At 46.0% G+C, this 57246-nt stretch carries 65 protein-coding genes and 1 other annotated feature (1 of these 66 only partly in view); of the genes, 4 read left to right on the top strand and 61 right to left on the bottom strand.

Annotated features, from left to right (window positions below; genetic code table 11):
• From dapB to ABIE27_RS07990, 3 genes are all read right to left on the bottom strand, one after another.
• A protein-coding gene (gene dapB, locus ABIE27_RS08000) for a 4-hydroxy-tetrahydrodipicolinate reductase (protein ID WP_090917170.1) crosses the window boundary here: on the bottom strand, positions 1–48 show its beginning. It extends 756 nt beyond the left edge of the window; the window shows 48 of its 804 coding nt (coding positions 1–48); its start codon is at positions 46–48; its stop codon lies beyond the left edge, outside the window.
• Between the two features lie 98 nt (positions 49–146).
• On the bottom strand, positions 147–671 hold the full coding sequence (locus ABIE27_RS07995; RefSeq protein WP_123066037.1) for a tetratricopeptide repeat protein: 525 nt from the start codon (positions 669–671) through the stop codon (positions 147–149).
• Positions 672–721: 50 nt separating this feature from the next.
• Complete coding sequence (locus tag ABIE27_RS07990) at positions 722–1051, bottom strand: nucleotide pyrophosphohydrolase (protein ID WP_090917174.1); 330 nt, start codon at positions 1049–1051, stop codon at positions 722–724.
• 196 nt (positions 1052–1247) lie between these two features.
• On the opposite strand from ABIE27_RS07990, the gene ABIE27_RS07985 reads away from it, so the two are divergent.
• Positions 1248–2117: a YitT family protein gene (locus ABIE27_RS07985; protein ID WP_123066036.1), complete on the top strand. Its 870-nt coding sequence runs from the start codon at positions 1248–1250 to the stop codon at positions 2115–2117.
• A gap of 135 nt (positions 2118–2252) precedes the next feature.
• On the opposite strand, the gene ABIE27_RS07980 is transcribed toward ABIE27_RS07985, so the two are convergent.
• The 32 genes from ABIE27_RS07980 to mtrB form a co-directional block, all read right to left on the bottom strand.
• A complete protein-coding gene (locus ABIE27_RS07980) occupies positions 2253–3122 on the bottom strand; it encodes a sporulation protein YpjB (protein WP_429350277.1) in 870 nt (289 codons plus the stop codon).
• Positions 3123–3188: 66 nt separating this feature from the next.
• Positions 3189–3815 carry a DUF1405 domain-containing protein gene (locus ABIE27_RS07975; RefSeq protein ID WP_429350276.1) on the bottom strand — a complete coding sequence of 209 codons (627 nt, stop codon included), beginning with the start codon at positions 3813–3815 and terminating at the stop codon, positions 3189–3191.
• A gap of 128 nt (positions 3816–3943) precedes the next feature.
• Positions 3944–4831, bottom strand: coding sequence for a c-type cytochrome (locus ABIE27_RS07970; protein WP_429350275.1), 888 nt, complete (start codon positions 4829–4831; stop codon positions 3944–3946).
• A gap of 22 nt (positions 4832–4853) precedes the next feature.
• Positions 4854–5525: a menaquinol-cytochrome c reductase cytochrome b subunit gene (qcrB, locus tag ABIE27_RS07965; protein WP_017687726.1), complete on the bottom strand. Its 672-nt coding sequence runs from the start codon at positions 5523–5525 to the stop codon at positions 4854–4856.
• A gap of 15 nt (positions 5526–5540) precedes the next feature.
• Positions 5541–6083 (bottom strand): ubiquinol-cytochrome c reductase iron-sulfur subunit, encoded by a 543-nt coding sequence (locus tag ABIE27_RS07960; protein ID WP_090917182.1) that lies wholly within the window; start codon positions 6081–6083, stop codon positions 5541–5543.
• A gap of 193 nt (positions 6084–6276) precedes the next feature.
• Positions 6277–6684, bottom strand: a complete 408-nt coding sequence (locus ABIE27_RS07955) for a DUF2487 family protein (protein ID WP_429350274.1) — start codon at positions 6682–6684, stop codon at positions 6277–6279.
• A gap of 190 nt (positions 6685–6874) precedes the next feature.
• Entirely contained in the window at positions 6875–7054 is a 180-nt protein-coding gene (locus tag ABIE27_RS07950; protein WP_090917186.1) for an IDEAL domain-containing protein, read from the bottom strand.
• Between the two features lie 23 nt (positions 7055–7077).
• Entirely contained in the window at positions 7078–7584 is a 507-nt protein-coding gene (locus ABIE27_RS07945; protein ID WP_429350273.1) for a gamma carbonic anhydrase family protein, read from the bottom strand.
• A 44-nt stretch (positions 7585–7628) separates the two neighbouring features.
• The gene (locus tag ABIE27_RS07940) at positions 7629–8747 is read right to left on the bottom strand and encodes a hypothetical protein (protein ID WP_123066031.1); all 1119 of its coding nucleotides are present in this window, start codon (positions 8745–8747) and stop codon (positions 7629–7631) included.
• 232 nt (positions 8748–8979) lie between these two features.
• A complete protein-coding gene (locus tag ABIE27_RS07935) occupies positions 8980–9582 on the bottom strand; it encodes a histidine phosphatase family protein (protein ID WP_123066138.1) in 603 nt (200 codons plus the stop codon).
• Between the two features lie 44 nt (positions 9583–9626).
• Positions 9627–10262, bottom strand: coding sequence for an anti-sigma factor family protein (locus ABIE27_RS07930; protein WP_123066030.1), 636 nt, complete (start codon positions 10260–10262; stop codon positions 9627–9629).
• Positions 10259–10852, bottom strand: coding sequence for an RNA polymerase sigma factor (locus ABIE27_RS07925; RefSeq protein WP_123066029.1), 594 nt, complete (start codon positions 10850–10852; stop codon positions 10259–10261). Before ABIE27_RS07925 ends, ABIE27_RS07930 begins: the two co-directional genes overlap by 4 nt.
• Before the next feature lie 677 nt (positions 10853–11529).
• A complete protein-coding gene (locus ABIE27_RS07920; RefSeq protein ID WP_123066028.1) occupies positions 11530–12624 on the bottom strand; it encodes a prephenate dehydrogenase in 1095 nt (364 codons plus the stop codon).
• A gap of 26 nt (positions 12625–12650) precedes the next feature.
• Positions 12651–13751: a histidinol-phosphate transaminase gene (gene hisC, locus ABIE27_RS07915; RefSeq protein WP_429350272.1), complete on the bottom strand. Its 1101-nt coding sequence runs from the start codon at positions 13749–13751 to the stop codon at positions 12651–12653.
• Positions 13752–13813: 62 nt separating this feature from the next.
• A complete protein-coding gene (trpA, locus tag ABIE27_RS07910) occupies positions 13814–14620 on the bottom strand; it encodes a tryptophan synthase subunit alpha (RefSeq protein ID WP_123066026.1) in 807 nt (268 codons plus the stop codon).
• The gene (gene trpB / locus ABIE27_RS07905; RefSeq protein ID WP_123066025.1) at positions 14620–15816 is read right to left on the bottom strand and encodes a tryptophan synthase subunit beta; all 1197 of its coding nucleotides are present in this window, start codon (positions 15814–15816) and stop codon (positions 14620–14622) included. Before trpB ends, trpA begins: the two co-directional genes overlap by 1 nt.
• A complete protein-coding gene (locus ABIE27_RS07900; RefSeq protein WP_123066024.1) occupies positions 15813–16550 on the bottom strand; it encodes a phosphoribosylanthranilate isomerase in 738 nt (245 codons plus the stop codon). Before ABIE27_RS07900 ends, trpB begins: the two co-directional genes overlap by 4 nt.
• The gene (trpC, locus tag ABIE27_RS07895; RefSeq protein WP_123066023.1) at positions 16550–17338 is read right to left on the bottom strand and encodes an indole-3-glycerol phosphate synthase TrpC; all 789 of its coding nucleotides are present in this window, start codon (positions 17336–17338) and stop codon (positions 16550–16552) included. Before trpC ends, ABIE27_RS07900 begins: the two co-directional genes overlap by 1 nt.
• Entirely contained in the window at positions 17328–18368 is a 1041-nt protein-coding gene (trpD, locus tag ABIE27_RS07890) for an anthranilate phosphoribosyltransferase (protein ID WP_123066137.1), read from the bottom strand. Before trpD ends, trpC begins: the two co-directional genes overlap by 11 nt.
• 68 nt (positions 18369–18436) lie before the next feature.
• A complete protein-coding gene (gene trpE / locus ABIE27_RS07885; protein WP_123066022.1) occupies positions 18437–20005 on the bottom strand; it encodes an anthranilate synthase component I in 1569 nt (522 codons plus the stop codon).
• A 521-nt stretch (positions 20006–20526) separates the two neighbouring features.
• Positions 20527–20895: a chorismate mutase gene (aroH, locus tag ABIE27_RS07880; RefSeq protein WP_123066021.1), complete on the bottom strand. Its 369-nt coding sequence runs from the start codon at positions 20893–20895 to the stop codon at positions 20527–20529.
• Positions 20896–20899: 4 nt separating this feature from the next.
• Entirely contained in the window at positions 20900–21994 is a 1095-nt protein-coding gene (aroB, locus tag ABIE27_RS07875; protein ID WP_429350271.1) for a 3-dehydroquinate synthase, read from the bottom strand.
• 1 nt (position 21995) lies between these two features.
• A complete protein-coding gene (gene aroC / locus ABIE27_RS07870; protein ID WP_123066019.1) occupies positions 21996–23165 on the bottom strand; it encodes a chorismate synthase in 1170 nt (389 codons plus the stop codon).
• 168 nt (positions 23166–23333) lie between these two features.
• Positions 23334–24125, bottom strand: coding sequence for a CheR family methyltransferase (locus tag ABIE27_RS07865; protein ID WP_123066018.1), 792 nt, complete (start codon positions 24123–24125; stop codon positions 23334–23336).
• 24 nt (positions 24126–24149) lie between these two features.
• Entirely contained in the window at positions 24150–24593 is a 444-nt protein-coding gene (gene ndk, locus ABIE27_RS07860; protein WP_123066017.1) for a nucleoside-diphosphate kinase, read from the bottom strand.
• Between the two features lie 132 nt (positions 24594–24725).
• Complete coding sequence (locus ABIE27_RS07855) at positions 24726–25700, bottom strand: polyprenyl synthetase family protein (RefSeq protein ID WP_090917219.1); 975 nt, start codon at positions 25698–25700, stop codon at positions 24726–24728.
• 352 nt (positions 25701–26052) lie between these two features.
• Positions 26053–26670 carry a UbiX family flavin prenyltransferase gene (locus ABIE27_RS07850; RefSeq protein ID WP_123066015.1) on the bottom strand — a complete coding sequence of 206 codons (618 nt, stop codon included), beginning with the start codon at positions 26668–26670 and terminating at the stop codon, positions 26053–26055.
• Between the two features lie 2 nt (positions 26671–26672).
• Positions 26673–27539 (bottom strand): UbiA-like polyprenyltransferase, encoded by an 867-nt coding sequence (locus ABIE27_RS07845; RefSeq protein ID WP_123066014.1) that lies wholly within the window; start codon positions 27537–27539, stop codon positions 26673–26675.
• Complete coding sequence (locus ABIE27_RS07840; protein ID WP_090917226.1) at positions 27532–28260, bottom strand: demethylmenaquinone methyltransferase; 729 nt, start codon at positions 28258–28260, stop codon at positions 27532–27534. The genes ABIE27_RS07845 and ABIE27_RS07840 overlap by 8 nt, the downstream gene beginning before the upstream one ends.
• A gap of 15 nt (positions 28261–28275) precedes the next feature.
• Entirely contained in the window at positions 28276–29139 is an 864-nt protein-coding gene (locus tag ABIE27_RS07835; protein WP_429350270.1) for a heptaprenyl diphosphate synthase component 1, read from the bottom strand.
• A gap of 107 nt (positions 29140–29246) precedes the next feature.
• Complete coding sequence (locus ABIE27_RS07830) at positions 29247–29792, bottom strand: hypothetical protein (RefSeq protein ID WP_123066012.1); 546 nt, start codon at positions 29790–29792, stop codon at positions 29247–29249.
• A 204-nt stretch (positions 29793–29996) separates the two neighbouring features.
• On the bottom strand, positions 29997–30218 hold the full coding sequence (gene mtrB / locus ABIE27_RS07825) for a trp RNA-binding attenuation protein MtrB (RefSeq protein WP_090917232.1): 222 nt from the start codon (positions 30216–30218) through the stop codon (positions 29997–29999).
• Between the two features lie 146 nt (positions 30219–30364).
• On the opposite strand from mtrB, the gene ABIE27_RS07820 reads away from it, so the two are divergent.
• Positions 30365–30517, top strand: a complete 153-nt coding sequence (locus ABIE27_RS07820) for a hypothetical protein (protein WP_161557000.1) — start codon at positions 30365–30367, stop codon at positions 30515–30517.
• Positions 30518–30607: 90 nt separating this feature from the next.
• On the opposite strand, the gene ABIE27_RS07815 is transcribed toward ABIE27_RS07820, so the two are convergent.
• From ABIE27_RS07815 to ABIE27_RS07710, 22 genes are all read right to left on the bottom strand, one after another.
• A complete protein-coding gene (locus ABIE27_RS07815; RefSeq protein WP_090917341.1) occupies positions 30608–30880 on the bottom strand; it encodes an HU family DNA-binding protein in 273 nt (90 codons plus the stop codon).
• Between the two features lie 216 nt (positions 30881–31096).
• Positions 31097–32083 (bottom strand): ABC transporter permease, encoded by a 987-nt coding sequence (locus ABIE27_RS07810; protein WP_123066011.1) that lies wholly within the window; start codon positions 32081–32083, stop codon positions 31097–31099.
• The gene (locus ABIE27_RS07805) at positions 32080–33597 is read right to left on the bottom strand and encodes a sugar ABC transporter ATP-binding protein (protein ID WP_123066010.1); all 1518 of its coding nucleotides are present in this window, start codon (positions 33595–33597) and stop codon (positions 32080–32082) included. The genes ABIE27_RS07810 and ABIE27_RS07805 overlap by 4 nt, the downstream gene beginning before the upstream one ends.
• 76 nt (positions 33598–33673) lie before the next feature.
• On the bottom strand, positions 33674–34771 hold the full coding sequence (locus tag ABIE27_RS07800; RefSeq protein ID WP_123066009.1) for a sugar ABC transporter substrate-binding protein: 1098 nt from the start codon (positions 34769–34771) through the stop codon (positions 33674–33676).
• A gap of 219 nt (positions 34772–34990) precedes the next feature.
• The gene (gene spoIVA, locus ABIE27_RS07795) at positions 34991–36469 is read right to left on the bottom strand and encodes a stage IV sporulation protein A (RefSeq protein ID WP_090917242.1); all 1479 of its coding nucleotides are present in this window, start codon (positions 36467–36469) and stop codon (positions 34991–34993) included.
• 480 nt (positions 36470–36949) lie between these two features.
• Complete coding sequence (locus tag ABIE27_RS07790) at positions 36950–37759, bottom strand: hypothetical protein (RefSeq protein ID WP_240037067.1); 810 nt, start codon at positions 37757–37759, stop codon at positions 36950–36952.
• Positions 37760–37825: 66 nt separating this feature from the next.
• The gene (locus tag ABIE27_RS07785) at positions 37826–38170 is read right to left on the bottom strand and encodes a 2Fe-2S iron-sulfur cluster-binding protein (RefSeq protein ID WP_429350269.1); all 345 of its coding nucleotides are present in this window, start codon (positions 38168–38170) and stop codon (positions 37826–37828) included.
• Positions 38170–38805, bottom strand: coding sequence for a hypothetical protein (locus ABIE27_RS07780; protein WP_123066007.1), 636 nt, complete (start codon positions 38803–38805; stop codon positions 38170–38172). The genes ABIE27_RS07785 and ABIE27_RS07780 overlap by 1 nt, the downstream gene beginning before the upstream one ends.
• 85 nt (positions 38806–38890) lie before the next feature.
• Complete coding sequence (locus tag ABIE27_RS07775) at positions 38891–39070, bottom strand: DUF2768 family protein (protein WP_090917248.1); 180 nt, start codon at positions 39068–39070, stop codon at positions 38891–38893.
• 169 nt (positions 39071–39239) lie between these two features.
• Positions 39240–39515 carry a stage VI sporulation protein F gene (locus tag ABIE27_RS07770; RefSeq protein ID WP_123066006.1) on the bottom strand — a complete coding sequence of 92 codons (276 nt, stop codon included), beginning with the start codon at positions 39513–39515 and terminating at the stop codon, positions 39240–39242.
• Positions 39516–39627: 112 nt separating this feature from the next.
• On the bottom strand, positions 39628–40668 hold the full coding sequence (locus ABIE27_RS07765) for an NAD(P)H-dependent glycerol-3-phosphate dehydrogenase (protein WP_123066005.1): 1041 nt from the start codon (positions 40666–40668) through the stop codon (positions 39628–39630).
• Positions 40661–41284 (bottom strand): glycerol-3-phosphate 1-O-acyltransferase PlsY, encoded by a 624-nt coding sequence (gene plsY / locus ABIE27_RS07760; protein WP_123066004.1) that lies wholly within the window; start codon positions 41282–41284, stop codon positions 40661–40663. Before plsY ends, ABIE27_RS07765 begins: the two co-directional genes overlap by 8 nt.
• 11 nt (positions 41285–41295) lie before the next feature.
• Positions 41296–42618: a ribosome biogenesis GTPase Der gene (gene der / locus ABIE27_RS07755; RefSeq protein WP_090917256.1), complete on the bottom strand. Its 1323-nt coding sequence runs from the start codon at positions 42616–42618 to the stop codon at positions 41296–41298.
• 194 nt (positions 42619–42812) lie between these two features.
• On the bottom strand, positions 42813–44027 hold the full coding sequence (gene rpsA, locus ABIE27_RS07750; RefSeq protein ID WP_123066003.1) for a 30S ribosomal protein S1: 1215 nt from the start codon (positions 44025–44027) through the stop codon (positions 42813–42815).
• Positions 44028–44163: 136 nt separating this feature from the next.
• Complete coding sequence (locus ABIE27_RS07745; RefSeq protein ID WP_123066002.1) at positions 44164–44751, bottom strand: lysophospholipid acyltransferase family protein; 588 nt, start codon at positions 44749–44751, stop codon at positions 44164–44166.
• On the bottom strand, positions 44748–45452 hold the full coding sequence (gene cmk / locus ABIE27_RS07740) for a (d)CMP kinase (RefSeq protein WP_123066001.1): 705 nt from the start codon (positions 45450–45452) through the stop codon (positions 44748–44750). The genes ABIE27_RS07745 and cmk overlap by 4 nt, the downstream gene beginning before the upstream one ends.
• Positions 45453–45555: 103 nt before the next feature.
• Positions 45556–45780, bottom strand: coding sequence for a hypothetical protein (locus tag ABIE27_RS07735; protein WP_123066000.1), 225 nt, complete (start codon positions 45778–45780; stop codon positions 45556–45558).
• Between the two features lie 63 nt (positions 45781–45843).
• Positions 45844–46497 carry a flagellar brake protein gene (locus ABIE27_RS07730; protein ID WP_123066135.1) on the bottom strand — a complete coding sequence of 218 codons (654 nt, stop codon included), beginning with the start codon at positions 46495–46497 and terminating at the stop codon, positions 45844–45846.
• 150 nt (positions 46498–46647) lie between these two features.
• Positions 46648–47994 carry a germination protein YpeB gene (gene ypeB / locus ABIE27_RS07725; protein ID WP_429350268.1) on the bottom strand — a complete coding sequence of 449 codons (1347 nt, stop codon included), beginning with the start codon at positions 47992–47994 and terminating at the stop codon, positions 46648–46650.
• A 615-nt stretch (positions 47995–48609) separates the two neighbouring features.
• Positions 48610–49296 (bottom strand): glutamic-type intramembrane protease PrsW, encoded by a 687-nt coding sequence (gene prsW / locus ABIE27_RS07720; protein WP_123065997.1) that lies wholly within the window; start codon positions 49294–49296, stop codon positions 48610–48612.
• Positions 49297–49338: 42 nt separating this feature from the next.
• On the bottom strand, positions 49339–49953 hold the full coding sequence (locus ABIE27_RS07715) for a genetic competence negative regulator (RefSeq protein WP_123065996.1): 615 nt from the start codon (positions 49951–49953) through the stop codon (positions 49339–49341).
• Positions 49954–50141: 188 nt separating this feature from the next.
• Positions 50142–50492, bottom strand: a complete 351-nt coding sequence (locus tag ABIE27_RS07710; RefSeq protein WP_429350267.1) for a hypothetical protein — start codon at positions 50490–50492, stop codon at positions 50142–50144.
• Positions 50493–50679: 187 nt separating this feature from the next.
• Here ABIE27_RS07710 and ABIE27_RS07705 point away from each other — a divergent pair, with 187 nt between their 5' ends.
• Positions 50680–51498, top strand: a complete 819-nt coding sequence (locus ABIE27_RS07705; RefSeq protein WP_429350266.1) for a polysaccharide deacetylase family protein — start codon at positions 50680–50682, stop codon at positions 51496–51498.
• A gap of 65 nt (positions 51499–51563) precedes the next feature.
• On the opposite strand, the gene ABIE27_RS07700 is transcribed toward ABIE27_RS07705, so the two are convergent.
• The 3 genes from ABIE27_RS07700 to ABIE27_RS07690 form a co-directional block, all read right to left on the bottom strand.
• The gene (locus ABIE27_RS07700) at positions 51564–52301 is read right to left on the bottom strand and encodes a metallophosphoesterase (protein ID WP_429350265.1); all 738 of its coding nucleotides are present in this window, start codon (positions 52299–52301) and stop codon (positions 51564–51566) included.
• An 80-nt stretch (positions 52302–52381) separates the two neighbouring features.
• Positions 52382–52834: a hypothetical protein gene (locus tag ABIE27_RS07695; protein ID WP_151458103.1), complete on the bottom strand. Its 453-nt coding sequence runs from the start codon at positions 52832–52834 to the stop codon at positions 52382–52384.
• Positions 52831–53424: a CPBP family intramembrane glutamic endopeptidase gene (locus tag ABIE27_RS07690; protein ID WP_123065991.1), complete on the bottom strand. Its 594-nt coding sequence runs from the start codon at positions 53422–53424 to the stop codon at positions 52831–52833. Before ABIE27_RS07690 ends, ABIE27_RS07695 begins: the two co-directional genes overlap by 4 nt.
• A 329-nt stretch (positions 53425–53753) precedes the next feature.
• Positions 53754–53984: a binding site (T-box leader), on the top strand.
• A 203-nt stretch (positions 53985–54187) separates the two neighbouring features.
• Here ABIE27_RS07690 and serA point away from each other — a divergent pair.
• Complete coding sequence (gene serA / locus ABIE27_RS07685; protein ID WP_090917287.1) at positions 54188–55783, top strand: phosphoglycerate dehydrogenase; 1596 nt, start codon at positions 54188–54190, stop codon at positions 55781–55783.
• Positions 55784–55866: 83 nt separating this feature from the next.
• Here serA and ABIE27_RS07680 read toward each other — a convergent pair.
• A partial coding sequence (locus ABIE27_RS07680) for a BclA C-terminal domain-containing protein (RefSeq protein WP_429350264.1) occupies positions 55867–57246 on the bottom strand: 1380 nt, incomplete at its 5' end.

Here is a 57246-nt window from a genome sequence, read left to right as displayed (position 1 = left end):
CATTCGCCCAGCCGCTCCGATCACGGCAACTCTAATCACTTCACTCATCTTGGCTGCATCTCCTTCACTATGTTAGTTCATCTAATCGTTTTAACCCATGCATCTCATCCAGTCTGTATTGTTGCAACACTTGACTGTGATGTCACTTACTGCATCGATTTCAACCGTTGCTTCGTTTGTTGTAACATCTGATACAACTGCCCGTTCTGCGGATCAAGCAGAATTGCGTCCTGTAGCACTTGAAGGGCACTTTCGTATTCGTTCAGATCGCTGTGAGCCAGAGCCAGCATCACATGTGCCTCCACAGACAGTGGATCCAGCCTAATGGCTTCTTTAAGAAGCTGAGAAGCCTCGACATAAGGCTTGCATGATTCTGTTCCAACCTGCTCAAGCAACAATTTGGCTCTAACTGTAAGTTGTTTCGCTTCAAGTGTCTGCAGATGAAGCACATATTCCTCGACACCTTCGGATAATTCAACTGCCTTGCGGGCATATTCAAGTGCAGGAAGCAAATGTTTGCTTCGGGCGTGCGTGATGGAACAGCGATAATATAACTCGGCATGTTCCGGGTGAGCATGAATAGCCGCTTCGAACCAGCGAATGGCTTGCTCAAAATCATTTTGCAATATACAGCGGTAAGCCTGCTGCATATAATCTTCCGGTTTCATCATCAAGCTGACCCTCCCCGTGCGGGTGATGGTACAGCATATGTAATCTACGCCTAATCGGTGTTTTTTGGAGTCCACCGATTTGCGTCGCGGGTATTAAATTTATGCATAACTTTGTCATGCGCTTCAGCCAAATCAATACCGAGCGAGTTTGCAAAGCAGATGGTGATAAACAAAATATCACCAAGCTCAAGTTCAATTGAATTGGCAGCTTCGGAAGCTTTCTTCGGTTTCTCTCCGAACTCGTGATTCACTTCACGGGCAAGCTCTCCAACCTCTTCAGACATCCGGGCCAGCATGGCCAGAGGACTGAAATATCCCTCTTTGAATTGAGAAATATAGAGGTCAACCTCACGCTGCATTTCCGCCATACTTTTCTCCATGAGAGCAGGTTCTCCTTCTATTCTGATGTCGTGTTTGTTCCTAATAATATCAGTTATTGATGTTTACTTCCACCATCATACGGCACAAATCATGATTAATGTCCCGCATAAATCATTTTTAAAGACTATAGAAACAGGTATACTAAGATGGGAATGATCACTTCCTCATTCTAATTCAAGTACAGAGAGGGATCTTATGAGCACTACCAAAACGTGGTTTCAACTAAAACTTGTACTCCCAATACTGTTGGGTACAGCTTTATACGCCTTTGGGCTTCTTTATTTTATTATCCCCAATCAGTTGATGGAGGGCGGGCTTACCGGGGTTACCGTGTTGATTAACTATGCCTTCGGGGTGTCTCCTTCCCTGACCACTCTTATTTTAAATGTTCCGCTATTTCTGATTGGGCTTAAAGTGCTCGGTAGTAGACAGATGATGTATACCGGAATCGGGATCGGGGCATTGACCTTATTTCTGTGGCTGTTTGAGAAAATGATTCATCAAGGCTGGATTGAACCGTTACATACTGAGAATGACCTTCTCCTGGCCGCATTATATGCAGGGGTTACCTTGGGAGCCGGCCTTGGCATCGTGTTCCGCTGGGGGGGTACGACAGGTGGTTCCGACATTATCGCGCGTATCCTGAATCGAAAATACGGATGGAGTATGGGACGAGTGCTGTTAGGTATCGACTTTGTGATCATTGGCCTTTCCCTCATTTACATTCCCAAGGAAAAAATTCTGTATACACTCGTCGCTGTGTTTATTGCATCTAAAGTGATTGATTTCATTCAGGAAGGTGCATATTCAGCCCGTGCATTTATGATCATCAGCGATCATGCTCCCGAGATTGCCGATCAGATTACCAAAGATATGGATCGCGGCGTTACGCTCATTCCAGCCATCGGCGCTTACTCGAAACAAGCAAAACATATGGCCTACTGTGTTATTTCCAGGCAAGAGTTTCGCAGATTACAGACGATTGTACGTTCCATTGATCCCAGGGCATTTGTCATTATCAGTGATGTACATGATGTGCATGGGGAAGGTTTCAAAGAAAGCTGAGACTTTGCTCTAACGATAGGAAAGATGCAACAAAGAAACCTCTTCCCACAAGTAAAAGTCAGTCTAAAGCCTGTCTTTGTGGCAAGAGGTTTTCGTTGTTCTTTTATGATACATCTAGCAAATAGGAAAAACTGACTAGCGGCGATATGTAAAGATATCCTGTTGCTCGGCACGATACTTTCGGTACCCCGCATAACTTAGTGTAGCAACAATGACAGAACTTATCACCAGCCCTGCTGCCCTGCGATCTGGCCCCTGTACATAAGGCACAAAGGCGCTCTCATCCTTTTCACGTCCAAACAATTGATTCACTAGCTCTTCCCCATGCACAGCCATGCTACGTAGCTGTGATCCATCTGACTGCTTTGCGTGTGTCAGTCCTTTGAGATGGGATAACCACGCGTCCATTTGAGCGATCTGATACGGCTCAAGCCGAATGATTGCCGCTGGACGGATCGTTTCATAGTGCTCTTCAAGAACGCTAAAGCGATTAGTCAGAATAGCTGCATTGTTGTTCTGATTAGCTGCCAGTGATAATGCATCCAGATCACTCTTCACAATTTTATAATATTGGAGCCAGAGCGGTTTAGCCGGATTGGCTAGACTGTCCGCAGCAAGTCTGAGTTTGGCTGAGGTCTGCTGAAGTATATGCCTATCCCCTTTGAATTTAGCAGCAGCCTCCTTGACTTCTACCACCGTTTCCGACAACGCATGGATGCCCTCCACAGAGGTTTTACCCTCAAACGAGACATGTGCCAGACTATTATCGATCCGCGTAATACTGGCGCGTACTTCCTCCATATTATTTTCGAGCACCCTGCGATATAGTACAGCAGCCTCTTCGTTCAATTGTGCAATGGTATAAGTTGAGGATACTTCCTGATTCACATTTGGTTTGAATTCACCACTTTGCGCGGATACCCGGTATGAAGCATTGGTCCAAAGCAGCAGAGCCATGAGTGATACCGTTAACCATCCCGCCAGACTCCTGAATGTTCTCTTCATGGACATCCCTCCCATCATCAATGTATGGCGAGGGATGGCTGGTTAGAACAAGCTAAGCTTGTATACTCAAGCTCTTTTGGCCTGCTTTAATGCAAGCCAAGTAGCGAGAACGCTCACGATGGTCAAGGTAACTGTAAAATTGCGAACAGCCTGTACATGTTGATACAGCGTCGCAGGCAACCACGGGTAAATATCGTATGTATAATCCATCGTATCATTCAACAGTGTCCAGAGACCTGCCACAATCAATGACAACCAGCGGAAGCCGAAGAAACGTACATATATCAGTGCTTCAATTGCCATTGCACTATGGGAAGCGATTAGCATCCAGTCCTGCCAGTGCTGTGTTCCCCCTTGAGACCAGCCAGCAAAAATGATAGATACAGCCCATACGCCATATTTAACAGAGGTAACCACAGCGAGCGCTTGAATAATATGTCCAATCCGTTGCAGGACTATCGACTTCACAGGATACAGTACCCACAACAACGCTAGTGTAAAAAACAGGCTTGCTGTTGGGCTATCTGGTACAAATACGATCTGCCACGCCGGTTGGTGGGCAAGAGTCCATTTCATTTGTTCACCATACCAGATGTATCCATATACCGTGCCAAGAGCATTACACCAGAACAAAAGCCACAGGAAATACCGATTGGTTAGAAACTCCCTGCTCCAAAAAAACGATAAAGCCACGAACACTGCACCTTCTTCCTTCACTCATTATTGACTCTTCATCTCGATTACTGAATTTCACATATTCTTTAAAAAGACTTCAAAAAAACCTGACCGCATAACGATCAGGTTTTTTCATTAATTCGATTTTACTGTTCTGCCTTCTGTTTCGCAAGCCATTCGGCTAGATGAGTGATTTCCTCATCGGTAACACCTTGAGCTATAGCTTGATCATACATTGGAGGCATTCCATTGTAGCCCTCTTTAATAATCGTTACGATCTCTTCCTGACTGTGCTTGTCACCAACGCCACGAAGAGAAGGTGCGTTGCCTTGGCCTTTCATATCGGTTGCGTGACAGCCAATACATCCAGCCTTTTTGTACGTTTCCATCGCAGGATCGTCCTTATCAACAATCGCGACTTCCTCCTGCTGCTGTCCAGGTGCATTAGAAGTAGGCAGACCCTGCTCATGTTTTTCCAGAGCTTCTTCCTCCCGCTGAATATGCTCCGGCTTCTGTCCTGACGCTTCAAGCTCGTGCTCGTAGTGTGTCCATGCTACGTTTGTCAGATAGAATACCGAGATAACGGACAGTAACATTAAGGCCGAAGCAATCGGACGTTTGTAGAAACGACGCTCTTTCCCTGTATCCAGGAAAGGAGCCAGCAGCAGAGCTCCGAATGCAACGCCGCTGACACCCAGTACACCTAGTAGGACATAATCTCCAGATGCATAAGGATATTTCAAATACTGATACAGGAAAAGAAAGTACCAGTCCGGCATCGGGATAACCGATGCACTTGGATTAGCCGGATAACCGAGAGGTGCGGGTTCCGAGATGGTCAACACGAGAATGCCGACCAGAACAACGACCCCGACCATCCACTCTTTAAGCAAGAAGTTAGGAATAAATGCTTCCGATTTGCCGGGATATGCCGTGTAATCAGGTGGAGTAATGAACCCCGACCCTTTGCGGACGCGTGAATCACCGACAAAGATAACTTTTTCCTCATCATTGCTCTTGTGCCCGTGAGCCATTACGTTTCCTCCCTTCTTTGGTTTATAGTGGTCCCGAAATGCCCTGTCTGCGGATCATGATAAAGTGTCCGACCAGAAGCACCAGAAGCACCGCAGGGAGGAAGAAGACGTGCAATGCGAAGAATCGTGTCAGTGTCTGCGCACCAACGATCGTTCCCCCTTGCAGGAATTCCTTGATGATCGGTCCAAGCCAAGGTACGGTGTTGGCAATCTCCAGCGTTACTTTTGTTGCAAAATAAGCTTTGTTATCCCAAGGCAACAAATACCCTGTCAGACCAAGACCAAGCATGACGAAGAAAATCAACATGCCGACAACCCAGTTCATCTCACGCGGAGCTTTGTATGAGCCTGTAAAGAATACACGCATCGTATGTAGGAACATCATGACGATAACCAAACTGGCCCCCCAATGGTGCATACCGCGTACAATCTGACCAAAAGCTACTTTCGTCTGCAAATACTCAACACTTGCATACGCGTTAATAATATCTGGAACGTAGTACATCGTCAGGAACATACCTGACAGAATCTGAATAACTGTAATAAAGAACGTTAATCCGCCAAAACAGTATACGAATGCGGAAAAGTGATGCGCCGGGTTTACATGCTCTGGCACTTCATGATCCGCAACGTCCCGCCATATTGGCGTGATGTCAAGACGCTCGTCAATCCAGTCATAGACATTTTTAAACATCTGCGTTCACGCCTCCTATTTCACTCGGGTGTTCGGAACAATCTCGCCCAGATAAACCCAGCCTTGTTCCTCCTTAACCACATATTCATCCAATGGTTTCGGGGCTACGGCAAGATTCTTCCCTTCCTTGTCATAGTGCGCGCCGTGGCATGGGCAATGGTACTCATTCGGGTAATTTTTGTCACTGTTCCATCCTACTGTACATCCCAAATGCTTACAGATAGGTGAAAGCGCATAAATTTTCCCTTGTTCGTCCTTGCGAATCCAAGCCACCAACGAAGCATTACTCAAATACCAGCCATCCTGTTGTTTCAGTTCAAACGTAAATTCTTGAGGTTCATTTGTAATTTTGCTGATCTCAGCCACTTTGACAGAGGTTCCTTCTCCCTTGTGCTGCAAAATCGGGTCCACCGCAAAACGGACCATAGGAAGAATTGCACCGGCGGCCATGTAGGCTGTAGCTCCACCAAGCGTGTACGTCAAAAACTGCCTGCGCGACATTTCCAATTTGCTTGGCGGTTTCATCGAGGCTTCGTGCTGGTCATGCTCACTGCTCATACTGTCTCCAACCCCCTTTTTCAGCCAACTCTCTCAATCGTTTTCATTATCATAAATTCCACGACTTACTAGAACATACATAATCATATAGTAGCCCTAGAACACCGTCAAGAATTTGTCACACATTTTTAAGGTTCAATTGTAAGCGTTGTTAAAAAACTGTTGGAAATTTGTCACATTTGTCATCAAGATGTCACCTTTTCCATAGATCTCGAATGCATTCCCCAATATGTCGGGCAATTGTTCCTTCTTCAAGTTGCCCTGCTAGATCCTTTTGACTTAAAAGTAAATCCGCAGCTGGAATATCCATCCCAACAAAAGATCCATCCACTGACATAATTACCACATATTTAAATCCAGAAGCTTTGAGTTCAGTCGACAAGGTATTTAATGTCATTGACATTTGTGAACTTGTGTAGTGATAGGCCGGGTACGTCATAATCCTTCCTTTAAAAGGAATCTCTACCATATCCAGAAAATCTCTTAGCCGCTCCAGCGCTTCAGTCGCTTCAACCGGTGACTGTTTACCGCTCATGGCCGTGAACGGAACAAGGCAGGTATCCAGATAGAGTTGCAGTTCAGCCCAGCTGTCTTGATTCATCTCACTGAATTTCAATTCCCTATATCCCCTTCCTATCCATTTTATTCCCATATTATATATGAGCATATGTTATAAAGCCAGATATTCATTCAATTTTAAGTTTATATAAAAAAATATTTAAAAAAAGGAATGCGCTTTTGCGCATTCCTTTTTGTCCGACTATTCATATAATTGGTTCTTTATTGATCCGTTAATTGATCGTCCTCAGTTCATCCGTCAGACTCCGGAAAGCTACTTCGTCTCCGGTAGCTAACGCTTTGTCGATTTCCAAATAAAGCTTTTCACTCTTCTGTTTGCGAAGCGCCTCGTCCCAAACCATCTCAGCCGCCAGCCCCAACATGACTTCATACGTAACTTTCATTTTATCCAATAGGATGCACCTCCAAAACGGATTTAAGAGCTCCTATATTCTCTTCCTTTGATTACATAACCCAGTGAAGTTCTCGACATCCGCTGCAGATCAGCTTCAGTCAATTCACGAATCACTTTGGCAGGTGTCCCCAAAGCGAGAGTATAGGGCGGAATTTTACTATTTTCAGTTACCACAGAACCGGCTCCAATCAGTGAGTACTCACCGATTTCGCCACCATTGAGTACAATGGCTCCCATGCCGATCAATGCCCCCGTCCCGATGGTACAACCATGAATGATTGCAGCATGTCCTACGGAGACATCATCTCCCAGAATAAGAGGTTGATCGGTGTTAACATGTCCTACAGCATTATCTTGAATATTGCAACGCTTTCCAAGCATAATAGGTGCCAAATCGGCCCGCAGGACTGCATTGAACCAAACGGTAGAGTCTTCGTCCATTTGCAGATCACCTATCAATTTTGATCCCTCCGCCATATATATGGAAGGGTGTAACACTGGCATTATGCCTTTGTATGGAATTATCATTCGTATCACTCCTTAATTTGGGAGTGATTGTAGCAACTTGTCCTTCACTTGTCAAACACAATAGGTGTAACATCAGCCGAGACGGAGCGGCATGACGATGCAAGCTTTGCTCCCCAAGCCGTCATCTGCAGAACTCTTCCTTGTTCATGCTCGCCTGCACGAATCAAGCCTAGATGCAGCATCATTTTAATGATCCGCTTATCATAGATATCTTCAGCCGTGTCGTAGTAAAACGGCTGGATAAACGGCCCAATTTGCCGGAAAAGAGATTCCATCGTAGACCAATTCTCGGCACATTCACCTGTCCAGTACACAATCGAGGAAAGGTTTGGAACAGCACCTTTATAAAGTCTTAACCAAAACCGAAACAGCTGTATCATTTCGGTTGCTCTCTCGGCCCCCAGTTTCTCTTCACCAGACCCTGTCAGCCTGAGACTGCCCTGCTCTTCACGAATCAAGCGGTGGTGAAAGGCATAATCATACAGCAGTGCGAAACGATCCGGATAATCCTTGAACGAACGACCATATCCGAAGCGCCACCCGGCTTTGCCTACCAGTTCCTCAGAGATGTGCAGATGCTCCATAAGTTGCTGCTGTGAGCGTCGATACATCAACCCTTCGGCATTCACAGCGATCTCATGTTGCTGCACAAATTTCAGGAACAACTTCAGATCGTCTGCCATCAGATGATATTCCTCTCGATACATGGACGGCTCTGTCGTTTTAACAATGCCTGCTCGTAAATGTGTAGATAACACATCTCTGAACCTCAGTTTCAAGTCTTTAGGCACTTGATAGAGATATCTGGTCTGCTGTGTAGTCCCATTGAACAGCCACCCACTTTTGGTAAAGCGAATAATGAGATCACGGGGACTTGAGCCTGCCTCACTCTCCTTTTTGTCCATCGATTGACGGGCTATGGCGATGAGCTCCTCCATACCATAAAATTGGCGGGGGTCAAATAACAGGTTATTCAAAAACCGTTGATCTGCCTGGTTCAATTGACGTATCTGTTGCTCAAAGAAAGGTTTACTACCCAATGTTGTGAGGATGCTCTGGATGAGTTCATGTTTGGAATTAGGCTTGCATTCACATTGATAGTAGTCTGCTATTCGATTAAGCTGGCCAATATCAGCAAAAGTCAGCATATCTGCTAGATTCATGGATCCATCGCCTCACCCGTTCACTGCTTTAGGTTGCTGATCTGGCCTTCAACAGTGTGGTTTTGTAAACATGGTTGACGGATTCTTCACAATCTAAACCTCTTCTTGCCATTTTTTTTGTTTTACCTCATCTTATGCCTCAAAACAATCAATCAGAAGAAAAACAGTAGAGTTTATGCTCAATCCTGTTTAATCTCTCAAATAGATGGTATAAAAAAACAACCTGAGCTTATCACCCAGATTGTTTAGTGGTATCCATAGACAGATGTTGTGTGCAATTATATAAGAGTGGAATCCAGTCATCGTCATATTCTTTCTCCAGAATGGTCAGCGACAGATTGCCAATGCGTTCGGTGTATTTGTCCTGATATAATGCCGTTAACAGGTTAGCAAGAAAAGCACCATGCGTTACAATTAGTACATTTTCTTTTGAATGGGCAGACCATAAGTCGTCCAAAAAAGCCAGCGCACGTACTTGAATATCCTCGATATGCTCTTGCCCCAAATCAAGTGTATCCCAGGATTTACCCCAACGTGCAACCCGTTCATCCGAAGTAAGGCCCTCAACCTGACCAAATGCTCGTTCTTTCAATCGTGCGTCCGGTTTAAGCATAGGTACATTCAGCATCCGTGAAAGAATCTCTCCCGTTTCCTGTGCTCTTGACAAACCACTCGTCACAATATAATCCCACTGGTAGTCTTCAGACTGCAGACGTCTACCAAGACATTCTGCTTGCTTTCGTCCTTCCTCATTCAAAGGAATATCCGTCTGCCCCTGTATACGGCCAGCTGCATTCCAATCTGTCAGACCATGACGAACAAGCCCGATCCGCACATTCATCCCTCATTTCTCCACACAGCAAACGACAGGTTGGAAACCTATGCACCCACACCTTGTTTACGTTTAGTTGTTGATCGATGCATACGTCCAAGTGAAAACAAAGCCATCCCTATGGCAAGCAGAGACAATGCCATCCAGTATTGAGGATAAGCAGGACCCATACTTACAACAAAAGGTTCAATGATACTCCCTTTATCTGCTCCAGGAATGTCATACTTATATAATCCCGAGGAAGAAGATGTACTTCCAGCAACCCCAGTCTCAAGGATGCCTGTCGTAATTACATTGGACGTCTCAGCTTCTGATACCTCTGGCTTGAACATCGCCATGTACAGAAAGCTGCATAAAAATATAGCCAGGAACGCCGCAATCCACAAAGACATATGTTTACGGATTACCGCAGAGAATCGATTAACCTTTGCCTCTTCTGGTAATAACCATGGAGACTCCGCGTAAATCCGGTCCATTACGTTTCGGTTGACCCTCTCTGCCTGTTGCTCTGTCACTGGAACCGGGATGCTGTGCAGCAGCATCTGGGCTTCCTCCCAGACTTCAAACTGCTCCGAACACTCTTCACAACCAGCGAGATGTGTTTGAAACGCAATTCGCTGTGGATGAGATTCCGGTAAGTCCCAGACCAATGCAAACAGTTCCTGGGCTTCATTGCAATTCATCGGTTCTTCATCCCTTCATATGGCTCGTACATCGGCTCGAAGAAATAAGGCTCCAATTGTGTTTTTACGCTTGATCTTGCCCTGAATAACAGCGATTTAACAGAACTGACACTCTGCCCCAAAATACCCGCGATTTCCTGATAATCCAACTGATCATACTCACGAAGTATAATCGCAGAACGTTGCTTCTCTGGCAGATTGTTAATCGCATCTCTAACCAGCATCACCCGCTCGCTACGCAGAACAGCATGCTCAGGAGCATTCTCCATAGGAGCAATAGGAACTACGCCGCTCTCCTCAAGCGGAACATTCCCACTACGCTGTTTACGAAGCTCACTCAATACCGTATTTCTAGCGATAGTATACAACCAGGTGGAGAATGAAGCATCCACCTCACGGAAAGAGTGTAAACTGCGGAACGCCTTGTAGAATGTCTCAGAACAGAGATCTTCCGCAAGCAGCTCCATATTGGAACTTTTCAACATATGATATACGAAAGCCAGTATTTTACGCTGATAACGACTCATCAGCTCGGAATATAACTCAACGTTACCTTCCTTGATCTCTCGAATCAACTGGGAATCCGTCATTTGAGTGCGACCCCTCCTCGCCCATCCATGTGCTTCTCCCCGTTCGACTCTATCCATGTATTACCGAACAGGCGTAAAAAAGTTGCGGTTCAACCGCATAAAAAAAGCGTCCAGCACCATTCACGGCCCTTCCGCCAAATTCCCCTATGTAATGGCAATTTCCCCAACGTTTCTACATAACAGTAACATTGTACAACGGTCTGCATCATCCTGGCAAATCCATTGCTATCCACTTTTGTCCGACTTAACATTTATATGCCATCCATTTCGTTGGCATGACTTCCTAATACAGCCTCTTGGAAAGCCTTGCATACTATAGACGCAGTAACTTCTAAAAAGGTTACAAAAATGAGATATTTTTTTGAATTTTATTTTTTGGTACATTCTATCAGCATCCTTTTTCGCACCTTACAAACGATTTTGGTAAGATTGAAAGCCTTGATTGTACGGTTTTTCCTTGAAATCTAAGTTTTACAAATAAATTTGTCCAAAGTGTTGACAAAATGAAAACGTATACATATAATAAAAGTACAGTATGGTTTCTCTCCACTCCTATCCAATAACTGTATTGCTCCACGTGAGCAATGGCCGCTTATGTAAGCGGTCTTTTTTTTGTCTAAAAACATAATTCTTCCCCTAGTTACAAAAAAAAGAGAGCTCTCGCCCTCTTTTCCATCCTAAACCCACACCTGATAACCTAGGGAGGACAGCAAAGTCTTCGCCCGTTCCATATCCTCTTCCTGACGGAATGACAAACGCATAATCCCTGGCACATCCACCCGGTTTTCAATAATTTCAAGGTTACTCAAGTTGATATCATTTGTCCCGAGCTCTGTTGCTATTTTCCCGATCATACCCGGAGCATCCTGCACATCTGTATACAGATCAAATAAAGGCGAGATCATGCCCTTACGTCGCTCAGGCAATACACTGCGGAACTCCCGTGCCTGACGAAATGCATCCTCAATGCCTTCCCCGTTCTTTTGCTCTAGCATCGTTGTAAAAGACAACATTTGACTATTCCAGTCCTTAAGAAGCTCCAGCAGCACCTCTCGGTTACTCAGCAGAATATCCCTCCAGACAATAGCATCGCTGGACGCAATCCGCGTAATATCCCGAAAACCACCTGCTGCCAGCATTTTATACAGTGGATTGGATTCGTTATATTCACGTACCTGGTTCACCAGAGCAACAGCAATAACATGGGGCAGGTGACTGATTGCACCCACAATATCATCATGCAACAGAGGTTCTACCCGAACAATCTGAGCACGAGTATATGCTAAAAGCTCGGATAAGCGGCCGTAAGCCTCTTCAGGCACATGCACGGACGGTGTCAGGACATAATAGGCGTTCTCAAATAATACAGCTGAAGCTGCGTCCACACCCGCCCGTTCCGATCCTGCCATCGGGTGCCCTCCGATAAAGTAGGCCTCTTTTAACCGGATATGTTCCGCACAAGCTGCAATTGAGGCTTTCGTACTACCAACATCTGTAATGATACAGCCTTTTTTCAGCGGCAGTCTGGACAATTGTTCAAAATACGATTCAAGCAAACCAACAGGCACACACAAAAAAATGAAGTCGGCATCCTGCACCGCTTCTTCCAGAGAGAGCGTCGCAGCATCCACTACTCCGCTCGCTATGTACTTGTCTTTTAACTCTTCCAAATGTGCGTAACCCATAACGGTAATCCCCGGCTTGCCTTTAAAGCAAAGCGCAAGTGAACCGCCGATGAGTCCAACACCAATCATTGCAATTTTTATGGTCATGGGTCCTCACTCTTTCATCGCCAGTATTAAGGGCGTGCTGCCACATTCTCCGCCAGTGTGTTCTCCAGCGCCGCTATAAAAGCACGATTTTGCTCCGCTGTTCCGACAGACACACGAATGTATGTTGGATAGACGTGAAAGCCCGAGCGAACGATAATGCCCTGTTTCAACAAAGATTGAAACGCTGTAGTGGATGGCATGTTCACATCAACCAAAATGAAATTCCCTTGAGTTGGAAAATAAGGCAAACCCAGTCGTGAAAATTCATTTTGTAGCCATTCTCGATCTTCAGCATTCCGTTTGGAACACTCCTGAACAAAAACCTGATCCTGAAGTCCAGCCATTGCCGCAACCTGCCCAAGACGAGAAGTGTTAAACGGTTCCCGTACACGGTTAATCAGGTCAATGATCTCTGGACGTGCAATTCCGTACCCTATACGAAGTGATGCTAAACCATATATTTTGGAGAATGTCCGCAGAACAACCAGGTTCGGGTAACGATCAATCAATGAAATGCTTTGCGGATAAGCTTCATCCGTTACGAATTCGTAATAAGCCTCGTCCAGCACAACCATTACATTCGACGGCACCCGGTCCATAAAGGCGATCAGCTCTTGCTCGGAAATGATCGTACCGGTAGGGTTATTCGGATTGCACACCCAGACAGCTTTGGTTTTATCATTGATTTGCGCCAGCATTGCTGGCAAGTCGTGAGTTCCATTTTTCAAAGACACCTCTATCGTTACAGCACCCTCGATGTCCGCATTGCTTTTATACACGGAGAAGGTCTGGTCCGCCATAATCGTCTCATCTCCAGGAAGAAAGAACGCCCGTGTGATCAGCGCAATAATTTCATCCGATCCACAGCCAAAAATCAAATTGTCTCGCTCTACTCCCAAATGCTTGGCAAGCACCGCTGTCAGTTCTGCAGCACTTCCGTCGGGATAAATACTTACATTAGCCAATTCTCTCGTAATTGCCTCAAGTACAGCGGGAGAACTGCCATAGGGATTCTCGTTGGAGGCCAGCTTGATGACGTGCTCCAGCCCCAGCTCACGTTTAACTTCTTCAATCGGTTTGCCCGGCTTATACACAGGCAGATTGACAATCTGGGATTTCGGTTTCAACTCGACCGCCTCCTGTTGTTCAAACTTAGAATAAAGTGCAAATGAAAAGTTAATTTATGTGATTATCCTTTTAATTGTGCCACAAAGTTGCGAATTTGCAACAGTCCAGCCTCACGAGTATCCGCATTTTCAAGTAGCGGGATTGCCTCTTCCACTTGCCGCACAATAGCACTGCCTACAACGACACCGTCACAGATGCGGGAGAAATGAGCTACCTGCTCATGACTGGAGATGCCGAAGCCTACTGCGACAGGAAGGTCTGTCAGACCTTTTACCGTTTCAATAAAACTTTCTACTCCGTTAAAAAAGGATGCACGCTCTCCGGTTACACCCAGAGAAGAAACACAATAGATAAATCCGCGCGCACCAGTGACAATCCGCTCAATACGGGCATTGGATGTAGGGGCTACAAGCGGGACCAGATGAACCCCGGCCTGATCGGCACGACGACGCATATCTTCTGCCTCTTCAATCGGTAGATCCGGGATGATCATGCCGCTGATATCATGTTTGATCAACTCGTCAAAGAAAATATCAAGACCCGTTTGCAGCACCGGATTGTAATACGTAAACAGAACAAAAGGTAATTTCACACCTGCCTGACGAGCTTTGGCAGCCGTCTCCATCACCGTACGAATCGTAATTTGACTTTTCAATGCGCGCTCGGAAGCACGCTGAATGACAGGGCCGTCTGCGAGTGGATCGGAATACGGAACACCAAGCTCCAAGATGTCTGCTCCTGCTTGTTCAAGCTCCTTGATAATATCAATGGTGGTGTTCACATCTGGATCACCAACGGTAAGAAACGGAATAAGTGCCGTGCGATTTTGTTCTTTTAAGTGCTGGAAGGTTTGGTCCATCAGATTCATTACAAATTACCTCCCGTATACTTCATAATGGATTCTACGTCTTTATCCCCGCGTCCAGACAAACAGATGACAACGATATCATCTGCTGTCAGCTCCGGCGCCAGCTTCACGACCTGAGCAACCGCATGGGCCGACTCCAGCGCAGGTATAATGCCTTCCGTACGGCTTAATAATTGCAACGCATCCAGAGCTTCCTGATCGGTAATTGGAACATATTTAGCCCGTTCAATATCTTTAAGATAAGAGTGCTCTGGTCCAACGCCTGGATAATCGAGACCAGCCGAGATGGAGTGCGCAGGTTGTACCTGTCCATATTCATCTTGTAACAGATAACTCATGGAACCCTGGAACACACCATGTGTACCTTTGCTCATCGTAGCCGCATGGTACTCGGTATCCACACCTTTGCCTGCTGCTTCGACACCAACTAATTTCACATCCTGATCCCCGATAAAAGGATAGAACATACCGATGGCGTTACTTCCGCCGCCAACAGCAGCTACAATAACATCCGGAAGGCGTCCTTCAATCTCCTGAATTTGACGACGTGTCTCATCCCCGATCACGCGCTGAAAATTACGCACCATCATTGGATACGGGTGAGGTCCAACAACAGATCCCAGTACATAGAAGGTATCTTCTACATTACTGACCCAATAACGAAGCGCTTCGTTACCAGCATCTTTCAATGTACGTGTGCCGGACGTTACCGGAATGACTTCTGCTCCAAGCAGTTTCATGCGGAATACATTTAGCTGCTGGCGCTGGGTATCTTCCTCACCCATGAATACTTTGCACTCCAGTCCGAGCAATGCCGCAACGGTTGCCGTTGCAACCCCGTGCTGGCCTGCGCCGGTTTCAGCAATGACTTTCTTTTTACCCATCCGTTTAGCAAGAAGCCCTTGCCCAATCGCATTGTTGATTTTATGTGCACCTGTGTGATTCAGATCTTCACGTTTCAAATAAATTTTAGGCCCATCCAGATGACGTGATAATTGCTCCGCGTGATACAGAGGTGTCTCTCGTCCAGAGTATTCACTTAGCAAATAATTCAATTCCTTGTTAAACTCTTCATCCTCAGAGAAGCGGCTATATGCTTCTTCTAGTTCGATCAGAGCGTTCATTAGTGTCTCGGGTACAAAACGGCCTCCGAAGGGACCGAAACGCCCATGTTCATCCGGCAATTGGTGTGTCATGCCTGCTTCACCCTTTCTACAAATGCGGTAATTTTGGATATATCTTTCAGACCTTCCGTCTCCACGCCACTTGATACGTCAACGCCATAAGGTCTGTACGTTTGAATTAAATGTTGTACATTGTCCACCTGAAGCCCGCCTGCAACAAACATGGCAATACCACGTTCAGCAGCCCATTCTGCATATGCAGGTATACGTTCCCAGGCAAATGTTTTGCCAGAACCGCCGCCGTACAATGGATCAAAGGTATCCAGCAAGATTGCGTCTACGAATCCCGCGTAATCATTTAACCTGTGTAAAGCAGCTTGATCCGCTTTCTGTCCTGTTTCGTCTTTTGGAAAAGAAACGACCTTGAACACATCTGCATGCCAGAGCTCTTTCACTTGTTGACAGAATGCAGCACTTTCCTGTCCATGCAACTGGATGACATCCAGAGGCACTGTTTCCATCACATACTTCAGTTCTTGCATTGTCGGATTCACAAAAACACCAGCAAGTTTCGGCCGTTCATGTACAGGCCATTCATACAAAACCGATCTCAACTCTCTAGCCTTTTCAGGAGTAATTTGACGGCGGGACTTGGCAAACACGACACCGATATAGTCCACAGGCAAGTTTATCATCGATTTTAGCACTTCAACGTCCTGAAGTCCACATATTTTTACGGTCGCCGGCAACAAGTGCCCTTGTATCCGGGAACCTGCGCCTGTATCATCATCTATCGAATTATTCATCATTTCGGTCCCATCAGATCGTAAACAGCAGTTTCAACATCGTCTTTACGCATCAGATGCTCTCCAACGAGAATACCGTGCACGCCTGCTTCGATAAGGGGTTTCGTAGACGCTGCACCGTCAATTCCACTCTCACTGATCAGCGTCACACCAGGTGGAATCAATTCCATCAGATCCAATGTAGTACTCAGACTTGTCTCGAACGTTTTCAAGTTCCGGTTATTGATGCCAACTAGTGTCGCTTCAGGAATGTCCAGCACCGTTTCCAGCTCTGCCCGATCGTGAACTTCAATCAAAGCGTCCAGTCCAATACTTTTCGCAAACGTCAAAAATTGACGAATCTGCCCCGGTGTGAGAATGCTGGCAATCAGCAAGATCGCATCTGCTCCCAAAAGTCTAGCCTCGGCAATCTGTGACTCATCGATCATAAAGTCCTTGCGCAAGAGCGGAATATTCACTGCCTGATGAATAGCCTGCAAATATTCGTTACTGCCCTGAAAATAAGAAACATCCGTCAGAACAGAGATACAATCAGCACCCGCACGTTCATAGGCAGAAGCAATCTCTACCGGATGAAAATCCGGACGAATTAATCCTTTGGACGGCGAGGCCTTCTTCACTTCGGCAATAAGCCCCAGCTTACGATTGCGTCTGCTTGACAACGCCTGTTCAAACCCGCGTGCAGCCGGTAATTGTTCAATCTTTTGCATAGCTTCATCCATGTTAAAAGTCTGTGCAAGAGCCTGCACTTCTTTATGTTTTGTCGCAACGATTCGATCAAGATACATGATTGTACGCCTCCGTTGTATGAATTAACTGACCCAGCTTACTGGCCGCTTTACCCGAGTCCACTGCCTCCGCAGCGATTTTAACGCCATCTGCAATGCTGTCCGCAAGGCCGGATACATAAATACAAGCTCCGGCATTCAGTAGCACAACATCCCGGTAAGCACTACGTTCACCCTGGAAGATCCGATGTATAATTTCGGCGTTCTGTGCCGCATCTCCTCCAAGCACTGCTTCAAGCGGATGCAAAGACAGCCCCATATCTCGTGGATCGATGTCATAGGTGTGCACTACCCCGTTACGCAACTCAGATACCTGTGTAGGTGCAGAGATACTAATTTCATCCAGACCGTCATGGCTGGCAACAACTAGCGCTCTTTTCAAACCAAGACGGTTAAGTACTTCCGCAATCATCGGCGTCCGGGAGCGATCATACAATCCCAGCAATTGACGATCTGCACCGGCTGGATTGGTTAATGGTCCAAGCATATTGAAAATCGTGCGCACACCCAGCTCTTTTCTCGGAGCCGCTGCATGACGCATGGAGGGATGATACACCTGAGCAAAACAGAAACAGATTCCGATATCATCCAGACACTGTCTGGCTTGCTCTCCATTCAGATGAATATTAACGCCAAGCGCTTCCAATACATCCGCGCTGCCTGCTTTGCCAGAAGCTGAACGATTGCCGTGTTTGGCTACTCGAACTGAAACCGCCGAAGCAATAATGGCCGATGCTGTAGAGATGTTGAATTTATGAATACCCGATCCGCCTGTGCCGCAAGTATCCAGCAGCCCTCTGCCATCTGTCAGTATACGTCCACCTTGTCCACGCATCGCCTGAGCAAAACCAGTGATTTCATCCACCGTTTCCCCCTTCATACGAAGAGCCATCAGCAACCCTCCGATTTGAGCCGGAGTAGCTTCACCTCGCATGATCGAATACATCAATTCACGTGCCTCGTCCTGCTCAAGGTGGCTTCCTTCAAGAATTTTAGCGAGTCCTTGCTTCATTCCTTCTTCCCGGGAAATCGCTGTTTCCGTCAGTACCAGGCTGTCATTCATGATTGGATTCAAGTTCATTTCCAGTCTCTCCTCTCTCAGTTCGTTGCCGAAGTTGGTGTAACAAAATAATCAGCGTTAGCCAGACTTAATTTTGAATCCGCAACTTTTACAGGGAACATCGCTTCAGCCGTACGAATGGCCTTTAACAATGCTTTGGCTTTGTTCACGGTCTCTTCATATTCCTTCTCAGGCACAGAGTCCCATACAATTCCGGCTCCGGCCTGAACATATGCTTTTCCCTTTTTGAAAATAATCGTACGGATTGTAATACATGCATCCATATTTCCGGAGAATCCAAGGTAACCAATCGCTCCTGCGTAGGCACCGCGTGCCTCCTTTTCGAGCTCCGCAATAATCTCCATCGCACGCAGCTTCGGCGCACCAGATACAGTTCCAGCTGGCAGACAGGAGAGGAACGCATCGAAGAAATCTTTATCTTCTCTTAGCTCGCCTGTAACGTTCGATACCATATGCATAACGTGAGAGTAGCGCTCGATCTCCATGAACATGTCACACTTCACACTGCCAAAAGTGGATACACGCCCCAGATCATTTCTTCCCAGATCCACCAGCATCAGATGCTCCGCGCGCTCCTTCTCATCCTGTAGCAAATCCGCCGCAAGTGCGCGATCTTCTGCCTCTGTCGCTCCTCTTGGACGTGTGCCTGCGATAGGACGTGTTTCTACACGATTGCCGTCAACCTTGACGAGCGCCTCAGGTGAGGTACCCACGATAATTTCATCGTCCATTTTCAAATAATACATATAAGGAGAAGGATTTAATGTCCGAAGTACGCGATATACATGTAACGGGGAAATCTCTGTATCAATGTGAAAACGCTGAGACAGCACCACCTGAAAAATGTCTCCTGCACGGATATATTCCTTGGCTTGCTCCACATTGCCGATAAATTGCTCTTTCGTCAGATTGGAACGAATGTCCCCAAGCTCCACATCGCCGGGAATCGAACGCGGGTTCAGGTTCTCCCCGGGGCCTTGCTGCTGTAAACGCTCTGCCGCTTGTTCAAGCTTCTCGGAAGTGGCTGCATACGCCTGACGAATCTCTTCATCTGTTGCCCCATCCTTGACATGTACGTTGCCAACAAGCAACATGTGTTGCTTCACATGATCAAATACAACAATTTGATCACAAAACATAAAGCGAATGTCATCCATATTCAGATCATCCAGCGCATGAGCTGGAAGCTTCTCATAATATTGCAACAGGTCATATCCAAAAAATCCAATGGCTCCACCCGTAAAAGGGGGAAGTTCTTCCATCTTCGGGCTCCGGTATTTGCGAAGCAACGCTTTAAGTTCTTCAATGGGTTTGCCTGGTAGTTCGCGGGTCTTTCCAGCTTCCTCAACTACAATACGACCTTTCTTCCCCGAAATCATCAGGAACGGATCTGTACCGATGAAAGAATATCTAGCCCATTGAATGCCACCCTCTACACTTTCAAGCAAAAACGCACGGTCATTGTCCGCATAACGGCGGAAGATACGAATCGGCGTCTCCATATCAGCCAAAATCCGTTTAACTACCGGAATCAGATTATATTCGTTTGACATTTTCAGTACTTGATTAACGTTTGGCGTTATCATCAGATCACGTCCTTTCAGATTTAGGTAGAAGAAAGTTATGGCGACAAAAAACCTCTACCATGAGGTAGAGGTTTGGTTATAAGCTGTATTCAAGTATGTTGCTCCATAAATAACAAGTCCCTATACTTTTGCGAAGGACAAATGACAGGCCACTGATCCATGTTAATCCATGATTCAGATGTACGTAAGATGACATACACTTGGTAACATCTCGTTCGCATCATTTTCATCCCTTGAGAAACTCAATCAAACTCTCCAATGATAGATGACGTGAAATGTTCGTCAGATATATGCGAATAAACCATGTCCTCCGACACGTCTACTCTCTTCTCCTGTACTTCTCCTTAGCAAGACGTACCGTGAATGCGTTGACCGATTTCGGTTGCATCGGCTACCAGACACTGGACTCTGCTATATACTAGGCTCAACTCAGCTACTCTCAGCTCAATCTAAACTCTACTCAACTGTTTCTCACTATACATCATATTCACTGGTTTGACAACCATGATCATGGAAGAAACTTAACGCCCTGCCAGATCGGGACGTAATGCCTGTGCACCGTTGAGGTACACGTGATGAATTTCATTTTGTGCTTTAGTTGTGTTTACATGTACCATAAAACGAATACACTTCGCCAAAGCGCCTTTTACAGGAACCTCCAGCGCACACATCAAAGGCACAAGTTCCCATCCATCTAACTGACGAATCACTTTTGCTGGAAAAGCCGCATCCAGATCACCGGTCATCGTAATCCATACGCTGCAGATATCTTCCGGTACAATCTTGTTCCGGTCAACAATCTCCTGAAGCAGCACAGCGGTTTCCTTCAAAATCTCTTCTTCACTATTCTGCGTGACTGTGGTCGCCCCGCGAATTCCCCGTGTAACCATGCTGTTATTCTCCCTTCCTAAGCAGTTCGATTACTTCACGAACAACCGTAACCGGCACATCCTTCACGATTCTAGCTGCTCCAATCCGATCAGGAACAATAAAGACCATGTGACCTTCACGGAATTTTTTATCATGCATCATCGCTTCCATCAAAGCATCCGTACTTAGATGTGCAGGCAACGTCACCGGAAGACGAAGAGAACGCAACATACGAACAGTATCCTCATACAGCCCTGCTGGCGCTCCGAGTTTCTCACCCAGTAGTGCCGATCCGGCCATGCCGATAGAAATGGCTTCTCCGTGTAGAAATTCACCGTATCCAGCAATCGCTTCAATCGCATGGCCAATCGTATGGCCCAGATTCAGGAGTGCGCGTTCTCCATTCTCCCGTTCATCATTGGATACGATCTCGGCTTTGATACTGCATCCGCGCTCCAGTCCATATCCGAGTGTTTCCGGGTCTAGTGCAAGCAACGCCTCGGCATGTTCTTCGCACCAATGGGCGAAAGCTTCATCACGGATCAGTCCATGCTTCAGCATCTCAGATAAACCGGCCGACACATCTCTTGGCGGCAACGATTGCAGTGTGTCGACATCATACAGTACAAGCTCCGGCTGATGGAAAGCACCAATCATATTTTTCGCAAGAGGATGATTGACCGCCACTTTACCGCCAACGCTGCTGTCATGAGCAAGAATGGTTGTTGGGATCTGCACAAACTTAACCCCGCGCATATATGTAGCTGCGACAAAACCAGCCAGATCGCCCACGACGCCTCCCCCTAGAGCGAGAATCGCCGAACTGCGGTCGAGTTTGCCTTCAATCGCTACCGTCATCATATCCTGATATACCGCAAGTGATTTCGAAGTCTCACCAGATGGCACGACTGCGGATACGACGGAATATCCCGCCGCACGCAACGTTTGCTCTAACCCACGCAAGTATTTCGGGGCCACATGATCATCTGTAATGATCAGAAGCGGACTTTTTTTAGTCAAACCATACTGTTCAAAATATTGCGGAGCTTGAGCCAGCAGGCCGCTGCCAATCAATATAGGATAAGAGCGTTCCTCAAGCTGAACTGTCAACTGACGCATATTAGTAATTCTCCAATTGTGCTTGGTAACTGGCAACGTTTGCCCGAATCTCCTCCATGGAATCCCCGCCGAATTTCTCCAGGAATGCCTTGGCAACTTCCCATGCAACAACATGTTCCATAACGACGCTGGCTGCCGGAACCGCACAAGCATCGGAACGTTCAACCTGAGCTGAAAAAGCTTCTTTCGTATCAATATCTACGCTTTGCAACGGCTTGTACAGCGTTGGGATAGGTTTCATGACTCCGCGTACCACAACCGGCATACCGTTGGTCATACCACCTTCAAATCCGCCCAGACGATTCGTTGCACGGTGGTAACCACGCTCTTCCGTATACAGAATCTCATCATGTACCTGAGAGCCGCGAATTGTCCCCGCTTCGAAGCCGATACCGATCTCCACACCTTTGAACGCATTGATCGACATTACACCTTGAGCGATACGAGCATCCAGTTTGCGATCATACTGTACGTGGCTTCCCAGACCAACAGGAACACCTTCAACGATACATTCTACAATTCCGCCGATGGAGTCGCCTTCTTGCTTGATCTGATCGATGTAGGCTTCCATTTTCTTCTCTGTCTCCGCATCTGTCACACGAACCGAAGATGCTTCCGTCACTGCAATCAGTTCATCAATCGGAAGATCCTGATACGGTGCTTCAATCTCCCCGATGCGAATAACTCGTCCCGCCACTTTAATACCGAATTCAGCCAAAAACTGACGTGCAATCGCACCACATGCCACTCGTACAGTAGTCTCACGTGCACTGGAGCGTTCCAGGACGTTACGCAAGTCTTTGAGATTGTACTTCAAACCACCGTTCAGGTCGGCATGTCCAGGACGTGGACGATGAACACGACGCTTCTCTTCATCGCTGCCTTCAATCGGCTCAATGTTCATAATATTCTGCCAGTGCTTCCAGTCATTATTTTGAACAACGAGCGCTACTGGAGCACCTGTCGTATATCCATGACGAATTCCGCCAACAAAATTAGCTTGGTCTTTCTCAATCTGCATCCGGCGTCCACGGCCATAACCTTTCTGGCGGCGATGAAGTTGGAAGTTCAGTTCTTCAAAATCAATATTCAAATTACTTGGCAGTCCTTCAATAATGGCGGTCAATTGGGGTCCGTGCGTTTCCCCTGCGGTTAAATAACGTAAACTCATAATACGTTCCCCCTTTAAACTGTTAAACTTCACATTGCTAAAATCCCATAATTTCTTTGCTTATTATAGTATAGCTGACCGGCTTTGACAAGAAAGCCGCTTTTTCTTATGCAAACAACCGCCTGAGCACATCTTCATGCACCTCAGGCGGTTGATCTTTATACTGATTTATTTTTTTCGGTAGAAAAACGTCTCTGCCGTCTCCAGCCCGTATTGCCCGGGGGAGAAAATCTGCTCTGTGCTGCCTACGAACAACATCCCACCTGGACGCAGACTGGCTGCGAATTTGTGATACAGCAGGTTTTTCGCTTCCTCTGTAAAATAAATCATGACATTCCGGCATACGATCAGATCGTATCCGTCATCAAAACGGTCAACCAGTAAATTCTGCTTCTTAAAGTTGATCGAGCTTTTCAATTTCTCATCAATACGATACATCATGCCATCTTGCTTGAAATATCGACTCGCCGTTTCTGGAGGAACATCTTTCAGCGAACGTTCCATATAACGGCCTTCCTTAGCCTTAGCGAGTGCGCCTTCATCCAGGTCGCTTGCCGTAATAGAACTTTCTTTCAAGATGCCTAACGTATCCAAAATCATGGCAATCGTATATGGCTCCTCACCAGTCGAACAAGCAGCACTCCATACTTTGACCTTGCGTTTGGAACCAACCAGCTCAGGCAGAATCTCATCACGCAACACTTCCCAGCGATTCGGGTTGCGCCAAAATTCCGATACGTTAATGGTCATGCGATCCAGAAACTCGTAAAATAACGATTTCTCCTTCTGCATCGCATCAAAAAAGATAGAAAATGTATTAAACCCGTTTTTGTTACGTAGTGTGGTCAGCCTTCTTTTCATCTGGCCTTCCTTGTACTGAGCAAGATCAATGCCTGTGCTCTCTTTAATTTTACGAATGAATCCGGTATAATCCGGGTCTAGTTGTTCTTGCTCCAGCATCGTAGATCACCCTTTGGCTAATAATTACAACCAGGCTGCGATGCTCTTCTCGTAGGTTACCAGCTCGTCAGGACTAAAGAAATTGGCAGCTTCACGAGTAGCACTTTCTGGCGAATCTGCCCCGTGAATGAGATTATGTGGTGTATGGCTAGCGAAATCTCCACGAATTGTCCCCGGAGCCGCTTCCTTCACATTCGTTTTACCAATGACCATACGTGCAAGTGTCACAATATCGTCGCCTTCCCACACCATGGCAAATACAGGGCCAGAAGTGATAAAACGAACCAGCTCATCAAAGAACGGCTTGCCCTCATGTTCAGCATAATGGCGCCTCGCCTGTTCTTCCGACATCTGCACCAGTTTCCCTGCTACCAGCTTAAATCCTTTGTCTTCCAGACGGCTGATAATACGGCCGATCAAACCACGCTGCACACCATCCGGTTTCACCATCAAAAATGTACGATCCATTACCAGTTCACTCCTCACTCACGGTTCAAAGTTAATCACTATGTAAACGCAATCCCTTTGATTGTAACATACAAGTCCAAATCCTCCCAATGAGGATTTTCACATCCGTGTAGAGCATTAAACCACACAAGCTTAATGTGTACGTTTAACGACAAAGTGAGCAATGTCTCGCAGATTTTTGGTGGTCTTGATGTTAGGCAGCTGATCGAGAGCATCGAGCGCTTTCTTCATATATCGGTCAGCAAGGGCTTCTGCTTTAGCAATTCCTTGACTTTGGCGAATCATTCCAATTGCATCCGATGCACTTGCGCGTCCTTCTTCATGATGCACACGCGAAATTTCCTTGAGCAACGGCTCACGTAACTGTTCTTCTTCCAGAGCATACAGCACAGGTAGCGTGATGTTACCTTGTTTCATATCACTTCCTGGAGGCTTACCAAGTTGTTTCTCCGTACCTACCAAGTCCAGAACATCATCCTGAATCTGAAAAGCCATACCCACATTGTATCCATAGGTGTACAACAAAGATGAAATGTGCTCAGGTGCACGAGTAGCGAGTGCTCCGAGCTGGCAGCTCACTGCAATCAGAAGCGCAGTTTTGCGACGGATACGCAGCAGATAGTTACGCACACTCTGACCTGTATTAAAAAAGTCCCGAATCTGTTCCATCTCACCAATGGACATCTGTACCATCGCTTTGGCAAGGATACGGTGAATAGCCGGATCAGATAGTCCTGCAGTCATCTCTAGCGCTTTGCCATAGATATAGTCTCCTGTATACATCGCAATCCGATTGTCCCATTTAGACTTCACGGTGGGTTTGCCCCGGCGAGTCTCGGCATTATCGATGACATCATCATGAACGAGGGAAGCAGAATGAATAAGTTCCAGTGGAACGGCTACGAGCTTCAAACGCTCGATATCGTATGTACCAAATTTGCCACCTAAAAGCACAAAAACAGGCCGCAGTCGTTTTCCACCTGCCTTAAGCAGATGAAGCGAAGTTTCACTCAGTAACTTTTGTTCGCCTTTTACGCTGCGATACAACTCTTTTTCAACGTAATCCATGTCCTTTTTTAACAATCCGAAAATGTCCAATAGTTTCATTCGTTCACCCGTGTCAGCGTATTGTCAATCCAAAAATCCATGCTTACCTTCCCTTCCAGCAAGCCCGAGCCTACAGGCAAAAACGTTCGCCCTAGGCTTGCCGTTCCTGCTTGTGTTCTTCTACAGCGTCCATCATGATGCCTATTCGAATGCCAGTACCGACATTCGGGATTTAAACGCTGCGACCAATTCTGAATCAACTAAAAGTACAGAAGTTGCCGGAGCATGGGTCAAGACCGTGGACACACTTATCTGGCCATCAGCACTCACCGACACCCCGGGAGTCAGGGGATCATGTCCATGAGTGGCACTTTTCTGATCCGCTTATCCAGAAAATTGCCACTCGGCTACATTATCCCCGTTCATCCGGTTCTCCCCATCTTGTAAACAGTTGATGCGGGATGCGCAAGCTATCCAGCACTTTACCTACTAAAAATAAAATTAAATCTTCCATGCTTTGAGGTTTGTAATAAAAGGCAGGCATCGCCGGGATCATTCGCACACCAAGACGTGAAAGCTTCAGCATGTTTTCCAGGTGAATGGCATGCAAAGGCGTCTCACGAGGCACAAGAATTAACGGCCTGCCCTCTTTCATCATAACATCTGCCGCACGTGACATCAGATTGTCTGAGGACCCGTTTGCAATCGATGAGAGAGTGCCCATGGAGCAAGGCATGATTATCATGCCTTCAGCCAAATAAGAACCACTGGCAATCGAAGCCCCAATATCGCTAACGGGATGATAGATTAACGATCCACCACGATGACCAAATTTTTCCTGAAGCAGGCTCTCCCGGTTCGTCACATCCCAGTCCAATTCTTCTTTCAGTACACGCCAGCCAGCATTGGAGATAACCAGATGAACGGCATATCCCAGGTTAAGCAACGTTTCAATCAATCGGATACCATATATGCTGCCACTCGCTCCGGTGATTCCGACAACAAGTCGTTTATTCTCCGGTTGCTGCATTATTATTTCACCGCCAGATCAATAAGTGTAAACGTAAATACGACTAGGCTCAGTACACTATTCATCGTAAAGAATGCCGTTTGTACACGGCTCATATCATTAGGCGACACAATATAGTGCTCATAAAGCAGGATGCCATACGTAATCAGCATACCTGCGCCATACCACCAGCTCAGATCGGTCATTAGCAACAAGGCAAGGAAACCAATCGCCGTAATGATATGAAAGAACTTGGCAATCTGCAATGATTTCACAAGTCCGAAGCGGGATGGAATGGAATGCAAACCTTCTCCCTGATCAAACTCCAGATCCTGGCATGCATAAATAATGTCAAAACCGGCAGTCCAGAATACAATCGTAACGTACAGAACAATCGCTGTCCAATCCATAGTACCTGTTACAGCCACCCATCCTCCCAAAGGAGCAAGGCCAATGGTCATCCCCAGTACAACGTGACAAAGCCATGTGAACCGTTTGGTGTACGAATAAAGCACTAACATGAAGACTGCAATCGGCAACAACTGCATGGATAACACATTAAGATTGGATGATGCCCAGAACAATAAAATAAACGAGATGATGATAAAAATAATAACCTCGCCATTCTTCAGCAAACCTGCTGGAATAGCTCTCATTGCCGTACGGGGATTTTTGGCATCGATCGCCTGGTCAATAATCCTGTTCAAACCGAATGCGGCGCTCCGTGCACCAATCAAAGCAAGTAATACCCACATAATCTGCATCCAGCTCGGGAACGTATTGTTAACAACCATAGAGCCCAAAATGGCGCCCATAAAAGCAAAAGGTAAAGCAAAAAGCGTATGTTCAATCTTGATCATTTCTAAAAAAATGCGAATTTTCCTAAACATTCTGATTCTCCTTGGTTCCAATATGCAGTGCCGCGATGCCTCCGGTTAGAGGGTAGGCCTGCACCTGTTGCAATCCAGTTTCAACAAAAATGTCTGCCAGTTCCTTTCTACCCGGGAAAAGCGCCAGAGAGTCCGGCAGCCATTTATACTGCTCATAACGTTTGGCAAACAGTTTTGCCATGTTTGGCAACATATGCTCAAAATAAAAATAATAAATGCCTTTAAACGGCTGCCAGGTCGGTTTGGACAATTCCAGACAAACCACCATACCGCCAGGTTTTACAACACGTTTCATTTCAGACAGAACCTGTCTTAGATCCGGTACGTTACGTAAACCGAATCCAATCGTTACATAATCGAACGTATTGTCTTCAAAAGGCAAAGACATGGCGTTCCCTTGAACGAGCGTAATCTGTTTTGAACGGTTCACCGCATCAATTTTCGTCTGGCCTACTTCCAGCATGTTGCTGCTGAAATCCAGCCCGTGCATGTGCCCCGTTTCACTTGCCTGTGCCATAGCGAGCGTCCAGTCACATGTGCCGCAGCACAAATCCAGTCCCGTATCTCCCTTAGACATATTCATCTTCTTCATCGTGAATTTGCGCCAAGCTTTATGCCTGCGGAAACTCAGAATATCATTCATAACGTCATACTTGCCCGCTATACTCTGAAAAACCGAATGGACAAATTCTTCTTTCGGTTTGGTCTCTCCGCTACCCATTCGTCTGTCTCCCCCTCAATCTTCCCTTACTGCCGCATGTGAAGGCTGCACATAGGACAGGTAAGGCTCAAGAATTGCCTCGAACTCATGCATATCTTGAAGACCTCCCTCTTCTTGCAGCAAAAGCTGAATGCGGTGTGTGCACTCGCGAAGCTTGTCCAGCAACACCTCGCTTATGCTGTATTTCAGCACCATCGAACTCCATATACGTCGTTCGAGCTTCATTTGAGACAAATGACTGCGTTCCTCGTCATTACCGTTCTCATACACATGCCAGAACGCGTAGCTATGAAGCATCTGCTGCTCGTCATGCATTCGCTTCATCTCTTCTGCGATTGTTTCACAAGTGCTGAACTCCATCAGCAAGCTGTTCCATAACGCCCTATCTCCAACAGGGATCATGTCTGTAAATGAAAGAAACAGCTGCATTCTCAGCTGTACCGTTTCACGCAAATATTCATCAGCCGAAACGAGAAGTTTTTTCATCCGTTCATACAGCGTCATCTTACGTGCGTTCACTTGGGAAACAGCACCGCTAAGCTTGCCAATCATTTCAATTTTGCCTGCATGGGCAAGCAATTGATAGAAGCGGCTACTCAGATAATCTCCAGCGAGAACATTTAATTGGCGTGAACGCATCTCCTGTTCTCCCCGATCACCGGAAATCGTATCGATTCGATCATGCGTATCCATAGCCAACTGAACGAGCGAGGTCGCAAGAGCGTAAAGTTCCTGATTTCCCACTTCGTCTGTACGGCCCACAAATACCTGTAACAGACGCGCCCGGCTATCCGGAAATGACGGGATTTCCGTATGTTGTCGAATCATGTCGTAATCCGTATATTTCTTTGCAAGTTGGGGTACGCGATATGAATTCATTCTCATCCTCCGAGGCTTTGCTTTGTCAAACCATTTCTGCACTACAATCTTATATATTATAGCATATGTTTATTCGGCACGCACTGAATCCTGCTATTTGATTACCCCTAACTTGTCATTTCGAACTGCCTCTTCCACAGTTCCGTCTGCATCAGATTGAACCAGTCCTTCAAATCCTCCGAAAATGCCGCGCTTTTCCATGTGCGAAGCATATCAATAGCGTACATCGGCCATTCTCCTCGCCGAATATCTGCTGCAAGCAGCAGATGGCGTTTATGCATCCATTCGTCCTCGGCCATGACGCGAAGTAACACCTGTTCCACGTTATCTACACTGCGAAAACTCAGATCGACGACAGCAGCCATATTTTCATAAATTTCAGTATAACTCGTATCCGTTCCTTTTACTTTGAGGTCGAGTGTCAAAATGGACTGTTTCCATTCCACTCTGGCAATCGGCGTAGACATATGAAGTGAACTCAGTACATCAACCAGATTATCATTCGTCAACTGGATCGTTTGATGAGAAGCGGTTACAGGCTCTGCCCGGTCTCCGCCCCATGTACGTGTATGTAAGCTTTGAAAAACCACGAGCAAGAAGACTGCCGCAATCGTTGACAGCATGGATGCAGTCACAATCATTCCCGGTTTCATATGCGCCTCCCTGCCTTTACCTGTTAGTGTAGTCTGTCCGGTAAAGGCTCATACCTCATTGTACAATCAAAAAAAGCAGGCTATGCCTGCAATTTTCATCTGATCCACTCAACCTTTTTATTGTACCTAGTCAAACTCTTTCATCACTATGCCTATTTAACATTTTATAATTTACTTTTGCCACTATTACGTTCAGTCATTGGACTATTCCGATTCAATCTCTCCATGCTTCGTAATCAGCGTAGCTTTTCCTCTGATTTTAATGGCTGAAGTATGTGTTGTAAATTGAGCAATCATCACTTCGCCTTTATCCAGCTTCTCCGTGTGATGAAAACGTGTGTCCTGTCCGCGGGTCAAGCCAATCACCTGTACACCGTTTTCTTCTGCTTTAATTACGATAAAGTCATTGCCCGTAGAGTGATCCATCGCGCACGTCCCCTTTTCTAATTTCATAGCGTTAATGATGATCAAGATTGTTTCATTTGTCAACAAGTCCTGAAGGGAATGTACCCGCAAGAAACCATAGTTACCGGGTCATACTATAACGGATCAGCCAGGAAAGGAGAGTTCGCATGAAATACACCCCAGCTGTGCTCAAGGAAGAGCATGTTCATCAGTTACAGGAGATTGAGCATCATCTGTCTGCCGTTACCGGCAAAGATCTGATTCTAATCGCTTACAGCGAGCAACCGGAACTTTCGGAAAAAAGTAAAGAGGTTGAGTAGCAGATTACGAAAATTTACCGTTTACAGGCAAAAGAAAAGGCCGTGAACAAGTCACGGTCTTTTTGTTGACATATGGAATATGTAGAAATCTTATTTAATTCCGTCTTTGAGCGCTTTACCTGGTTTGAACGCAGGAATTTTGCTCGCAGGAATTTCGATTTCTTCACCTGTTTGCGGGTTGCGTCCTTTACGTGCAGAGCGCTCGCGAACTTCGAAGTTCCCAAAACCAACCAATTGTACTTTGTCTCCGTTTTGAAGAGCCTCAGAGATCGCTTCGAATACGGCATCAACCGCTTTCGTTACATCCTTTTTGGACAATTCAGTAGCCTCGGATACGTGTGTAATCAAGTCTGATTTGTTCATTTGTTTTTCACCTCCTGAATCAATGTCCTGAATGTTATACTGTGTTTCCGTTTTATTAGGAAATATACGTTCATTCACAAAAAAACGTTGACCATTTTGAGCGATGAACATTCATCTCCGCCTGCGGCCCACAGTCATTTCTGGCAAAAGCCGCCTGAAACCACGCGTGTTTCTGACGCCGAACAAATTTTATACTAATACAGACAGCACACAATTTCAAGTGCGGCTACGGTTTAAAACGTAAAATGTAACTGCCAGAGCCAGCACAAGCACCCCGCCTTTGACAATATCATGTGTAAAATACTGAACGTTCATCATCGTCAATCCATTGACCAAGACACCAATCAGAACTGAACCGATAAAGGTTCCTATCACATTCGGCTTCCCGGCACCAAAGACAGAGAAACCAACAAATACCGCAGCTACGGATTCCATTAACAATGGAGATCCGGCATCAATCTGTCCAGATCCAACTTTGGATGCATAGATGATTCCTCCAATAGCCGCAAAGATTCCAGCTGCCACATAAGCAAGTGTTCGTACCTTTTTCACCTTGATCCCAGAGAGCCTTGCCGCCTCTTCATTTCCGCCTGTAATATACATTTGCCTACCATATTTGGTGTATGTCAAAAAGATATGAACACCGATTACAGCAATAAGCAGCAGAATAACGGAGATCGGCATACCCAGCCATTTCCCTTGTCCAATCAGCAGAAACGTCGGGTCCATCTCTCCAGCTGCCTTGCTTCCATCCGGAAACTGCATGTGATTGTAGATGGTGTACCCCTGAGCATACGTTTTGTGGATACCTCCGATGATGTACATTGTTGCAAGCGTCGCAAGCAGATCCGGAATACGCAATTTAACAATCAACAGTGCGTTCAACAGCCCAATGACGGCCCCAATAACCAAAGGCACGATAATCACGACAGCCAAAGGCTGCTGATACCAGATCATTAGTGACGCTGTAACAACGGTTGTCAGCGAGACGGTCGCTCCCACAGAGAGGTCAAATCCATCCACAATGAGAGATAACGTTACACCAATCGCTACAAAGGTTACGATCGAGATCGAACCTAAAATGTCCGTTAAATTGCTATACGTGAAGAAATAAGGCAGTTTTATGCCGAAAAAAGCAATAACTCCTATAATGACGATGATCGCTCCATACCGGAACGCAAAATCGAGTGATTTATCTTTCATGCTTCCACCTCTTGTCCACCGCTTGCATAGTAAAGCAGCTGTTCTTGGTTCGTCTCGCCACGCTGAAACTCTTTTACGATAACCCCTTCACACATGACCGCAATCCGGTCTCCGATGCCCATTCCTTCATCCAGTTCACAAGTGAAATAGATGACGGCTTTACCGGCCAGTGCCAATTCATTGATAATGCGGAAAATGTCACTTTTCGCCCCAATATCCACACCTTTTGTTGGTTCGTCAAAAATAAATACATCTGCATCGGTACGCAACCATTTTCCTATGGCTACCTTTTGCTGATTACCACCGCTCAAATACTTCACTTCCTGTTTCACCGACGAAGTCTTGATGCCGAGTTGTTTCACTAATGAATCCGCATGATGACGCTCACGTTTACGGTTAACAAAGCCCAATCGACTAAGCCTGGAAAGCAGGGGCAGGCTCAGATTACGTTCCACGTTCTCCTGAATGAGAATGCCTTGTTTACGCCGTTCCTCTGGAACAGATACAATGCCTAGAGCCGCTGCATCCGCAGGTTGGGACAGATGGATATTCCGTCCGAGTAATCTTATCTCCCCTGACTGCAATCGATCGGCTCCAATCAGCAGACGAGAGCATTCCGTTTTGCCAGCACCTACAAGCCCAACAACAGCAAGTACTTCACCACGGCGAACCTCAAGGTCCACACCTTTTACCTTCAATCCCCGCCGTAGGCCTCGGGCTTCCAGGAGCAGATCGCCCACAGGTGCTTCAGTCTTTGGAAACTCCTCTTCGAATGGTTTGCCTAACATTTGCGTAACCAGGTCATTGATCGTCAATCCATTCGTTTCACTTGTAAATACATGACGACCGTCCCTCATCACAGTAACCCGGTCACAGTGACTCGTTACTTCGGCAAGACGATGGGTAATGAAAATGCAGGCTACCCCGCGTTCCTTCAGCAAATGTACAATGCGAAAAAAAGCATCGGTCTCCTCTTGACTCAGAGGTGCCGTCGGCTCGTCGAATATAATGACTTTGGCATCCTGAATCAGGATACGCGCAAGCAAAATCATCTGTTTCTCAGCCAGAGTCAACTCGGCTACTTTACGGTGAATCGAGATATGATCTGCCCCGAGCTGTTTCAATGCTTCCTTGGAACGTTGCTGCAACGTTCTTGGACTTTTCCACCATCCTCCAGCGGATGAGGCTAACTGATCCAGCATAATATTCTCGGCGGCAGTCAGCTGCGGCACAAGTGCAGCATCCACTTCCTGATATACACAGTGAATTCCACTTGCCTTGGCTTCTCTCGGAGAATGGAGGCTCAGTTTATAGCCGTTTAGACGAATCGTACCCTCATCCAGTTGGTACGCGCCCGACAATATTTTCATCAACGTACTTTTGCCGGCCCCGTTCGCTCCAAGGAGGGCATGGATCTCTCCACCTTTTACAGAGAAATGTACGTCCCTCAGCGCAGGTATGCCTGAAAAATGCTTATGGATATGCTCCATATCCAGTGATATCGGGTCCTTCATGATGTTGCCTCCAATCAGCTGTATTGCCTGTCATCGCCTGAAAAAAGCGCGCCTCGCGGCGCGCTTCTAACGCTGCTTACTTCGCAGTAATCCCGTACTCGCTCATCCAGTCCTTAATCCCTTGAGTACTGCCTCCCCAGCCTTTTACGTACTCAGACAGCTCAGATGTGGAGATTTGTTTATCAGGTAGAGCCTCACGTTGTACGTACACCGGATTAAGAACAACCGCATCTTCGGTTTGGTCCCCATGCAACTTCTGGTATGCATATCGAACTTGTACACGCCCAATGTCCGTTGGATCTACAGCCGCGGAAGCAACCCAAGGATTTTTCGGGTCCTGGATCATCTGCAGATCCTCGTCACTCATGTCAATTCCATACACCTTAATCTCATCACGCCCAGCTTGCTGAATGGCACGCGCCGCACCTTTTGCAAACTCGTCCCACGCGGCCCAAACCGCTGTAATTTCACCTTTTGGATATTGTTTCAGAATGGCCTCCATTTTGGCTTGCGTATCCAGCGCCGGGTTCTGAGCAGAACCAAATGTCGCAATTTCCTTGATTTCTGGATTATCCTTCAGGAATGCTCCGTAGGCAATCTGGCGACGTTCCATTGGAGCAAAACCAGCCACCCAGACTTTCACGATGTTACCTTTACCATTGATATCTTTTTTCATCTGTTCCAGTGTTAGTTCAGCCATCTTCTGGTCATCTTGTGACAACACCGTAGCACCCGGAACACTGATCGCTGCATCAAATACAACTACAGGAATCTTTTGCTCAACCGCTTTTTTCACCCCTGGTTCGAGGAGCGAATCACCGTGGTCTGTCAAAATGACATCAAATTTCTGGTTAATTGCACTGTCGAGCAACGATACCATTTTTGCTTTATCATTATCTGCAACAAAGGTGGTGAGTTCACCGCCAAATTTGGCAATTTCCTCTTTTACTCCTTGTACATACTGCTGTGAAAATGTCCCTGTATTAAATTCCATAATTAGCGCAACCCGTTTACCGCTTAAAGGTCCTGTAACGGCTTCCGTCTTCGGTGTTTCACCCGCTGATCCTGATGCAGGAGAGGCGGCTGGTTCTTTTTTAATTCCGCAAGCTGACAACGCCAGTGTGAATATCAGTAAAACGCTTAACCCAACCCATTTAAAACTTGTTTTCTTCATCTCGTTCTCCCCCTGTTTCACTCGCTATGACTTCAATCACAATAGTTGTTTATTAATATAACGGCTAATCCCCAGTATGTAAATATGTTTTAGTGATTTAAAGCTGAAACTTGCTACATTTTTCGAAAATATATGATTCAGACATCCATTTCATCCATATTCAAGAAATAAAGGCAAAGAAAAAGACCATGAGATCCAGCCCCACGGTCTTTTGAATAATTAAAGTATGATGGCGATCAATCCGCCTGAGCCTTCGTTAATAATTCTACCCAGTGTCTCTTGCAGTTTATATCTTGCATTATCCGGCATCATCGCGATTTTACCCTGAATGCCTTCACGCACAATGGAGTGTAAAGAGCGTCCAAACATATCTGAATCCCATACCTTGATCGGATCGTTCTCAAAGTCTTGCATCAGATATCTCACCAGTTCCTCGCTCTGTTTCTCCGTACCGATAATCGGGGCAAACTCCGACTCCACATCAACACGGATCATGTGGATGGACGGTGCCGTCGCTTTCAGGCGAACGCCAAATTTCGTACCCTGACGGATCAGTTCCGGTTCGTCCAGCGCCATCTCAGCAAGTGAAGGAGCAGCAATGCCATAACCTGTTGTTTTGACCATTTCCAGCGCCTCAGCGAAGCGGTCATATTCTCTTTTCGCATGGGAGAACTCCTGCATCAGTTGCAACAGATGATCCTTGCCCCTGATTTCAATGCCAACAACTTCCACGAGAATCTGGTCATATAACTCATCCGGTGCGTAGAGATCTATCTCTGCTACACCTTGCCCCATATTCATACCACTGAGGCCGGCACGGTCGATAAATTCATATTCCATGAATTGTGACACGACCCGATCCACGTCGCGCAATCTGCGAATGTCTTTTACCGTATCCCGTACCGAATTCTCATAGTTGTTACGAAGCCAGTGTGTGTCATTCAGCACCATAACCCAGCTCGGGAGGTTCACATTCACTTCATGCACAGGGAACTCATATAATACTTCACGGAGTACACCAGTGACATCATCTTCCGTCATCGTCGCAGCACTTAGCGTCATGACTGGAATATCGTACTTGGCAGCCAGCTCGCTACGAAGTTGCAACGCTTCTTCACTGCGAGGCCGGGTAGAGTTGATGACCAGAACGAACGGTTTACCCACTTCTTTCAGCTCAGCAATCACTCGCTCTTCTGATTCCACATAGGAACTGCGAGCGATCTCCGCAATCGTTCCGTCTGTTGTGACCACCACACCAAGTGTGGAGTGCTCCTGTATGACTTTTCGGGTACCAATCTCGGCTGCTTCCTGGAATGGAATCGGCTCTTCGAACCAAGGTGTGGAGATCATACGCGGACCATTTTCATCCTCATATCCCTTTGCGCCTTCCACCGCGTACCCCACACAATCCACCAAACGTACATTGACATCCAGCCCTTCAGCCACTTTGATCTGGACTGCATTATTGGGCACAAATTTAGGTTCGGTTGTCATGATTGTTTTGCCTGCTGCACTTTGTGGAAGTTCATCCACTGCACGGGCACGATCGGCCTCACTTGCAATGTTCGGCAGTACGATCGTTTCCATGAATCGTTTAATAAATGTTGATTTCCCCGTCCGGACTGCGCCGACAACCCCGAGATAAATATCCCCTCCGGTCCGCTCAGCTATGTCCTTAAAAATGTCCACTTTCTCCAATGAAATCCCCTCCTTAAATTACTCCGAAGGAAAAATGCTAAAGAGCATCCGCTTCGTTTTTTCAATCAGAAGACTGAAATCCCTGCAACGGTAGAGCCGCCTTTGTGAGTGCCCGGAAGTCGTCCGCCGCCGAACGTTGCATTCTGATGAAACCGGCGAGAGCGGCGTTAACTCGTACATGCAATTGGACTAGTATCATCTTATGTACCCGTATGCGGCAATATGACGTATTTTTTTGTTTTTTTATCTCATGATGGTGACATGAAGAGCATCCTCCGATCCCGGACTGCGCGTCTTTATTTCAATCTACTTTATGAGAACCCCTCTCTGTTTATGACACCTCTCACATCTTGAACCCTATTCTTTTCACAAAAAAAGAGACATGCCACGGAACGCGGTATATCTCTTTCGGGATTCTGTGAAGCCTTGAATTGCACATTTACTTTAGTACATTTACTTTTTATTACAGCTGCTCTTTACTTACTTACCTTGTTTTTGAACGATCTGTGCGACAGGTACATTATTCTCCAGCGTATATGGAACAGATTTCACAGGTACGAAATAGGAATGCGCAAGCAAATGATTACGTAAATCCGGGTCATCAGAGCCAGCATCCTCATCGTCGGATGAACCATCTGTTTTTTCCAATGCCTGCATAATATCAAAAGCATAGTCCACATACACCGTACCCTGTTCATCCATCATAAAAGGCAGTTCCTGACCTGAATATACACTTTTCAGCGTAATTGAAGGTGATCCTGCCTGTGCCGCCAAGTTCATGTCCACCGCATGAAAGCCAGGATACAGATCTTCCCCCGCAGGCAGTTGTTGATTATGTACAGATTTGTACTGATTCACCATGCGTTGCACATCATTGACCTTCTGCACCGTCTGGAGATCCATCACTTTCACTGTCGGTTTCACTTCCTCATTTTGTATCAAAAAGTAAGCGCTACCACCACTCTCAAAGGCCGTTACCGGTATATCATCAAGATAACCAAGCTGCCTCAATTTTGGGAGGTCTACTCTAAACTTTTCATACTTCGGCGTATCCGCGTCGGCGTTCAGAATCGGCAATATCCCCTCATCCTTTTGAAACGCTTCAATAGCACTCTGAATACGGTTTACACTTTCGCGATAAGCTGTTTTGGGATCAGAATTACTCTGAGAAGGATACAAGCAACCACTCATTGTAAGCATAAGCAGAAGAATCAAAGACAGACACTTCACCTGCCGTAACAAACCCAAGGGATGTCTTCCTTCCGCGGTTTTATTCTTCTTTTTATTCATTCGCACCCTCCTTAAACATACAAAGTATGACTTGAAACTCTATTTCTCTTCCTGCTATTATGCAAACTAATCATCATCTTGTTGCTGACGCTCAAGCTGTTTCCTTATGGCGGCTTTCAGTGGGTCTTCCGGAACCTGCACGGTCAGTTGTCCGCATACTTTCGCCTGACACGAGAGTCTTGTTCCTTCCTCAAGCATGAGTCCGAGCTTCCGCCTCTCCGCATCCGTAGGTGGAAGCAGTGCATGCCTCTCCTCCAGCGCCACTTTAACTTTGCACATCAGACATGCAGCTTTGCCATCGCACCGGGTTGATATTCGAACACCAGCCCGACGCGCAGCTTGTAAAAGAGTGGTGCCAGGCTGAACTTTGATGGATTTATTCATCGGTAAAAATGTAATCATCTCTTGCATCATTGTTCCTCCCCAGCTTGATCCGACCAAGAAAACCCAACCAGCTCTTCCACTTCTGATCTGAAACGAGAGGACCATATATTATGTTGACTTAATGCAATCATTGCAGGTCGGTGAGTCTCAGGTTCTTGACGAATTCGCGTTGCAATGGGTACATAGCGATCTTCACGTCCGCGAAGCAGATTAAAAAGCAATTCATGCGCAAGCGGCATTAGTCGCAACCGGTATACATCCACCTGAGTCTCGGAAGCATACAGAGCTAGCACACGCTCAATCTGGATACGATACCAACTTTCACGCGCCCATACTTCAAAGCCGCCTACCAGTTCCAGTGAACATGCACCCACTTGGTAATGACTCAGCAGGGAGGCATAAGGCCCCGTTTTGTCTATTGCAGGCTCGTCAATTTTGTTCCCCGGAGCACAGATATGCAGCTTTTTGGCGTCAGCAATATCAGCATACACATCAATATCTCTAGGTGCTTGTTGCAACTCCACCCCTTGAAGTAATAAGCCGCAACTGCCTCCTAGTAACCAGGTATAAGGCTGACGATCCCAGGCTTTTGCCGTATCCAGTAAAGCCTTGTGTAATTCCGGATATCGCGCAGTCCAATCTTCCGTCTCATGCGGTTCCATAGCTACACAATCCTCCCATCCGTCTTTTCATTGTGTCCGTTCTTATGATGCGCTTATGCGGATGTTCTCTCTCCTATGCTAAAATTTAAGTCAGAGAAGCGATTCCACCAAAAAATCCGATGAGCATAATTAAAAATGCTATGATCGAAAGAATACCCCGCACGAATCCTTTTGTTTTGGCACGAGCAAATGTAATCAAAAATACAGATAATCCCATAATGAGGATAGCAACTAATGATAGCCACATCTTGTCCATTGCGCTCATAAACCAGCAGTCTCCCCTTCAATCCGATATTCATCACGTAATTGTGACAATTGCAATCATTATAACATGAAATCGAACGTATTTTTCCTATAAAAAGACAAAAAAGCAAGCCAGCTTCCGCTGGCTCACTTTCGTTATGCTTCATCCCTACACAAGTAGGCACGATCTATTATTTTTTCATCATCATCTTCATTAACGATTCCATACTGCTTGGATTCAGCCCGCTTTTCTTGACTGCACTCACAATATCCTGAACTGTATCCTCAGATACCGGTATTTTCGCCATGGCGGATACTTGTTTAATCAACTGGCGCAACTGAGCCTCATTCTGCATCGTCGTTGGTTTCACAGTGCTTGCCAGCTTTTTGACAGCTCCTTCAGTGATCGTTTTGCCTGTCTTTTTGTTGATGGCTTTCAGCGCTTCTTTCGAAATGTTGTTACCCATTCGTCTCCCCTCCTCCGGCAATACTCATGTGTATAGTATGAGTGTGCCTGGGAAAAGGTGATTACGCAGCATCATTTTAAACTAGGCCAATAACGATATTTAAACTATTAACTCAGGAATGCCATTGCTCCCAAGTTTCCAGCTTCATCACTTCCATCTCCGTTTTCGGATCACGCCCCATCAATGCTTCAACGGCATCACGCGGCTGCCGATTCTGAAATAAAACATGATACAATTGATCCGCAATTGGCATCTGAACACCATACTTCTGGGATATAAAATAGGCTGCCTTGGTAGTTCGAATGCCTTCGACTACCATGCCCATGGATTGAAGCACATCATCCAGCTTCTGTCCCTGTCCCAGCATAGATCCCGCTCTCCAGTTCCGACTGTGCTGACTTGTAGCTGTTACAACCAGATCGCCGATTCCCGCGAGTCCAGAAAACGTTAATGGATTAGCTCCCATCTCAACACCGATTCGAGTAATCTCGGCAAGTCCACGGGTTAACAACGCTGCCTTGGCATTATCTCCAAACTGCAGACCATCAGACATACCTGCCCCGAGCGCGATAATATTTTTGAAAGCCCCCGCTAGTTCAACTCCAAGCATATCCCGGTTTGTGTACACACGAAAATAGGCATTCATAAACAATCCCTGAACAGCCTCCGCAGATGATTTATCCAATGAAGCCACAACCACGGTGGTTGGACAGCGCTTCACCACTTCTTCAGCATGACTTGGACCAGACAATACTACGATGTGCCCTTCTTCACATTCAAGCTCTTCGGAGATCACCGTAGACATCCGTTTCAGACTTTCCGTCTCAAAGCCCTTCGTTGCATGAATAATCAGCATATCGGGTGTATAGAAAGGTTTAAACTGATGTGTAACCGCACGCATCGCAGACGAAGGCGCCACAATTAACACAGCCGCCGCACCTGCAACCGCAGCTTCCATATCACTGGTTGCGCGAATGCGAGAAGACAGCTCTGCACCCGGAAGATAACGTGCATTCGTGTGCTGTGTATTGATCTCCGCCGCCTGTTCTTCACTACGTGTCCACATCACCACATCCAGTTCGTTTGCGGCGAGTACACTGGCCAAGGCAGTTCCCCAACTGCCTGCAACCAGTACGGCAACTTTTTTAGACAACGCGTTTCCCCCCTCCAGGGTTCTTTGATCCCAATTTATTTTCCTGTCCTTTGGCGAGCTTCGCAATGTTCGTACGATGTCTCCAGAATGCAAACAGACAAATAATCAGACTGCCCCAGAAGATACTCATTGAATACCCAGGCAGGATCAAGATGAAAACAGGAGTCAGTGCTACAAAAATTAAAGAACCCAGTGAAACATAACGTGTCAGAACGATGGACAGAATGGCGATGATCCCGGCATAAAGCGCAGGCAGGAAAGCCAAGCTTACCAATACTCCAATCGCAGTAGCAATCCCTTTGCCTCCGCGAAAATTGAAATAAAGTGGCCAATTATGACCTGCAATGGCAGCAATACCACTGAATGCAGCAATCCATGGAGACCCGTCACTTAACCATATGCCAATCCATACCGCAGCAATACCTTTGATTACATCCAGTAACAGAACTGCAACAGCCGGCCCTTTACCCAGAATACGCAGCGTATTCGTTGCCCCGGCATTACCGCTCCCGTGTTGACGTATATCAATCCCCCGTATTGCTTTTGCAAGAAGAACACTAAAACTGATCGAACCAAGCAGGTAGCTCAGTACAATAGCTGCGATGGATAAAATCACAAACTTCTCCCCTAACCTTCGTCGGACTTCCTCCGAGTAAATATGCGAATTGGTGTACCTTCGAAATCAAACGCTGCACGGATTTTATTCTCCAGGTAACGCTCATACGAGAAGTGCATCAATTCTGGGTCGTTGACAAAAATAACCATAGTCGGCGGTTTGACCGCAACCTGAGTCACATAGTTAATTCTCATTCTCCGCCCTTTATCCGTTGGCGGTGGATTAATTGCTACAGCATCCGATACCACATCATTAAGCAGATGTGTCTGAACACGCAAAGAATGCTGTTCTGCTACACGCTGTACCACTGGCAGCAATTTTTGTAAGCGTTGTTTTGTCAGTGCCGACAAAAAGACAACCGGAGCATAGGTCATAAAGAGGAAATGATCCCGAATTTTCGTTTCAAATTCCTTCATTGTTTTGTCCGTTTTCTCCACAACATCCCATTTGTTTACCACGAACAAGGAAGCTTTACCCGCTTCATACGCATAACCGGCAATGTGCTTGTCCTGTTCAATAATGCCTTCTTGACCGTTAATAACAATCAGAACAACGTCGGCACGCTCAATGGCACGCATCGCACGCATTACGCTGTATTTCTCCGTCGTTTCATATACTTTACCGCGCTTCCGCATACCCGCCGTATCAATCAGCACGTAACGTTGCCCGTCTTTTTCAAAAGGAGTGTCAATTGCATCACGAGTTGTACCGGCTACGTCACTGACGATAACACGTTCCTCACCGAGGATAGCGTTCACAAGTGAAGATTTACCCACATTAGGTCGGCCGATCAGAGCTACACGAATTACATCCTCATCGTATGTCTCTTCCTCAAGTTCAGGCAATTTCTCCACAATCGCATCAAGCAAGTCACCAATTCCCGTACCGTGACTGCCGGATACCCCGATCGGATCACCAAAACCGAAGCCATAAAACTCATAAATCAGCTCACTACGCCCAATGTTATCCACTTTGTTTACAGCTACAACGATCGGTTTGCCTGAGCGATAAAGCATCTCAGCAACTTCTTCGTCGGATTGCGTAATGCCTGCCTTGGCATCACACATAAACACAATAACATCTGCTTCTTCAATCGCAAGCTCCGCCTGCATGCGAATGGATTTCATAATGACGTCCTCGCCGTCAATTTCGATACCACCTGTATCAATAATACTGAATGCTTTTCCGTTCCATTCACCGATTCCGTAAATTCGGTCACGGGTAATGCCCGGCTTATCTTCCACAATGGCCAGTCTGTCGCCGATAATCCGATTGAAAATGGTGGATTTACCCACGTTTGGTCGGCCGACAATTGCCACAACTGGTCTTGCCATACATTCCACTCCTCCTGTCCATACTTACGTTACTCATCATAGCAAAAAAGCTATGGCTTGGCTAACGTTTCGTAACGAATTGAAACGTTATTCTTCCAATAACAACAATCGGCGAACCCGCTGGGGCTCGCCGATCTTGCTTTTATTGTTCAGCAAAATATGCAGTATATAACTAAGAACCATGCATTTATAACTTATTTGAATTTGCTGAGTTTGTCACCAAACAGTTCGCCGAGCGTAGTGCTCATCCCTTGATTGTTCAAGGAAACGTTCGGATTGTTGATTTCTTCACGTGGAGCGTTGTTTCTTGCTGGACGCTCTGATTTTTGTGGTTGAGCAGGAGCTTCTTCTGTTTCTTTGATGCTCAAGCTTACACGTTGTTCAGCAGGGTTCATGTCCAAGATTTTCACTTGAACTTCTTGACCTTCTTTCAGCACTTCATGTGGAGTGCCAATGTGTTTGTGGGAGATTTGTGAAATATGCACAAGACCCTCAACACCAGGAGCGATTTCAACAAATGCACCGAAATCAACCAGACGTTTTACAACACCTGTTACGATATCACTTGTGTTGAATTTGTCGCCAGCTGTTTCCCAAGGACCTGGTTGAACAGCTTTCATGCTCAGGCTGATTTTACCTTTTTCAGGATCAACTTTCAGCACTTTAACATTTACTTTGTCCCCTTCGGACAATACATCGGATGGTTTGTCAACGTGAGTCCAAGCCAGCTCGGATACGTGTACCAAACCGTCAACTCCGCCTACATCAACGAAAGCACCGAATTGAGTCAAACGTTGAACTGTACCTTCAATGACTTGACCTTCTTGCAAACCAGCCATTACTTGAGCTTTGTTTGCTTCGAATTCTTGCTCCAGAACGTCTTTTTGGGAAAGGATCACTTTGTTGTTCTCACGATCGATCTCTTTCACTTTAACGCGCAGTGTGCGGCCTTTGTAGTCGCTAAAGTCTTCAACGAAATGACGCTCAACCATGGAAGCCGGGATAAATCCACGAACGCCCACGTCTGCAACCAAACCGCCTTTAACCACATCACCTACAACAACTTCGAACACGTCTTGGTCTTCAAAGTGCTTTTGCAGTTGCTCCCAAGCGTTCTCACTGTCGATCGCACGTTTGGACAGAACGAGTTTTTCTTTCTCGTCGTCGATGCTAAGAACTTTAGCTTCAACTTCTTGTCCAACTTCTACTGCTTCAGACGCGCTGTCTACGTGAAGCGAAGACAGTTCACGAATTGGAATAACACCGTCATATTTATATCCAATGCTTACATAAGCTTGGTTATCTTCCAATTTGACGATGGTTCCTTTTACAGTATCTCCTTTTTTCAAGGAAACGAATTGATCCAACTCATCTTGGGTTGCTTCTTGATTTTTCATTTCTTCCGACATGTCAAATACCCTCCTCAATTCAAAAACCCCATTATATTCAAACCTGCCTTGGCAGAGTTCAAAACACTTTCATGCAAATGCGCTTCACATAGCATTCCTCAAAAATATGGAAACATGCACTCACAGTAGACCTGCCTTATTTACTAGGCTCGCCTGTTTTCACCATTTCGTTAATTTTGGACATGATTTTCTCGGTAGCTCTTTCCAAAGCATCTCCGGAAGTGTCTTCCTTGAACTCGTCCAAATTGACCGGTGCGCCATATACCACTTTCATCTTATGAAAAAGCTTGTAGTTGCCGATAATAGCAGTAGGGATTACAGTAGCACCGCTGCGGAGAGCAAAACTCGCTGCTCCTTTTTTACCAATTCCACCATCATTGTGACGGCTTCCCGACGGGAAAATGCCAAGCACTTCACCACCACGCAAAATATTGAGTGAGGTTTTGATGGATTCTTTGCTGACGCCTCCTCGCTTTACGGGGAAGGCACCGACAGCTTTAATGATTCGGCCAAATACCGGAACATCAAACAGTTCGCTTTTAGCCATAAATCTCACTTGACGGCGAATTTTGATGCCAACGGTTGGCGGATCAAAGTTACTGATATGATTGGAGCATAAAAGTACACCGCCGTCTTCCGGGATATTTTCCCGTCCAACTGCCTCCAGGCGAAAAAGAATGGTATACATGATCCGCAGTACAGTCTTGCAAAAGGTGTAAATCATAAACCGCTCTCTCCTCTGACCATTGTGCAATAAGATACGATTTTGTCAACCACTTCATGGATATTCATCTTCGTTGTATCCAGGACAATCGCGTCCTCTGCACAACGAAGCGGGGAAACTTCCCGGTTCTCATCCAGTTTATCACGGGTGGCAATGTCTCGCTCCAGTTGCTCCAACGTCAGCCCATCGGATGGTTCCAGTTCTTTGAAGCGGCGAAGTGCGCGCTCCTGCACACTGGCAGTCATAAAAATTTTCACTTCCGCATCGGGCAATACAGTGGTTCCGATATCGCGCCCATCCATGACGACGCCCTTGCGCAAAGCCATTTGCCGCTGAGTATCCACTAATTGTGTACGCAGCCCCTCGATTTGCGCATATCGAGACACGATTCCCGTTACTTCACGGGAGCGGATTTCCGAGGTAACATCCTCGCCATTACAGAACACTTTCTGTCCACCCCGATCCGGTTGTAAATCAATAACCAAATCTTGAGCTTCTTGAAGTACCTGAGTCATATCTTCCGGAGATATATCTTTCCGAATCATATGCAAGGATACTGCACGGTACATTGCGCCTGTATCGACATAAATGTATCCGAGTTCCTCTGCAACCAAGCGGGCCACCGTGCTTTTTCCGGCACCAGCAGGTCCGTCAATTGCAACGTTCATCTTCCCGTCTTCTGATGTGTTCTGGCTAGCCAACGGGGCATTCCTCCTCAAACGATAAACCTCAATAAAAAAACAGGCATTGCCTGCATCGTGAAAATTATACCACACTCTACACATGGATGCAAAAACAGACAAATCAGCCAATCCGGTCTTTGCTGTTACGCTGCATATGAATCGGGGTACCTTCCAGCCGGTCAATCGTTGTCATTATTTTCTTCAAATCAGGGATAAGCAGTAACAACTGGCAAAGGATAACGAGGATCAGGAGAACGCCAATGAACAGCAGCGCACTTCGTTCCAAGCGTTTTGATATCCTACAATAAATGTGTTCAACGTTGCGCGCATCCGATCGTTTCTTCATAGCAACATTCTCCGTTTTTGCCTTACGTTGCCCAGCACTGAACAGGTTTATGCCTGTACACGTCTATTTCATCCGATAATCCAGTTGCCGCTCAAAGCAAAATTTGATGACCTTCTGACGTTCTGAATCCGTAATCTGTGAAAATTTCAGCATACCGAGCTCACGGCCCGATTCCAGCTTTTTAATGCGCACTACCTCGGCTTCGAATTGAACATGGTCAATTGACCCATTGCGATAAGGAACCAATAGCCAGCATTTCAGCTTTTGTTCTTCCTGCACTTTGACATCAGGCTCGATGTATATAGATAATCCTCCGCCTCCGATGTCCTCAGTCAGCACGACTGCCCTTGTAAGGTCATCACATTGAACCGCCAATTCAAGACTGGCGTGAACGCGAAGAAAGCTACGGCGCTGAATTTTGGAAATCTCATCAGGAAGCGGTTTTCGAATGCGAACCAGACGAACGACATCTTCCTCAAACCCTGTCACGTAAGTATTAAAATAATGGCGGACTCCACTCTCGTTCATATACGATATGGACAATTCTTCTCCGAAAAAGAGTCTTTTCAAACGACTGTTCCCCTGTTGCATCGGAACTTCAATTAAAAAACTGTCATCATCGGTATCTGCGATACGCGATTTATATTCTTTATGTTCCTCTTTTTCGTCAGCCGATGCGATCTGGATATATAACACTTCGTTTATTTTAGGAAACAATCGGTTCACCGCCACTTATGTATTTATCTTTGTATTTGCAAGGACTATTATACCATGACCTTTCTCACATGGAACAAGAAAAAACAGACCATTGCTATGGTCTGCTTTCGCATCATTACTTTCGACAATACGCATTCTGCTAATACGATTCTAGGAAGTTGCATTCACCGGCTTAATCTCCTCAACCGCTTCTTCCATTCCTGTATTGGCATTAATGTAGATCCGGTAACGCGAACCGTTGATCCGTCCCCCGAATTCATAACAGAGCACTTCTTTGCTGTAGTCATTCTCAATCAACGATTTGCGCACATAATTTTCTTTGAAATCTGAATTCAATTTTTTACGTGCCTGCTCAGCCGTCAGTTTTGCTTTTGGGATCTGACGTTTGTCGTTATGCTCATACACATAGTCGCTTGCCTGAAAGCCGGTAACTTCCCCCGTATCCAGACCTACACGTACAGACATCTTTTCTGGATAAATTAATGTATCTCCTTGCTTGTGCACATACGTGATGTTCGCCAAATTACCGAATTCATCGTAGTTGACAGCTTTCATATCCTTATATCCTTTATTGACTAGGAACTGATCCGCTTGTTCCATAGCCTCTTGACGCGACACTTTTTTTGCTCCCACTGTCCTGGTGTCGCTGTACGAGATAAGCTTTCCGCCATTGCGCGTAAAGTCCATCATCAACTTCCCGTTTCTGGCATGCTGGGTGGTGGCGGTATATGATTCCCAGTCCGTCCCTTTACCGTTCTCCTGAACCTGAATCTTACCACTTTCCACATTTGAGAATTGGGCGGCCTTCTCCTGAATTTGCTCTTTGGAAACAGGCATTCCACTAAGCTTCTTCACAGAGCGTTTGGTGAACATATTGGAAACGGAAGGGCCCCAATCCAGTTCGGGGTAGTCTTTTACCTTTTTATTTACGGTCCGGAAGCCGTCCACGATGGAATTATCATTTGTCTGCTCCTGAGTTGCCATAACGGTCTCAGCGTCCATCCAGCGCAAACGATCAGCTAACACTTTCTGTTGCACTTCCTTCAGACTATTTTTAATCTCTGAAGAATTTTGATACAGTGTCTTTAGATTACCCATTTCCTTCTTACTGAGCGGCTCATTTGTCAGGTCACGCATGGATGCCTGATACGCAAATTTTGAGATACGTGAGAGGAACTCCTCCGTCTCATTGAAGGGAAGCATGCCTAGCGGCAGTTGATTAATTTCATTCTGAGCTTCGCTAGTAAGCCTCCACACATTCATCAACCCTTTGCGATGCATACCCTGTGAGCTTGAATGTACAGCAAGCGTGTTACCAATCTCCGAATGTAATTTGTCCATATGGAATGAGAGGTCGTGAAATGCACGCTGATATTGATTTTCTGCCTTGATCAGTATCGCATTCTTCTCCTGGTTCTCCTGATAACCCCACACAAGCGCGCCGATCAGGAGAACTGCAAATATCGGAAACATGACTGAACTTAATCGTTTATACACGGTAGATTCTCCTTTCTTCTAGGGTGTGTCTGAAAACATTGAAGGAAGCAGATTTTGCCGAATTTTCTCCAAGCCAGGAAGTTTACCGCAGGCGTGCCGGGGCACGTCAAGGGAAAGTGACGCAGCAGGGGCGAAAAGGTGGTAAAAGATGCACTTCAGTGGATTTCAAGACACGCCTTGACCACTGCCTTTATTGTGGATCGAAGAAAGTCCTCTTATGCATGCGATTTCCAGCTGGAACGAAATTTGCCTTTAACGGATGTACCTCAGTCTTTTTTTGTGAGGCTTCAAGAGATCATTTTAATGGAGCATAAAGTCCGATTAGTGCAATATATAGTTCGTAGCCATGCCCTCTTCCTCAATGTCAAATTGATCCTTGTTATCGCAAAGGCATTGTTTAAACCCCGTATCAATACGCCCCCGTTCTTTCTTGCCTCTTAACGTAAAACGTTCGCCACATTGCTTGCATCTAATTTTTATTTTGATTCTTGTCATTTGATATCCCCGTTTCATATCGTCGTACCCCTGTTTTCTAGAACACAAAAAGACACACCGGGGTCTGCGCTTTAAACGCTTTATGTCCACCAGTGTGTCCGTATTTTTAATAATTTAATCTCATCCCTCTCGTTTCACGAAACGAAACGGAGAACGGTTGTTAGCCCGTGTAATCTTGCCTATTGCTCCATACCACAGACCCGCCATCAGAGGCGCGATGAACCACAACCAATGATTCACCATCATATTCATGATAACATCGTACAATGCATGCCAGAAAAATGGCAGAATCAGAGACAGACTGAGATACCATCGTTTCTTCTTCGTATCATCAATGAATTTGGCCTTGCCCATGTAATATCCCATAATAACGGCAAACATTGCATGACCCGATACGGGCAGAAGGGCCCTTAGGAACATACCTGACACGGAGGCATTGCCTGCAAATGCGTACAGCACATTTTCCACTGTAGCGAAGCCCAACGATACAGCAACGGAATATAAAATCCCGTCATACGGCTCGTCAAATTCGGTGTGATTATAGATAATGTGGTAGATCACAAACCATTTGGCAAACTCCTCAACCCCGCCCGAGATTAAGATGGATTCGAGCAGGGGACTATCTCCAAGCCACAGCATCATGCCTCGCTGAACAATCATCACGGGCAGAACGATCAGAATACCCATGAGAAATACTCTCAGAATCATGTGAAGTGGTTCATAATCATACCGGTCTTTAAGATAAAAGTATGTTAACAAGGCGAGACCCGGAGCAACTGCTGCAGCTAGAAGCGAAAACAAAAGCACCGAAATTCCCTCCCCTGAATAGTGACGCGATGATAACGATGTTTAATCCTGACGTTTGAAGTGTGTGCAGATGACATCAATCGCTTGTTCAGGAATAACGACCTTTCCATACTCTTCCATAACAGCCGGAGTGACCGAAGAACCTTCTCCAAATTCAGCCAGCAAAGCAATTAATGCGGCGTGTTTGGTGGTGTCCACATCATCCGGTTCAAAATGTAAGAACCATTTATCTTTATAAGAATACAGTTTCCCCGCATCCGTAACATGTTGACGTAACATATGGGCAGCTTCAATCAGCACCTCAAAATCCTTAAAAGCGTATACGATGGAGTCACTTTGCTCCAGTGTAACTTCCATTTCATATACTTCTTCAGGAAGATCATCTTCATGACCTGAACCATATTGTTGCGGATCATATTTTCCACGAGTAACGATGACAACCATCCCTTGAGCGGGAAGTGCGAATACTTCAACAGCCAGCGGACCTGTAGCATCAAAGCCAAGTTCAGAATAAGCCTGGTCCATCATTTCAGTGAACAGTTCATGTACCTTCGGTAATTCCTGCCACATATCTTCTTTTTGTATTCCGCGCTCGCTCAGATCGTCAAAGGTCAGGAAAATCCGTATCTTATCATGACTTAGTCGTTCTATTTTCATACAGGATCTCCCCTTTATAAGCAAGTCTTATAACAGATTATGAAGCACAAAACAATATGTGCTGAAAATAAATCTATGTAGTTATGTTATCATTTTATACCTATAAATGCACGCAGTAAAATCAACAAAAAAAAGAATCAATCCACATCAAATCAAGACTGTGGATGATTCTTACTGGATGCTGTGGGTTACAAACCCGGTACTGTTGTATTTGTTTGACTTAAAATTTGCTCTACCTCATGTTTAACATCCGGGTTGGTCCGAATAAAATCTTTAAGCATATTCATGTTTTCTTCTTTTTCTTTTGGTGAGATCACTCTGCTGGTTTTTGATGCCGCCTTGTGCGGTTCACCATGATGATCCGGTTTGTTGCTGAAGCTGTCCATGCCTGGGAAAGTCATTTCCATCATTTTATGTTTGGCCTGATCCACCATGTTTCGAGATGATCCTGAAGACAACATGGGCATTCTGCCTTTAGCTAACCAAGAACTGGCTGCAACACCAACGACTATACCCCAGAAAAAGGATGACGCCTTCATTACACCAACCTCCTTTAAGTGTTAAAATCAAAAGTAGTGTTTGCTGTAAAAGACAATCTCATTCCGCATAAATACAGGAAAGTGAGCTGAGAAAATGTTGAAACACGCCACCTCGCTGTTACTGTTCACCAGCATGTTGCTATCAGCATGCAGTGCACAGAATCAATCTGCTCCTGATCCCGAGGACATGAAAGAAGATAATGCTGTCATTTTTGTTAAGAGCAAAGATGAAGCAAGCCCGAGTACCGGACCCCAGATTGAAAATACGGAGACAGATTCAGTAATTCATCCTGAAACAAACACAAATAAAACTGGCAATAAGCCAGAAATCCCATCCAAGGACACAAATTCAAGCGAAGTGTCTATTAAGAAGAAATATCATATGAATTCCAGTTATGTTATTCAACCCAATGATGAGTCTTCGCCTGCTAAAGTGGTCTTGTTAACCTTTGACGATGGGCCAAAAGACAAAGACATGATTACCTCACTTATAGATACACTGGATAAACATCATGCAAAAGCCATATTCTTTGTTAATGGAAACCGCGTCAAACGTCAACCGAAGTTGTTGAAAATGATTCATGATCGAGAGCAGATCATCGGTAACCACGCTTGGGATCATGAAGATTTGCAGAAAATGTCAAGTTCAAAAGCCAAGAAACAGGTCACTGACGTTCAACAGATTGTGAAAGACATCATCGGTGAAAAACCTCAGTTTTTCAGGCCCCCTTTTGGCTCAGGTAATGATGCACTGAAAGATGCCGTCAAAGAAGAGGGAATGTTGTATATGACATGGTCAAACGGATCACTCGATTGGGATAAGAGCACTAAAAACAGACCAGAAAAAGTGATCCAGAATGTCCTAGATCAGCTTCACCCTGGAAGTAATATTCTGATGCATGAATTACCCTGGACGGTCGATGCTCTGGACGAGTTATTAACATCGCTTGAGAAGAAAGGTTATTCCTTTGTTGATCCGCGTGCGATCGAGTTACAATCCCGTTAATAACTCCCATTCCTAAGGCTGCTGCATTGCGAGAAATATGTAATGGTCGACAAACAGCCCCGATCTTATTGATCAGGGCTGTTTGTTATAGGAACACGTAAAGTGATGAGATGTATCTCTGCGGGACAACCTAACCTGAGGGGAAGGTGGTTTGTACCAAACCCCCGGCTTACAAGCAACTTTCCTGAACGGGTATCTTCATCGCTACGTTTTAATGAAAACCAGCCGCTTTTTACAGCCCGATAAGCCTTACTCAGCAATACTGGCCCTAATACAGGAAAAACGATTTGTCCTCCATGGGTATGGCCACTCAGTACCAGATCTACATCTAGGTCTAACCGTAATACTTCCAAAGGATCGTGAACCAATACGATTGTGGAGCAATTATCCTTCGTATCGTGCAACAATTTCGTTGCCTGTTTTGAACGATAATCTAATCCGACCAACCGGACATGTTCCGTTCCTTTTTGCAAATATACAGCCTGATCTTGAAGGAGCTGCACACTCGAATCATCCAGAAGTCTCGATAAATGAGCCCCGTCTGCTTTTTTGTCATGATTTCCATATACAGCATAGGAAGGAGCCAACCTTGATAAAAGCTTCATATTTTGTCTGACAATCGACCAGGATATTCCCTCTTCAGCTATATCGCCCCCGATGAGGACCCAATCGGCTCTACCCTTCAACTGCTCAACTTCTTTTGTTTTCAACAATCTTGAGTGAGTGTCTGATAAAAAAATAATTGTGGCTCCGTCGAACGAGGCTGGCAGATAGGCAAGTTCCACTTCATCCTTTGTAATCACAGTTGTATGAGCTTCTCTCCACATATGAAAGAGAAGCCATACCACTACCACCAACATGAGAAAGGCTAAACTAACTAGCGTTACCACGGTAATGGGAGGAATGTGTTTAAAGGAGGGGCTCCCTTAATTCCCCACCACACCAAACCAACGGTTAACATAATAAAAATAAAAATCAGTGAATTGACAAATCTTTTGCTTAATCTCAAACGGCGTGAAGGGTGTAGCTCAGTTCGAGTGGGCAAAGAGCTCGCTTCGGAAACTGAACTTTCCTTCTGGTTTGCCGTTTTCTTGGAGCGACTAGGTGCTCGTTGCGGTAATACCGGACTCTCCAGTGCGGATGCACTCGACCCACGTTGTGATCTCGGCAACGAAATTGAAGTAATTGGTGGTACTCCCACTGTTTCGGCAGCAACCGCCGTTTCAGCAACGAAACTTGTCTGTGAAGTCGAGTTCCGCCCGGTTTTCTCTTTATTGTCCGAGTGACGCTGACGTTGGCTGCCATATGTTTTCATCCTGCTTAATGGCTGACTCATGATCCCCTCCGAAAACGTATCGCTAATCCGGATACTAGGTCAATAATAAAATGACACAGAATCGGTGCCCATAATGTGCCCGACTGCAAATAAATAAAGCCCAATCCATAACTTGACACAAACACCCATCCTGTAGGAATCCAGTGACGAAGATAACGAATATGAATAACAGCAAATAAAATACTTGTCCAATACGGACCAATTGCGTGTTGAATTGCGCCGCGGAACAGCAACTCCTCACATACAGCCACCAAGGCTGCTATACATACAATATGCCAGATTGGACGCCCGCGAAACAACAGTTCGTTAATACCCCCATCATCCATACTTTCCTGAGGTATGACATAGGAAAGAACCAAGTCCATGACAAGCATAATAGCAGCGAGACCAAGACCCCACCATAAAAACTGAAGATGATCAGGTAAGGCCAGGACTTCAAATAGATCCCTTTTCTGCAGCAAAATCCATACGATCCCTACAATCAAAGTAAGCCCTTGTGTAAAGTACAGGTTGATTAAGAGTAAACGTTCAGTTAATTGCTGCGGATCTGCCTTCTGAATTTTAAACTTCGGAAATTTCTTTTTTTTCATTGCATGCGTCTGTCCTCTTGAGTTATTTGATAACAATTTCATTGACCAATCCGATAGTATACTAAATGATAGCCAAAAAACCAATCCGGTTCAAGACCTGTCCCAAGTCCCGGTTGATTACCTCAAAACGTTACTTCATTAATGCAGTGAAATTCCTTTCACGAAACAGTATGTTTAAACATTTAAATCTCATTAAAATTTATTCTAAATAGACAGAAGATACTCTCTTAAGGTCCGGAAATCACAGCCTGCAACGTTAAGAATTAAAACATTTAAGCCTATTGACATGCTCATGTAAGCCATGATACATTATGAAAAAATTAGTTACGTCAAACACGATGATGGAAAAAAGACGTTGCTTTGTCTTTCAGAGAGCCGATGGTTGGTGAGAATCGGTGGCGAGCAGATGATCTTGAGCGCTCCTGAGTTATTGCATTGAAATTGGAGTAGGTGCAATCGGTTTAGACCCGTTATCCTCTTCGGTCTTCATTGACCGCTAAGACTGTCGTTGCGAAACGGCGGTGAATTAGGGTGGTACCACGACAACTCTCGTCCCTTATTGCGCAAGCAGTATGCGGATTGAGAGTTTTTTTGATTGTTTTTGATAAAAGAATCCTGTGGAATCACCCTGTAAGTTTACCCTGCCCCTCTGCTACGACACCGCGTTGTTGGAGGGAAGAATCACTTTGGTTTTAAGGAACGTCTCCTGCCGGAGAACAACCCTTGACGATTATAGATATACAAACCTAAGGAGGAAGAAACCATGTACAAAGTGTTAGTGTCGGATCCAATCAGTGATCTGGGAATTCAGCAACTGGTGGATGCAAGTGATGTCGTTGTCGAGAAGAAAACCGGACTTAGTGAAGATGAGCTTGTTGCCATTATCGGGGATTATGATGCTCTGCTCGTTCGTAGCCAGACTCGTGTTACTGAACGTATTATGACAGCTGGAACCAATCTTAAAGTGATTGGACGCGCAGGAGTTGGCGTAGATAATATTGAACTGGAACCTGCTACACAACGCGGTATCATTGTTATTAATGCACCTGACGGTAATACCATTACGACTTGTGAGCACACTTTTGCCATGATGATGGCACTGGCACGACACATTCCTCAAGCGTATGCTAAAACGATTCAGGGTACATGGGACCGTAAAACGTTCCTCGGTGTGGAATTAAGAAATAAAACACTCGGTGTACTCGGTATGGGAAGAATCGGCAGCGAAGTAGCCAAACGTGCCAAAGCTTTCGGAATGGACATTCTCGCCTATGACCCGTTCCTTACAGAGGAGCGTGCCGAGAAACTGCAAGTCAAGCTGGCAAGTGTTGATGATATTATCCGTAATGCGGACTTTATGACTGTACACACTCCACTCACACCAGAAACACGTCATATGATTTCCCGTCCGCAATTTGAAGTCATGAAAAAAGGCATGCGTATTATTAACTGCGCACGCGGCGGTGTAGTTGACGAAATGGCGCTTGTAGAGGCGATTGATGAAGGAATTGTTGCTGGAGCAGCATTCGACGTATTTGAAAGTGAACCACCTGCAGCAGATCATCCATTCCTGAATCATCCAAGCATTATCGTTACACCTCACTTGGGCGCATCAACGGTAGAGGCTCAAGAGAACGTTGCGATTGACGTATCTGAACAAGTTCTTCACATTCTTCGCAATGAACCATTTAAAAATGCGGTTAATATGCCAGCTGTCGCACCAACCGTTATGAACAAACTGCAACCATACTTTAAATTGGGTGAAACGCTAGGAAGTTTCGCAGCACAAATCACTCAAAATGCAGTCCAAGAGATTCGTATTGACTATGCTGGCGACCTGTCCGAAGTGGATACATCACCGCTCACTCGTTATATTGTGAAAGGCATTCTGGCAAGACATCTGGGCGGAGAAGCCAACATTGTCAACTCCATGCACTTGGCCAAAATTCGTGACCTGAATGTTGTTGTGAGCCAAACCTCTGCGACAAAAGGATTTACAAACCTAATTACCGTAACACTCGTGACAACTCAAGATGCTGAAGAACGCCGCGTGGCAGGTACGCTTCTTGCAGGATACGGCGAACGGATTGTTCGTCTTGATAAATTCCCTGTAGATATCGCACCGGAAAGCCATCAAATTTTGATCTCGCACAACGATAAACCGGGTATCATCGGACGTGTAGGTACTTTGCTTGGTCAAAATGATGTGAACATCGCATCCATGCAAGTTGGACGTAAAATTATTGGTGGTGCTGCGATCATGATCCTGACCGTTGATAAAGAAGTACCAAAAGATGTGCTGGTTCAACTTACGTCTCTTCCTGAACTGAATACAGCTGTTGAAATTGTACTCGGTTAATACGAAGGACTCATTAAATGTTACAAAAAAAGACGGGAACATAATGCTCCCGTCTTTTTTGCGTTCTGTGAGATTAAGGATAGTTAACTTAATTGAATAATCGTTAATGTTGCACCTGGTGGTGCAAGTACAGCCGTGGCCACAAGGCCGAAAAGCTGAAGTTGGATTGTCGAACCAGCAGTAACCGAGACGATGAATTCTGTTTGCAGTTGACTCAAGGAAAGCGCAGGCGAGACAACACTGGCTGGAATCGATGCACCATTGAGCAATACCCGGGATTGTACTAGAGCTGCAGCTGTTAAACTGATTTTGTAAGAAATAAAGTATCTTCCTGTGTTAGCCAAAGTAAACGTATCGCTAGAGCCATTGACCGTAATACCTGTTCCGATGTTTTGATTGTTTGTCAGTGGGATTAATGTACCACCCAAAAGAACAAGGATCGTACCACTCGTATTTTCAGCAAAAGCTGAAGTTGCTGTTACAGACGTACCTGTGGCTCCTGTCGCTCCGGTATCTCCCGTTGCTCCCGTTACACTTATGCCTGTAGCTCCGGTTGCGCCCGTAATGCTTACACCAGTGGCTCCCGTCACTCCGGCTGTGCCCGTTGCTCCCGTTGCCCCTGTAGCTCCGGTTGCACCCGTAATGCTTGCACCGGTGGCGCCTGTCTCTCCGGCTATACCCGTTGCTCCAGTCACCCCGGTTTCACCCGTCGCTCCCGTTGCCCCTGTAGCTCCGGTTGCACCCGTAATGCTTGCACCGGTGGCGCCGGTCACTCCGGCTGTACCCGTGGCTCCAGTTACACCTGTAGCTCCGGTTGCGCCCGTAATGCTTACACCGGTGGCTCCCGTAATGCTTACACCGGTGGCTCCCGTAATGCTTGCACCGGTGGCGCCAGTCACTCCGGCTGTGCCCGTGACTCCAGTTACCCCAGTTTCACCCGTTGCTCCCGTTGCCCCTGTAGCTCCGGTTGCACCCGTAATGCTTGCACCGGTGGCGCCAGTCACTCCGGCTGTGCCCGTGACTCCAGTTACCCCAGTTTCACCCGTTGCTCCCGTTGCCCCTGTAGCTCCGGTTGCACCCGTAATGCTTGCACCGGTGGCGCCGGTCACTCCGGCTGTACCCGTGGCTCCAGTTACACCTGTAGCTCCGGTTGCGCCCGTAATGCTTACACCGGTGGCTCCCGTCACCCCGGCTGTGCCCGTTGCACCGGTTTCACCAGTTGCTCCCGTCACTCCGGCTGTGCCCGTTGCACCAGTTTCACCAGTTGCTCCCGTCACTCCGGCTGTGCCCGTTGCACCAGTTTCACCAGTTGCTCCCGTTACACCGGTGGCTCCTGTTGCGCCCGTAATGCTTACACCGGTGGCTCCCGTCACTCCGGCTGTACCTGTTGCTCCTGTCACCCCAGTTTCGCCAGTCGCTCCTATTGCACCCGTGGCTCCAGTGACTCCAGCTGATCCGGTCGC

The sequence above is a fragment of the Paenibacillus sp. 4624 genome (assembly GCF_050435065.1).
Taxonomy (GTDB): Bacteria; Bacillota; Bacilli; order Paenibacillales; family Paenibacillaceae; genus Paenibacillus; species Paenibacillus amylolyticus_D.
Note: the sequence above shows the minus strand (reverse complement) of the source record. Positions and strands in the feature narration are given on the sequence as shown.

Bases quoted from the DNA above. Each gene is read 5' to 3' on its own strand.
- serA (WP_090917287.1), top strand. From the start codon at position 54,188: ATGTACAAAGTGTTAGTGTCGGATCCAATCAGTGATCTGGGAATTCAG.
- ABIE27_RS07770 (WP_123066006.1), bottom strand. From the start codon at position 39,515: ATGGGTAACAACATTTCGAAAGAAGCGCTGAAAGCCATCAACAAAAAG.
- ABIE27_RS07715 (WP_123065996.1), bottom strand. From the start codon at position 49,953: ATGAAAATAGAACGACTAAGTCATGATAAGATACGGATTTTCCTGACC.
- trpA (WP_123066026.1), bottom strand. From the start codon at position 14,620: ATGAATCTGATGGACCAAACCTTCCAGCACTTAAAAGAACAAAATCGC.
- ABIE27_RS07710 (WP_429350267.1), bottom strand. From the start codon at position 50,492: ATGAAGGCGTCATCCTTTTTCTGGGGTATAGTCGTTGGTGTTGCAGCC.
- ABIE27_RS07995 (WP_123066037.1), bottom strand. From the start codon at position 671: ATGATGAAACCGGAAGATTATATGCAGCAGGCTTACCGCTGTATATTG.
- ABIE27_RS07980 (WP_429350277.1), bottom strand. From the start codon at position 3,122: ATGAAGAGAACATTCAGGAGTCTGGCGGGATGGTTAACGGTATCACTC.
- aroC (WP_123066019.1), bottom strand. From the start codon at position 23,165: ATGAGTTTACGTTATTTAACCGCAGGGGAAACGCACGGACCCCAATTG.
- ABIE27_RS07805 (WP_123066010.1), bottom strand. From the start codon at position 33,597: ATGAAGGACCCGATATCACTGGATATGGAGCATATCCATAAGCATTTT.
- mtrB (WP_090917232.1), bottom strand. From the start codon at position 30,218: ATGGATCACTCTACGGGCAATGACTTTATCGTAATTAAAGCAGAAGAA.
- trpC (WP_123066023.1), bottom strand. From the start codon at position 17,338: ATGTATCTTGATCGAATCGTTGCGACAAAACATAAAGAAGTGCAGGCT.
- ABIE27_RS07820 (WP_161557000.1), top strand. From the start codon at position 30,365: ATGAAATACACCCCAGCTGTGCTCAAGGAAGAGCATGTTCATCAGTTA.
- ABIE27_RS07695 (WP_151458103.1), bottom strand. From the start codon at position 52,834: ATGAGTCAGCCATTAAGCAGGATGAAAACATATGGCAGCCAACGTCAG.
- aroB (WP_429350271.1), bottom strand. From the start codon at position 21,994: ATGCGTCAGTTGACAGTTCAGCTTGAGGAACGCTCTTATCCTATATTG.
- ABIE27_RS07735 (WP_123066000.1), bottom strand. From the start codon at position 45,780: ATGAAGAAACGATCGGATGCGCGCAACGTTGAACACATTTATTGTAGG.
- der (WP_090917256.1), bottom strand. From the start codon at position 42,618: ATGGCAAGACCAGTTGTGGCAATTGTCGGCCGACCAAACGTGGGTAAA.
- ABIE27_RS07775 (WP_090917248.1), bottom strand. From the start codon at position 39,070: ATGAGCGCAATGGACAAGATGTGGCTATCATTAGTTGCTATCCTCATT.
- ABIE27_RS07930 (WP_123066030.1), bottom strand. From the start codon at position 10,262: ATGAATTGCAATGAAGCCCAGGAACTGTTTGCATTGGTCTGGGACTTA.
- ABIE27_RS07865 (WP_123066018.1), bottom strand. From the start codon at position 24,125: ATGCTGGAGCAAGAACAACTAGACCCGGATTATACCGGATTCATTCGT.
- ABIE27_RS07850 (WP_123066015.1), bottom strand. From the start codon at position 26,670: ATGCAGCAACCGGAGAATAAACGACTTGTTGTCGGAATCACCGGAGCG.
- aroH (WP_123066021.1), bottom strand. From the start codon at position 20,895: ATGGTTACACGGGGAATTCGCGGGGCGACCACAGTCACGCAGAATAGT.
- trpE (WP_123066022.1), bottom strand. From the start codon at position 20,005: ATGATAACGCCAAACGTTAATCAAGTACTGAAAATGTCAAACGAATAT.
- ABIE27_RS07785 (WP_429350269.1), bottom strand. From the start codon at position 38,170: ATGCAAGAGATGATTACATTTTTACCGATGAATAAATCCATCAAAGTT.
- ABIE27_RS07745 (WP_123066002.1), bottom strand. From the start codon at position 44,751: ATGATTTACACCTTTTGCAAGACTGTACTGCGGATCATGTATACCATT.
- ABIE27_RS07855 (WP_090917219.1), bottom strand. From the start codon at position 25,700: ATGAAACTATTGGACATTTTCGGATTGTTAAAAAAGGACATGGATTAC.
- ABIE27_RS07840 (WP_090917226.1), bottom strand. From the start codon at position 28,260: ATGGGTAGCGGAGAGACCAAACCGAAAGAAGAATTTGTCCATTCGGTT.
- trpB (WP_123066025.1), bottom strand. From the start codon at position 15,816: ATGACACACCAATTGCCGGATGAACATGGGCGTTTCGGTCCCTTCGGA.
- ABIE27_RS07955 (WP_429350274.1), bottom strand. From the start codon at position 6,684: ATGAATCAAGACAGCTGGGCTGAACTGCAACTCTATCTGGATACCTGC.
- qcrB (WP_017687726.1), bottom strand. From the start codon at position 5,525: ATGTTTAAAAATGTCTATGACTGGATTGACGAGCGTCTTGACATCACG.
- rpsA (WP_123066003.1), bottom strand. From the start codon at position 44,027: ATGTCGGAAGAAATGAAAAATCAAGAAGCAACCCAAGATGAGTTGGAT.
- ABIE27_RS07800 (WP_123066009.1), bottom strand. From the start codon at position 34,771: ATGAAGAAAACAAGTTTTAAATGGGTTGGGTTAAGCGTTTTACTGATA.
- ABIE27_RS07835 (WP_429350270.1), bottom strand. From the start codon at position 29,139: ATGAATTCATATCGCGTACCCCAACTTGCAAAGAAATATACGGATTAC.
- ABIE27_RS07990 (WP_090917174.1), bottom strand. From the start codon at position 1,051: ATGGAGAAAAGTATGGCGGAAATGCAGCGTGAGGTTGACCTCTATATT.
- ABIE27_RS07960 (WP_090917182.1), bottom strand. From the start codon at position 6,083: ATGAGCAGTGAGCATGACCAGCACGAAGCCTCGATGAAACCGCCAAGC.
- ABIE27_RS07940 (WP_123066031.1), bottom strand. From the start codon at position 8,747: ATGAATCTAGCAGATATGCTGACTTTTGCTGATATTGGCCAGCTTAAT.
- ABIE27_RS07845 (WP_123066014.1), bottom strand. From the start codon at position 27,539: ATGTTTAGGAAAATTCGCATTTTTTTAGAAATGATCAAGATTGAACAT.
- ABIE27_RS07900 (WP_123066024.1), bottom strand. From the start codon at position 16,550: ATGAATAATTCGATAGATGATGATACAGGCGCAGGTTCCCGGATACAA.
- ABIE27_RS07920 (WP_123066028.1), bottom strand. From the start codon at position 12,624: ATGACCATAAAAATTGCAATGATTGGTGTTGGACTCATCGGCGGTTCA.
- ABIE27_RS07970 (WP_429350275.1), bottom strand. From the start codon at position 4,831: ATGGCTCACGGGCACAAGAGCAATGATGAGGAAAAAGTTATCTTTGTC.
- ABIE27_RS07985 (WP_123066036.1), top strand. From the start codon at position 1,248: ATGAGCACTACCAAAACGTGGTTTCAACTAAAACTTGTACTCCCAATA.
- ABIE27_RS07945 (WP_429350273.1), bottom strand. From the start codon at position 7,584: ATGATAATTCCATACAAAGGCATAATGCCAGTGTTACACCCTTCCATA.
- ABIE27_RS07830 (WP_123066012.1), bottom strand. From the start codon at position 29,792: ATGAAACCGGGAATGATTGTGACTGCATCCATGCTGTCAACGATTGCG.
- ABIE27_RS07790 (WP_240037067.1), bottom strand. From the start codon at position 37,759: ATGAATAAAAAGAAGAATAAAACCGCGGAAGGAAGACATCCCTTGGGT.
- ABIE27_RS07690 (WP_123065991.1), bottom strand. From the start codon at position 53,424: ATGAAAAAAAAGAAATTTCCGAAGTTTAAAATTCAGAAGGCAGATCCG.
- ABIE27_RS07705 (WP_429350266.1), top strand. From the start codon at position 50,680: ATGAAAGAAGATAATGCTGTCATTTTTGTTAAGAGCAAAGATGAAGCA.
- ABIE27_RS07815 (WP_090917341.1), bottom strand. From the start codon at position 30,880: ATGAACAAATCAGACTTGATTACACACGTATCCGAGGCTACTGAATTG.
- ABIE27_RS07780 (WP_123066007.1), bottom strand. From the start codon at position 38,805: ATGGAACCGCATGAGACGGAAGATTGGACTGCGCGATATCCGGAATTA.
- ABIE27_RS07925 (WP_123066029.1), bottom strand. From the start codon at position 10,852: ATGACGGATTCCCAGTTGATTCGAGAGATCAAGGAAGGTAACGTTGAG.
- ndk (WP_123066017.1), bottom strand. From the start codon at position 24,593: ATGGATCGTACATTTTTGATGGTGAAACCGGATGGTGTGCAGCGTGGT.
- ABIE27_RS07810 (WP_123066011.1), bottom strand. From the start codon at position 32,083: ATGAAAGATAAATCACTCGATTTTGCGTTCCGGTATGGAGCGATCATC.